Raw genomic sequence first — 57,671 nt, forward strand, 5'->3', positions numbered from 1 at the left:
TGGCGACAATGCATGAAGCCTTCCTCAAACTCGCTGCCTGCATGATCTGCTGGAATACTCTTCAACGATCTGCTCAGGCATTTTGAAACCACCTCTTAGAAAAAGGTGGAAGAGGAACTGCCAAACTTGCGAAAGGTGAGACTGTCGTCTTGCACCCATACATGCCCGTGGATTTGAACATATTGATGATGCAACGGCCATTCGGTGCGGTCAACTGCATGCACGCCATCGGCCCTAGTCATTCTTCGCCAAGACCGCCTGGGAAATCCGGAACATTGACAGTTTTCGCTGGTGACCGCGCGGCGCAGCGGGATGGCTGCTCCCCGCGTTTGCCAACTGACACTGTCGACCCTGAGCAGCCAATGGCTCCCCGCGAGTTGTGCGTCCGCTTTCGAAGTGGAAGCGGCCCGTCCCATACCAACGCCGAATGATAGAAGGCAGTCGACCGAACCCTCACCGATTCTTCCCGGTGCGGAGACCATCGGTGTTTTTCGGTCTACCCGATTCGATGCCCATCGCTTTATGCCTCCCAGGAATGACTGTTATCGATGGCGCCGGCCTTCTTCGAAAAAGCGCTGACCTTCATCATTTGCTCATCGTCAACCAACAGGAGCAGCACGATGAGCAACTTCCAAACCTACACCATCGACACCGCACCGACCGCCTCGAAGGCCGTTCTCGAAGACACGAAGCGCGCATTTGGCTTCGTCCCCAATCTTCAGGCGCATATGGCGGAGTCGCCCGCGCTGCTGGCCGGTTACTCGGCGCTGTGGGACCTGTTCTCGAAGAGCACGCTGACGCCGCACGAACAGCAGGTCGTCTACCTCACATCGAACTTCGAGAATAACTGCCACTACTGCATGGCCGGTCACAGCACGCTCGCAAAGATGATCAAGATGGACGCAGGCGTAATCGCCGCACTGCGCGCCGGCACACCGCTACCCGATGCAAAGCTCGAAGCGCTGCATCGCTTCACGACCCTCGTGGTGCGTGAGCGCGGTTTCGTCCCGGACGCCGATGTCGACGCGTTTCTTGCCGCCGGCTACACCCGTCAGAACGTCCTTGAAGTAATCCTCGGCGTGGCGACCAAGGTGATGAGCAACTACACGAACCACATCGTCCACACGGCACTCGACGGCTTCATGGCCGGTAACGAGTGGACCAAACCGGTCGCTGTCGCTGCTGCAGCCTAAGGCCGTCCACGGGAGCCCTTACGGCTCCCGTCCAAGCCACACAGAAGTTCGCCTAGAGCCCGCCATGTCCACGTTCGACCGCTATAAAAACGCCTATCCCAATGCACGACTGACCCGTACACCGGACGGCGTGCTCGAAGTCCGTTTCCATACCGAATGCGAGAAGCTCGTCTTCAATGGCCACACGCATGAACAGTTCACCGATATGTTTCATCAGATCGGTGAAGATCCGGATAACCGCGTAGTCATCCTGACAGGAAGCGGCGACGCATTCATGGACGCGATCTCGCCGGAAGGTTTCGATTTCTTCACGCCGCGTGGCTACGACAAGATCTTCCGCGAAGGCCGCAAGATCCTGATGAACATCCTGGACATCGAAGTGCCGATGATTGCTGCGCTCAACGGCCCGGTCCTGCTGCATTCGGAATATGTCCTGCTGTGCGACATCGTGGTGGCGACGCCCGAGACCGTGTTCCAGGACCTGCCGCACGCCGCGTTCGGCATCGCTCCCAACGACGGCGTGCATCTGCTGTGGCCGGAAATGATCGGCAGCATTCGCGGCCGGTACTTCGTGCTCACGCAGCAAAAGCTCGACGCTGCAGAGGCGAGGTCGCTGGGTGTGATTAATGAGATCGTGCCTGCAGATCAGTTACTCGAACGTGCGCACAACATCGCCGCGACGATCGCAAAGCAGCCCCCGCTCACCACCAAATACACCCGCATTGGCCTGACTCAACGTCTGCGTCGTGTGATCGACGAAGGCATCGGCTACGGCCTTGCGCTCGAAGGCATCACGGCGGCCGAAGTGGCTCGCATCGCAGCAGCACAGAACGCAGCCTGAATCCATTATTCCTTTATTCCTCTCGACGGAGAACACTCATGTCACTGCAAGACAAACTGGACGCATTCCGGGCCGACTTCAAGGCTGGCAAGCCGCCCTTCAACGCTCCTGCGGAGATTCATCCGGTGATGGAACGCGCCACAGCAGAACTGATTGCCAGCGGACAAGCGGGCCGCGCGATTAAGGCCGGCGACCGCGCCCCGCATTTCAACCTTAAGGATCAGGATGGCAACGACGTGTCGTCCGCTGCGTTGCTGGTGAAGGGTCCGATGGTGGTGACCTTCTATCGCGGTGTCTGGTGCCCGTATTGCAATATCGAATTGCAGGCGATCAACGAGGTGCTGCCGCAGATTCAGGCCTATGGCGCGAACGTCGTGGCGATTTCTCCGCAAACGCCGGTCAACAGCCGCAAGTCCGTGCGCACCAACGAACTGGGCTTTCCGGTGCTGAGCGACGTGAACGGTCAGACGGGCATGGACTTCGGATTGCGCTTCGCGTTGCCCGACTATCTGGTCGACTTGTACAAGAACCTGAAGAACGATCTGCCCGCGTTCAATAACGACCCGAGCTGGACCTTGCCGATGCCCGCGCGTTACGTCATCGGGCAGGATGGCATTGTGCTGTATTCGGAGGTCAACCCGGATTACACGCGTCGTCCCGATCCATCGGACATGTTCTCGGTTCTAGAAAAGGCGACGGCCAACGCCTGAGCCTTACCGCGCAACGCCGGGCAACAGCCATGCCGCGCCGGAAAACCCGGCGCGGCTTTTCGATTCCTTCAGGTTCTTAAAGGACATTTGATGACACAACGTACATTTCTCATCACCGGCGCGACCAAAGGCATTGGCCTCGCGTTGACAGAACGGCTGATTGCCGATGGCCACCACGTGGTGGGTCTCGCGCGCGAAGCAAGCGATTTTCCGGGCGAACTGGTCCGCGTCGATCTGGCCGACCGTGCCGCAACCGGTGCGGTGCTCGATGACCTCGTGCGACGTCACGCATTCGATGGCGTGGTGAACAACGTCGCATTAGTCAGGCCGCAGCGTCTCGGCGAAGTCGCGCTAAACGATCTCGACGACGTTCTCGCACTGAATCTTCACCCTGCCGTGCAAACAGTTCAGGCGCTGCTTCCCGGCATGCAAGAACGCGGCTGGGGACGCGTCGTGAACATTTCCAGCCTGACAATTCTCGGCATGACGCAACGCACGGCCTACGCAGCGGCGAAAGCCGCGCTGGTAAGTTTTGCGCGTTCGTGGGCGCTGGAACTGGCGGGCACGGGCATTACGGTGAATGCCGTCGCGCCGGGCCCGACCGAGACCGTGCTGTTTCGCGCGAACAATCCGCCCGGCAGCGAGGGCGAGAAGCGTTATCTGTCCGCAGTACCGATGGGGCGCTTCGGCCAGCCCCATGAAATTGCCGCTACGACCGCGTTTCTGCTATCCGACGCGGCCGGCTTCATGACCGGTCAGACGCTTTACGTCGACGGCGGTGCGTCAATCGGCAAGCTTGCTTTCTGAAGTTTCGTTGCCGCCGCCTGTGACGCCCAGTATTTCCTCCACGAAGGCGACGAACGCTCGCGCCTTCGCACTTACCAGGCGCCCGGCCGGGAAGACTGCCCAAAGGTCGATCGAAGGCAATTCCCAGTCGGTCAGCACGGCCTGAGCCGTGCCGTCGACAAGTTCAGGCGAAAACATCCATTCCGATGCGATTGCAAGACCAATGCCGCCGAGCACTGTTGTACGCATTCCTTCAGCGCACTGACGCTGACGCGCCCGGATACGACAACCGCCGTTTCTTTACCGCGCTGGCTGAACGCCCAAGACTCGCCACCGCCTCGCAACGAATACACGATCACCTGATGCTGGCTAAGCTCCGCAGGCGTCGTCGGCACACCCGCTTCGGCTAGATACGCAGGCGTGCCGACCACCAGCCGACGGCTTTGCGCGATGCGCCGTGCGGTCATCGTTGAATCGTCGAGGGAGCCCATGCGCAGCGCCACATCCACGCCTTTTTCGAGCAGGTCGATGGTGCGATCGTCTAGCACGATATCGATCTGCAGGTTAGGGTGCCGGTCCAAAAACGTCTTCAGCGCCGGAAGGATATGCAGCCGCGCGAAGGTCACGGCTGCGCTGATGCGCAACACTCCAGATAGCCCGATCGACGCGTCACGCGCGACATGCTCGGCGAGGTCTACCTCTTCGATTGCGCGTCTGGCATGTTCGTAGAAGCGCTGACCTGCATCGGTGGGCGTCAGGCCGCGCGTCGAGCGCAACAGCAGCCGCACGCCGAGTCGCTCTTCGAGTTGCGCAATCGACTTCGAAACCGCCGGTTGACCTAGCTTGAGCCGCTTGGCGGCCGCCGAGAATGAGCCAGCCTCCACCACGCTGACGTACGTTTCCATTGCTGCCATCCGGTCCATGCCGTTGCTTCTCCTTGCGGACCGTGAAAGTCCTTGTTGTGGCTGTGATGTGTTCAGGCGGGAGTCTAGCGCGTCAGAACATGGGATCGATGAAATTGCCGATGATCGGACTTTGTCATCTGACTTCCGTTCACGAATGCAATCCGCAATGCAAGCGGCCCCGCCGCAGGATCGCCTGCGGCGGGGCCGGTTTGCGATGCGTGCAATCCGGTTCAGAGAACCGGCGCGGCGCTATGGAAGGAGTAATCGGTGTAACCGCGTGCGTTGCCGCCGTAGAACGTCGAGCGATCGTAATGGTTCAGCGGTGCTCCGACGCGCAGTCGCTCGGGCAGATCTGGATTGGAGACAAACAGGCGCCCGAACGCGACGAGATCAGCGTCGCCTGCTTCGATTATGCGATGCGCGCTATCCGCTGTGAAGCCGCCCGCTGCGATGAGTGTTCCCTTGAACACGCACCGCAAATTTTTCGCCGAGACGGCGGATGCCGCTGCGGCGACGTCATCGTTACCGCGCACACGCGGCTCGACGACATGTAGACACGCGAGCCCATAGCCGTCCAGGCGCCGCGCGACATAGCCGAACGTGGCATGCGGATCGCTTTCGGACATCGTGCCATACGAGCTTCCCGGCGATAGGCGGACTGCGATCTGGTCGGCGTCCCACACCGAAGCGATTGCGTCGATCACCTCGAACAGAAAGCGCCCCCGGTTCTCAAGCGAGCCGCCGTATGCATCCGTACGGTGGTTCGCGCCGTCCTGCAGAAACTGGTCGGGCAGATAACCATTAGCGGCATGCAGTTCGACACCATCGAAACCGGCCTGTTTCGCAAGCGTCGCAGCGTGACGAAATTCTTCGATCACGCCAGCAATCTCTTCCAGCGCGAGTGCGCGCGGGACGACCTGCTCGACCTCGATAACGCGCCCGCTTTCGTTGTGAATTGCCGAGTGTTCATAAGCGCGCACGGCAGAAGGCGCGACCGGTGATTCTCCGCCGATGTTGGCGGGATGCGCCTGTCGTCCCGCATGCCATAACTGCAGGAAGATACGTCCGCCTTTCGCGTGGACGGCGTCAGTGACGCGTCTCCAGCCGCGTGCATGCTCTTCGGTGTAGATGCCCGGTGCGCCCACATAGGCGAAACCGAGAGGAGACACGGACGTCGCATCGGAAATCAGCAAGCCGCCCGACGAAGCGCGCTGCGCATAGTACTCGACCATCAGATCGCCCGGGACGTTCTGCGCTTCGGTGCGCATCCGCGTGAGCGGCGCCATGACGACGCGGTGACTGACAGGATAAGGACCGACCTGAGTTTGAGTAAAGAGAGGGTTCATTGCGCGTACCTGAAAAAGGGAGAAGACCTGTGGATCTTCGGGGCAAGTGCGATTCTGCAGAAGACAGCAACGGGCGATAGCTGTCATTCCTGCGCGGAATAACGAGAAGCATCCGACTCCGGTCGTCCTGAGCCATTCCTTGGAGGAATAGCGCTTATCACTCCGACCGGACTTCACCGGCGATCGAATGCCGCGCACAGTTCGTCTCACGCCAAACCGCTATCTCTCTTAGAGGATCACACGCCATGTACCACGTTCATGCATTCGCCACGCCCAATTCCGTCAAGGTGCCGATCGCACTCGAAGAACTCGGAATCGAGTACACGCTGCATGCAGTCAACGTTCGAAAGGGCGAACAGAAGAGCGATGCGTTTCTTGCCTTGAACGCCAACGGAAAAGTGCCTGTGCTGACCACAGATGATCGCGATTTCGTGCTGACCGAGTCTGCGGCTATCCTCGTTTATCTCGCCGAGAAGCACGGCAAGCTGCTCTCGCAAAACCCGGTGCGCCGGGCTCGCACGTTTGAACAACTGTTCGTTCATGCTTCAGGACTGAGCCCGGCCTTCGGACAGGCGGGTTACTTCCTCAAATTCGCACCGCAGCCGCTGCCGCATGCCATCGAGCGCTTCTCCGGCGAAGCGAACCGTCAACTGAAACTGCTCGACGGTATTCTTGCCGGGCAGTCGTTCGTCGCGGGCGACGAGTATTCCATCGCGGATATCGCCCACTTTGGATGGATATGGCGACGCGCGTTCCCGGCTCTGACACTCGACGAGGTGCCGCATGTGCAACGCTGGTACGACGCGATGATTGCCCGGCCGGCCGTGACGAAAGCAATCGGGAAACTCGAACGGCTTGCGAATGCGAATGGGTGAATCGGTTATACCATTCACGTATGTTGACCGGCAGGAAATCGTACGTCGGTCGACTGCTCGCTCATGCTCCATAACCGACGGGCCAGTTCTGGGTCGACCGCCCAAGGGAGCACACAGGCTGTCCCTCTCTCGGACGAGGCGATATCGCTGCTCGACAAAGGTCCGCTCTCGGAGGTGGACCCGTCGTTAGTGCGTTCGCGCAGGCACCCAGACGTACGTCCGAAACTGGCCGAAAGCACGAATTGGCGAACCCGGGACACTCAGGACAATGATTTACCGAGCGCGAACTTGCAGTCACACATAGCTGATGAGCGCGCGTCCGTTCGGAAGCGACGTAAGTACAAAGCTGGCCGGGTTGAACGACCCATTCAGCGCAAGCGCAACGGTAGACCCGTTGTACGAAAAAATTCGCGCGGAGAAAGGCCGGCTGGACGTGCTGTTCGCCAATGCAGGAGGCGGCGCAATGGTGCCGCTGGGCGATATCACCGAAGCGCACTATCACGACACCTTCGACCGCAATGTGAAGGGCACGCTCTTTACCGTGCAGAAGGCGCTGCCGCTCTTGTGGAAGGGCGCATCGGTGACTCTCGCGGAATCGACCAGGACGATCGAAGGCACAGCCGCGTTCAGCGTGTATTCGGCATCGAAAGCGGCGATCCGCAACTTTGCGCGTAGCTGGATTCTCGACCTGAAGGACCGCGGCTTTCGCGTCTACACCATCAGCCCCGGCGCGACGAAAACGCCTGGTCTGGTCGAACTGGCGGGACCGGACGAGACTCAGCAACAAGGTCTACTGGATTATCTGGCGTCGCGCATTCCGATGGGCCGCGTGGGCGATCCTGGCGAGATCGCGGCGGTGGCGTTGTTCCTGGCATCGGATAGTTCGAGCTTCGTGAACGGCGCCGAATTATTCGTCGATGGCGGTCAGGCGCAAGTGTGAGCCTGCCGATGAGCGGCCCGGTTTCATTCGAAGCGAACCGCGTGTCCGTGACGTCAGGAAATCCGGCGATTCATCACATCGGCCCGAAAGGTTTTTCCGGGCCGCGTCGACCACCAGATCAGAAACAGCAGGACCAGTTGCAGCGGCAACCTTAGAACGAGCGCCCAATAGGGAACCGCCGGGAATTGATGCGCCTGCTGAAGCATGTAGATATTGGCGGGCGTCACCGCGATCGTCAGCAGAATCAGGCCCCATCCGGCCAGGGTTCTCGTGACGCGCAGCAGCAGTCCGAACGCCCCCAGCAGTTCAAACACGCCGCTGACGAGAACGATCATCCGATGCTCCGGCAGCCACGGCGGAACGATGCGCATCTCCAGATCGGTCGCGGCAAAATGCGCGATGCCGCCGATGAAGAACCACAGAATCACGAAAACCAGCGCAGGGGTTCGGCCAATCTGCTTACTGCGGGACAAAGTCATTTTTCGCGCTCCGCACGTGAACGATCCGGCACGTTCCGGTGTATCCGGTGACGGCCGAGGCAACACGGCGACGCATCGTTCGTGCCGCTCGCACTGGATGCGCGCGTCTGCGTTCGACGCGACCGCGATCCACAAGCGCGCAAAACGCTACGCTCGCAGATCGCAGAAAAAACGACGTTAACCGCGCGTGCCAGAAGCCTGATCCGCGGGCGCGGCGTGATGCAACTCTGGCTCGGCCATCGGGAAACCGCGTGCTTCGACCGGCACCGCGCCTTTACGCAGCTTCGCCACCTGATCCGCACTCGCCTTGCCGCCCGCGTTTCCCCAACTCGTCTGGATGAAGCTGACCACATCGGCCACTTGCTGATCGGTGAGGATGTCCGCGTACGGAGCCATCGTCAGCGTCGACGGAGCGGTGTTCGTCGCCGGTTGCGCGCCGCCGGACAGCACGATATGAATCGCCGATGTCGGGTTCGACGTCTGCAAGACCGGATTGCCCGCCAGCGCCGGGAACGCGCGCCCATTGCCCTTGCCGTTCGACTTGTGGCAGGCCGCGCATCGGTCGAGATACAACTGCGCGCCTGGCACCGCAGGCACGTGACCGGCATACAACTGCCCGGCCACGTGCGAGTCGTACACATACGGCGTGGCGTTGGCGTGCTGCGGCGTCAGCGCCTTCAGATACAGCGCGATACTCTGCAAATCGCGCTGCGTCATGAACTGCGTCGAATCGGCGATGACATCGTTCATCGCGCCGAACGACGCCGTGTGCGTGTTGCGCCCCGTATGCAGGAACTCGACGATCTCCGCTTCGCTCCATCCGGCGAGGCCGCCGCCGTGCTCGTTGCGCAGACTCGGCGCGACCCAGCCATCGACCGCGCCGCCGCCCGCGAGGTAGATCGAGTTGCCATCGCCCGTCAGCGCTTTTTCTTGTAGCGTGACGCCACGCGCCGTGTGACAACTGCCGCAATGGCCGAGCCCTTCGACGAGATATGCGCCATGTCTCGCCGATGCATCCGTGGCCGTCACATCCGCGAACGGCTCCGGCGTGGGCGCGAAGGCCCAGCGCCATATCTTCAGCGGCCAGCGCATCGACAGCGGCCACGGAATGTCGTTCTTGCGATTCGCCTGCGCGACCGGCTCGACGCCATGCTCGAAGTACGCGTAGAGCGCCTGCATGTCGTCATCGTTGACGCGCGAATACGACGGATACGGCATCGCCGGATACACCGCGTAGCCAGCCTTCGACTCGCCATGCCGCATGAGCGCCGCGAAGTCCTGATACGTCCATTTGCCGATGCCGTTCTCCCGATCCGGCGTGATGTTCGTGGAATAGATGCGGCCGATCGGCGTCTGGATCGCGAGACCGCCCGCGAATGGCTTGCCGTTGCGCGCCGTGTGACAGGCGATGCAGTCGCCGGCCCGCGCGAGATATGCGCCGCGCTGGATCAATCCGGCGTCGGCGGACGTGGCCGCATGTGCGGAACCAAGCGCCAAACCGCACAGCGCAGCCGCCGCCAGAATCAAATGTTTGAATGTCATGTTCTGAATGTCCTCACGCATCGATCAGAGGACGCGGATCTTTGAGGTATTGCTCGCGGATGGCCTTGGCGGACCAGTAAGCGAGCGCGGTGGCGAGTCCCGTCGGGTTGTAGCCGATGCCAACCGGAAACACGCCCGAGCCGACGGCGAAGACGTTGTGCACGTCCCAGCTCTGCAAATAGCGATTGAGCACGCTGGTCTCCCGGTCCGGCCCCATCGCGACGCCGCCCGCCCAGTGCGTCGTCTGATACGGACGCAGATCGAACTGATCGCCCTGCTTCATCATCGTCACGCCGATGGACTTCGGGTTCATCGCGTGCGCCACCTTTATCATCTGGCCTGTGACGTAATGGCTCATGCGGATGTCGTTGTCCTTCCAGTCGAACGTGAAGCGCAACAGCGGCTGGCCGTACGAATCCTTGTAATTCGGATCGAGATCCACGAAGCAGTCGCGATACACCATGTTCGCGCCGTGCACATCGAAGGAAACGAAGTTGGTGTAGCTGTCCTTCGCGGCCTTCTTCCACGCCGCGCCCCACTTGGGCGTGCCATCGGGAACCGGGATGCCGGAAATCGGCTTCACGCCCGCCGGGTTACACCACACTGGCGCGCCGCCGACGAAGCCGAGCGGTCCGTGATTGAAGTTGTCCGCGTTGAAGTCGTCGAGCGCGACGCCGTTGCCGCCCGCGCCGATGAAGTTGTTCGTGTTCTTGCCCGGCTCGAAGAACGCTTTGACCGTGGACATCGTCTGATAAGCGATGTTCTTGCCGACCGCGCCCTTGCCCGTCGCCGGATCGTAGGGCTTGCCGACGCCCGACACGAGGAACAGATGCGCGTTGTTGTACGCGAACGTGCTCGCAATCACGATCGATGCCGGTTGATGCACCTCGTTGCCTTGAGCGTCGATGTACGTCACGCCGGTGGCTTTTTTCTTCGTATCGTCGAGATCGATGCGCAGCACGTTGCAGTTCGGCCGCAGCTCGAAATTCTTCACCTGCCGCAGCGCGGGCATGATGTTCACATTCGGCGATGCCTTCGAATAGTTGTAGCAGGCGTAGCCCGAACAAAAGCCGCAGAAGTTGCACGGACCCATCTGACAGCCGTACTGATTCGTGTACGGCTGCGACACGTTCGCCGACGGTTCCTGAAACGGATGCAGACCGACTTCACGCGCGGCGACTTCGAACAGATGCGCGGTGTACGGCGTCTTTTGCGGCGGCAGCGGAAAGTTGTCGGAGCGGTTCGCCTCGAACGGATTGCCGACGCCGTTCGCCGCGATCTGCCCTTTCACGCGATACGCCTGCCCCGACGTGCCCATCATCTTTTCCACGAAGTCGAAGTGCGGTTCCAGTTCTTCGTAACTCACGCCGAAGTCCTGCAGCGTCATGCCTTCGGGAATGAATTTGCGGCCGTACTTCTCTTCGTAATGACTCTTGATGCGAAGCTCTTCCGGATAGACGCGCCAGTGCTGTCCCGACCAGTGCAGCCCCGCGCCGCCGACGCCTTCGCCCGGCTTGAACGCCCCGATCTGCCGATACGGCAACGCAGGATCGTTCGCGTTCCAGCGAAACGTGAAGCTGGTCTTCGACATGTCCTGAAACAGCTTCCAGCGTTGCAGATAAGTCAGTTCGTCGATGGTCTTCGGATACGCGCCATCGGGATACGTATCGCGATACGCGCCGCGTTCGAGCGCGAGCACGTTCAGTCCCGCCTCGGTCAATTCCTTCGCCATGATGGCGCCGGTCCAGCCAAAGCCGACGATCACGACATCGACTGGCTTCATGGTTTTATTGCTCATTGTTTTCCCTTGAACGCGAGTGCTCCGCGCTCCTTCGTGGAACCGGTTCCAGAAAGAAACGTAAGAAGTCCGGCAATTGCAGCCAATTCAGCCGATGGACACAGGCGGAAGCGGATAGCGCACGCCGTACTGTTCGACCTGATCCATGTAATCCGCACGCGCGCCGGGAAAGTCGATCATTTTCCAGGCGGCCATGTTCTTGTTGCCGCCGTGCTTCGGATCGCAGAAATAGCCCTCGTGCGTGTTCTGAAGCAGCAGCGCGAAAAAGTCGGCGGGCGGCACGTCGCCGATGGCGAGCTTGCCGTGTTCGAGCTGACCGACGAGCGCGTCTTTCGTGGATTCGTCGAGTTCGGCGAAGACTTTGCCGTGCGCATCGCGCGTAGCTTTATCGAGGCCATTGAGCGCGTGGCGATAGAGGTCGCGCGGCGCGAAAGGAAGTTGATAGCCCTTCAACGGTGACGCATTCTTCGCGAACGGTCCTTGCATGTACCAGAGCGCGCCGTGACCGTAAGGCGTATCCATCTGCTTGTCGATGAATTCGGCGACACCGGCTTCGATCGCGCCGGGGCCGGTTTCATCGGCGGGAATGAGACGGTCGACGAGCGCGTTGAGCGCGTTCCATTCCGAGGCGTTGAAGTAGCTTGGCTGATACTGCGCGTGACTCGTTGCCGCGCGCACGATGGTCGAACTGGCGACGCTCGAGCCTAGCGCAATAGCCGCTGGCGCGATGGCGACGACATCGCGCATGAAGCCTCGCCGCGCAGGCGAGATCTGGATAGTCTTTTTCATGTAATCGTGGGTCGTGGAGAAATGACCACCGCAGCTTCGCGACAGTCCGTTCGGATACCGGCCAGTATTCGACTGGCGCGGCATGTCACCCCATGTTCCACGTGCCGGCAGCATCATGACGGCCACCTGACAGGCAAGAGTCTAACGGGTTGCGACAAAACGCGCTTTGACGGTGACAGCGGGTCGAGATAGATGGCCGCATCGTCAATGGGATGCTTGCCCGCCGTGCCGGCTCGTCTCATCGGCGAACGAACCCGGCGAAGAAAATCGGCGACGGAAAATTCGCCACGAAACGGAACCGGTTGCATTCCCTACGTTGCCACGGTCGCAAATCCGGCAGCACAATCGCTTTAGCGCTCAGCTTTGGAAACTCACCGACTGGAACAAACGTTGCGCTGGCTTGCCTGAACTACAGGCACGCCACACCAACTTCCACGAGGGTTTATCAGATGAGCATCGCATCCGCACTTGGCCTCAACAGCGCCCGAAAAATCCGCTACGCAGTCGTCGCGCTCGGCGATATCGCGCAGGAAGCGATGATGCCCGGCGTCGAACACACCGGTAACTCCCAGATCACCGCGCTCGTGTCAGGCGATCTCGACAAGGCGCGCAAGGTCGCCGAAAAGTACGACATCGCCGACCTCTACACCTACGACCAATTCGACGAACTGCTCGCTTCCGAGAAAATCGATGCAATCTATCTCGCCACGCCCAACTGGCGACATGCGGAGTTCATCGTTCCAGCACTGAAGGCGGGTGTTCACGTACTAACCGAAAAACCGCTCGAAATTTCGACGGAAAAATGCAAAGAGATTGCCGAAGTCGCAAAGGCATCGACGGCGAAACTGATGGTCGCGTACCGGTTGCACTTCGAACCGGCCACGCTGTCGGCTATCGAACGCATTCGTTCGGGTGATCTCGGCGACGTGCGCCTGTTCTCGTCAACGTTCGTGCAGAAGGTCGATCCGGCTAATCATCGCGCGAAAAGCGGTGTCGAAGCAGGGCCGGTCTTCGACATGGGACCGTATCCCGTTAATGCCGCGCGTTACGTGTTCGAAGCGGAGCCGCTCGAAGTCGTATCCGCCGTGGGCGTGCGCCACCCCGACGCCGGACTCGGCGACTTCGACGACACCGTATCCGTCACGCTGCGCTTTCCAGGCGACCGCCTTGCGCAATTCGTGCTCTCCTACACGCTCAACACGCTCGATTCCTTTTTCGCACTCGGCACGAAGGGCAACCTCGCAATGCAACCGTGCTACATGTACGGCAAGCCGTTGCAGCACACCGTCACCATCGGCCAGGATGAAAAATCCGAGTCCTTCAGGAACACCGACCACTTCGGTGGCGAGCTGAAATACTTCTCCGACTGCATCCTGAACGACACGCATCCGGAGCCCGACTTCGAAGAAGGTTACGCCGATGTGCGCGTGCTCGAAGGCATCGTCAAGGCGATGGAAACGGGCCGTCCGGTCACGTTCGAACCGTTCGAACGCACGCGCCGTATCGATACGAAAGCGCAGCTCGAAACGCTGCGTGCGGTGAAGTCGCCGGAACTCGTCGACACGAGCAATCCCGGCGCGGGCGTCGACAAGGTGCCGAAAAACTGATGGTGCGCATTCAACGCAACGCAGACGGTTTCCTGCCGCTCGATGCCTACGCCGCATTGGGCAATGGCCGGTACGTCGCGCTCAGCGGCGCGGACGGTTCCATCGACTCGTGGTGCGTGCCGAGCATCGATTCGCCGCCACTGTTCGACCGCCTGCTCGATGCGCGCAACGGCGGCTGCTTTTCGATCACGCCCGTGGAACCGTTCGAAGTGGCACGACGCTACCGCGACGACAGCAACGTGCTGGAAACGGAGTTCGTTACGGCGTCGGGCCGTGCGAAGCTGGTCGAGTCGCACAATAGCGGCTCCGCGGGACGGCTTCCGTGGGCGGAACTGGCGCGGCGCTTCGAGGGCATCGAAGGAAGCATCCGTTTCGATATCCGAATTGTATTCGGACGCCGCGACGATTCCATCAGCCCGTATTGCTCGACCATCGGCGGGCGCGACCTGTTCCATGCGGGGCGGATGCTGGGGCTGCTGCTGCACGGTACTAGCGTCGTGATCGATGAACGTGCGGATGAAGGCATTCGTGCGCATCTCACTGTGCGCGCGGGCGAATGCGAGACGCTCGCCGTCGTCGCTGGCGAGGATGAACCGCTCGTCGTGCCGCCCATCGAGGATATCGATGCGCGGATCGATACATCGGATGCTGCATGGCGCGAATGGACTGCGAATAGTCGTTATGACGGGCCGTACCGTTCGCTGCTGATCCGAAACGCGCGGGCGCCGAAATTCCTGCTGTATTCGCCCAGCGGCGCGATTGCCGCTGCCGCGACGACTTCGCTGCCGGAGCAGATCGGGGGGAACAAAGGTACCGATCTATCAAAAGACTCAAAAGCCAAACTCAGGCGCGACGGCTGAACGAGCGCCCAAGAAAGACCCTGGGTTACGAAACGCCAGCCGAGCGATTCCAGCAAACTATTGCATCGATCGGTTGAATCCGCCACCGACTTCGGCCACAACCTCCCGTTGGCTGCCTCGGTGACGTTGCCATTCGAACGGCGGTTGGGCTCGCGGAAGCGGCCGTTGGCATGGCTCCATCCGTTCCGCGACCCTTCTTGCGCAGGCGCTCGAGGAAATCATCAAACGTGAACTGCCTAGCGTCCAAGCCCCGCCTCGAACTGCTTGAACCACGCTTTGGCCTGCGCCCGTTCTTCCGGCGTCATTCTGTCCCGCCACTCCTGCCATCCGCGCTCGCGGTCCCGCATCAAGTGAGCATCTTGGTCTCGTTGTCGAGCTTCCAACACTGCTTATTGCCGCGCGCGCTGCTACTCGTGGGTCTTGACCATGCGGTCCCAGGCCTCGGCCATTTTTTGCGGTGACCGAGATGGGTCAGCTTGCGCGACGAGACAGCGATCCGTGTAGCCGGCGACACTCAGTGAGTTTCCGGCAGGCCCGATGATGACCTAGCGTCTTGACCGGCGCGCGGGCCTCGCTAACGGTGAATATCAGGCCGATTCGAATAAAGCTCGTTCCTGCCTGACAGATGCATCTTCGCACTCAAAACGCGGGCGAGTTCTTTCGCGAAGGCCACAGTTTGCTTCGCATCGCCGAGCCTAAACCGTCGCATATGCGGCCCTCGTTCATGGGCAAAGTGAGGCAAGATGCCCGAGAGGCAGCCGTCGCTACTGACGATGCTCGTCCTGACGATCACATCGGGACGCGTTGCACCGAGTTTTATCCGCGCGACGCGCCGCTCATTCCTGGAGGCGACGCGCTCATCGAATAAAACGATGCGAGTCTCGCTGACTTCGAACCGCAGATGTTGCGCGAAAGGTCGAGCAACAGAGAGGTTGGTGGCCAGATCCGAAAGCAGTGTGGCTTCGAGAGGCGAAACCGATTGCAATGTTCGAACGGCCTCGGCTAGCCCCATGACATCGACCGTCGATAGGCGTTTTTTCGGCTTGACAACGTCCTCTTCCGATACGGATGCGGCCGGCTTTATTGTGGCTCTGGCTCCCCGAGGCGGAACCGGATTCGGGGTTTGCGCGGCCGCGCTTGGCCCGGTGGCATCGACCGTCGATTTCGACTTTTTCGACTTCGCAATGCTCGCTTCTAACACGGATGAGTGCGGCGTCACTGCGGCTTGCTTGTTCGAAGCGCGCGCCGCCGGGCACTTTGCGGTGTATGCGTCGCCATCGTTCCAAACGGATGTGTCCACTTCACCGCTACTGATGAACGACACCACCTCGTTCAGCGCTTCTTCGAAAAACGTGCCGTCCACGCTCGACAACGTCACGATCTTGCTGTTGTCGTCCACGCAGAGAACCCAGTGAAAGCCGTTCGTTACAGCGCCTCGCACACCCGGTTTCAGGTACTTCCGTATGAGCTCCGCCGAAACGGGCTTTCGGAATTGCTTCGCTTCGACCATGACGCGCGGGGAACGAGTGACGCTGTCGAGGAGTGCAATGTCCACCTTCTGAAAAGTCTCATGCGCGCTAGGTTGCTGAAACTCATAGTAAGAGATCAGACCGGACGTCAAATTGGCGAAATCGACCACTGGGCTAATCAGATGATACATAGCCCAGCGCTCCGATGACTGAGGCGCCGCAAAATGTTTGACTAGGTTTTGGATCAAGGCCTGCTTGTCCATAAAGACGTTCCCCGGAACTATTTAATGTGCGACGGTTGGCGCGTGGAACAGCGGCTCATTGGAATAACGGCAGTCTTGGGCGGAACTTGACGAACCGCCCTCATGTATCCGAAGGCTCGTTGATAGCCAACCGTCAGACCTCGATTGTACGGGCGAGGTTCAGAGTTAGCCTACGAATGAGCGACGCTGACGAGATTCATGCAGCGCGGGTCACAATTGATGTGTCGCACGTCCCGAACGAGACCGAGCCAGATTTTGCATGTTCGCGTCGTCGGCACGTCCCTCCCCGATAACGGTCATAGCGCCGCACATGGATTTGACGTCTGTTGGGGGGATCGACCGCAACCCGACGCGGCGGACCAATCGCCGACCGTGATGGCCGATCTATGTCAGACCGAATCCAGCTAGCTGGCGATACCAGACCGCCGTATTCCATGGATGCGACTTATATTCGCGGCCGTCCGGGAAACCGGAAACTCGACGGAGCAATCGCTGGTCGAGCGCTGACGCTGATCCGGGATCGCTACGCCGATTTCGGCCCGACACTGGCCTGCGAGAAGCTGCGTGAATGTCACGGTTTAACGTTATCCAAGGAAACCGTTGCGCCACCTGATGACCGAGGCAGGCCTGTGGATTCCCCGCACGCAGCGCCCGCCCAAGATTCACCAACCAAGGAATCGGCGCTCGTGTCTGGGCGAACTGGTTCAGATCGATGGCAGCGATCACCGATGGTTCGAAGACCGAGCCCCGGCGTGCACGTTGCTGGTGTTTATCGATGATGCCACCAGCCGGCTGATGACCCTGCACTTCACCGCGACCGAGTCGACGTTCAGCTATTTCGAGGCGACGCGCAAATACAGCGTATGGCAAGCCGGTGGCTCTCTACAGCGACCGCGCCAGCGTGTTCTCGTGCAACAGTCATTCGAGTACCCCCGGCAAAGGTGTGACCCAATACGGACGGGCCTTGTACGAGCTCAACGTGGATACGCTATGCGCCAACAGCAGTCAAGCCAAGGGACGCGTGAAACGGGCCAATTTAACCTTGCAGGATCGGCTCGTTAAGGAATTGCGGTTGCGCAAGATCGACACGCGGGAGGCGGCGAATGCCTATGCGCCTCACTTCATCGCTGACTTCAATGGTCGTTTTGGGAAGATGCCCAGGAGTGGCTTCGATGCGCATCGCGCGCTGCGCGAGGATGAGGATCTCGACCTGATTCTGACGCATCGGGTGTCGCGTTGCGTGTCGAATAGTTTGACGTTGCAGTACGTCCGAGTGATCTACATGCTGGACGACACGCCGCAGACACGCGCCCTCGTCCATCGCTATATCGACGTGTACGAATACCCGGATGGTCGCATCGAAATTCGGGCGGATGGAGACGCGCTGGCCTATCGCCAGTACGACCGGTCATCCGTGGCGGATCAGGGTGCCGAAGTGGATAACAAACGCCTGGAGCATGTGCTGGCATTATCGCGTCAGGTGCGGATGGAGCGCGACATGGTCATCGGGATCATCCCCAAACACCCTGCCTGAAAAACTAGCAGGATAGGTTGATTGCCCGGTTCAATTTTCGGTCGGCGCGATCCCTACAAGTGGCTCAATTTCCGGTCGGCGTAAACAGGTATGCGGATATGATCGTCTTTGTCGCATGAGCTTCGCCTACGTTTGAACGCCAGCTGCGCGTTCAACACTTCACGTGATTGAGATATTCACGCGTCCTGTTCTGCGGTCGCCCTATCGAGGGGTTAGACGATACATTGAACTAGGTGCATCGGTTGGCCACATGTTGCAGCACAGCCCGCCCATGTTCCGTCAAGTGAGGGCGCTCCACTCCCGACGCCAATCTCTCCAATAGAACAAGCTGTCGGTCACACAGCGCATGCAGATCTCTATAGTCCAGTTCACTTTGAACCGGATTTGCATCAAGCAGCATCAATGCCGCGATCTCATGCACAAGCCTGACATCGGCGCCAGGCCGGATCCTCGCAGCCAGCCACAATGCTCGTGAAAGCCCTACCAAGGTTACGCTAAAGATTCCGGGAGGCTGGTGGAATTCAATTTGGTAGACATTTTGAAAAATTGGGCGCACGAGCACTTCGCGGATGTCAGTGCCAGCGGCGGTGAGCGTTTTCATGAGCGCATTCGCGGAATTGACCGATAGATTTCAAACTTCCAAAGCCCGATCCACGCATGAGCGGCCAAGATGGCAGCCACGCTGCAGTACGCCCGCTGCTAGCCTGCCATCGACACGTTAGGGAGAGCGACCCTTATCACAAGGCGCGATGAGTCATTGCCGAGCGAAGGCCAGCGGTGGAGGTGCGGTCCTAGCGGAGGCGCGGGTCTTGTACGACGGCTGGAGCCTCCGTTCGCTAGTTAGTAAGGAGCCGATTCGCACGAGTACGCGCGCGAGCCATTTGCGTCTGCCAAGCATCAAGCGATGCTGACGTGGTGCGCTTGAAAAGCTAGCCCAACCGAGCCCAAGGCGGGGCGCCTGTTCGCCCCCATGCATGCGACCGCGTGCGGCGCGTTCCTGGCGCTCGTCTACGCGCCCACGAACTCCCGGATCATGGTGTCCACAGTATCGTGCTCGATCCGTGTGAGCATGTACAGAAGTAATCAATCAAACCGCTTCGCAGACGGCATCGCCTTCTCGCGGGGCTCGTGCGCATCATGCCGTTTCCTTCGTGGTGCGCGCGGCGATGGCCCGGGCATCGTCCCTGCCCTGCTGCGTAAGGGTGAATCGTGCGTAGTTACGCGTGTGACTGTCCTCACGGACCGTCTTCGACTCGCGAGTCGCCTGCCCGCGATCAACAATCTCTGTCAAGTCGACAACCAAGTGGCGAGCGCGCTCGCGCCCGCCGGGCATAACATAAGTCTGCGCGCCTGTTGCGACAATGAAGTCTGCTTCGAAGTCGCGCATGCTCGTATCGACGGACGGGCCGTAGCGACCAGACGCCATTGCGACGAGTAGCCATTCAAGCCGCTCGCGTAGGGCCATGCGCCCGCCGCTCATGCCATACCTCGCATCAGGGTCGCGCGAGCGCTCACCTGCATCTCTGCCAAGGTTTCGCTCGGCGAGAACGCGAAGCGGCTTGCCTGCGCCTTTTGGACGGTCGCGCTGCCCGTGACCGCCCACGCTTTCATCGGATAGCCGCCCCAGCTTTCGTCGGCGCAGTCTTTGAGTTCGCCCGTTGCGCGCGCCGCTTCGAGCATGCGACGGATACGTTCATAGGGCACGCCCGCGCGCTTGGTGAGCGTCTTCGCGCGGGTGGAGCCGTACTCCTTCAACTGGGCGATTTGGGTTGCGCGAATTTCGGCATCGCTCAATTGCACAGGTGCGGTGTCGTTTTTCATCGTTGTATCCGTGAGGACGGAGATGCTTATGCGCGGGCGGTCAGCACGCCGACGGGCACCGGGCCGGGCGCGTATTTGTCAAACTCGGGCGCGCGACGGCAACCGCCGACCTCGTTCCACGTCAGGTCGAGCATCGACGCACCTTCGCGCCGCGCGCGCGCACCGGATACGGCGAAGACGACAACGAACCTTTTCCCTAGACCTTCGCCGTGGTCAACCTGATACGCTTTAGGCTTCTGTGGGGTTGTCATTTCGGCTCGATCTTCAGGATGCGCCATTCATGTTTGATTCGGCGTGGCACTCACGAAGCCATTCCTGCCCGGATTGATGCCCAAGCCATGCAACGAAGTTATGCTGTCTTGAAGTCGTCAGCGCACAGATCGGGCCGCTGCCGCAGGCCCGTATCGAGAAACGTCGCGCGGTCTTTATGAGAGTCCGCCTTCCTGCGCGTGCGTGTACTCAAGCGACCAGATGCGATGTTCAACCAATTCTTGCCATTACTTATGTTCGTCCACGCACTTATGTAAGCATGTTCTACAATGATCTCAAGAATCATCAAGGCGAGGTCGGGCAGATATTTTCTAATCTGTCGTCCTCAGAAGAGAGAAATTGGACTCGAACGAGATTGACGACACTGCGTATTTCAGGACGCTGCGCGCCGAACAGGCAGGCGGACCGCCACCGATGGAGTTGAACGGCGGGGCTACCGCGACATGGACAATTGAGACAAACGCGCGTTATATCAGCCCGCACTTCTGGCGCGCGGTCGGCGTTATCCGCCTTACGTCCGGCGAAGTGTTTTACGACTACGACTTGCCCGAGCAATTCACGACCGAAAGACATGCCTTGGAGGGCGGACGGCAATATGCGCTCGACTGGATAGCGCAACAGCCCGTGTAGTGAGTCGAGTTCGCCGCGCTGCGCGAGCCAACAAGGAAAAATACTTGCTCCGTGGGAAGTTCGAGAGTTGAGATTGGACGTCCGCGCGACTTCGCAACAGCATCGCCGCTATGGTCTTTTCAATCTCTTCGCTTCGAGGCTTCCAGAACGGGGCGAACTGCTCGTGAAGCAGAACGATGCGAGTTTCCTGAAAGTGGCCACTTTCCTTGGGAGCTTGATGGGTTTATCGAGAGACGTTCTGCCGGCGCTTTCCTCTGAGAGCTGGATCGTCTACCAGGTGCGGTCCGATGTTCTATACCTTCATCTCATCTGCGGCACGCGGCGTGACTTACAAGCGCTTCCCTATCGCATCGTTCCTCGTCTGATGTAGCCAATCAAATCGCGCGATGACGGCAAGCGCCGACCTCTGCGCTCCAATGCGTCCGTCAAGGTCCGCCAGTTGGCGCGGCTGCACTAGTCCCACGTCGCCCGGTAACGTGCCGATCTTTGCTTTTTTCGCTTCTACGCCCCAAGCGCGCACCGTCGCCCGAACGCAGCGTTGACACCCGCCATGCGCTATCCGCAATCCAAAAGCCGAGCGGACACGGCGCCTCCGAATAGGTCACATTGACGGCCGGAGGTCGAATTTTCATAGAAAATCCAAATCCGGCTATCCCCGGACATCCTTCTGTTTAATCCTCGCATGATGGGATCAGCGCAGAGTCGTGCACCTGTCACATTTCTTTTTCTTCATACCGGATGGATGCGCCCTTCTCGAATGACCGGCGGCGGGCTATTGTCTGATCCGTGCGGTACATAGGCTCGCGTACTTCAAATCTCGGCGATCAACACCGCAACGGCTTCAGCCCGTTCACAACCTTCACCGGCATCAGGCGCCAAACAGTCTCCGCCCAGACTCTTATGTTCGGATGCAAACATACTGCAACCCATTGGGTTCTCCACAATTCGATTGGGGCTCGACAGATTAAGCGCCTACAACAACGGGGACTCGAGCAACGCTTGATCGGCGAACGATACCGAATCAGATCGCATCCGTTCAGCGAGGTCGTGCAATCACAATCGCAGCCATCGCCAAAATCATAAAAAGCAAGGGAGCTGCAATATGGGAAGTGCGCAACAATCACTCGTCATCGGTGGTCAGGGCTTTTTGGGCGCCGCGATCGTACGCCATCTGATTGCGCGGGGAGATGCAGTCACGATCGCCGACCGATACGCGGATACCGCGAAGTGCGACGCATTGTTTGGTGAGGGTGCGGCCAAGGTCGTCCGGGCTGACATCATGGATGCGCAGGCTATGCGCGACCTGACGCAAGGCCGTGACACCGTCTACCACTTGGCGGGCAAGCTAGGGACAACCGAGCTGGATGACGACGTGCTGGCCGGAATCCAGATCAATATCACGGGCGCCGTGAATGTCTTTGCGGCCTGTGTGCAGAACGCCGTGCCCAATCTTTTCTATCCGTCCAAGCCGAACGTCTGGCTCAATACCTACACGATCACCAAGCACGCTTCGGAGCAGTTCGCGAAGCTCTACGCGTCAATGGGCAGCACGAACATCTCGACGCTGCGCTACTTCAACGCCTATGGCCCCGGCCAGGCGACTGGTCCGGTGCGCAAGATCATTCCGTCCTTTGCCGAACGGGCGAGCAAGGGCATGCCGATCGAGATCTTCGGCAGCGGCGAGCAGATCGTCGACATGATCCATTCCGACGACATCGGACGCCTGACCGTGGATTTCGTCGAGGCGGGCGGCAGCGCGGACCCCGTCGACCTGGGACGGGGCATCGGTCTTTCCGTCAATGAGATCGCGGCTGCGGTGAACGACTATTTCGGCAATGGCGCCGGCGTCGTTCACCTGCCCATGCGCCGTGGCGAAACACCGGAGACCCGGTTGATCGCCGACATCCAGCCGCTCCGAACCGTGCTGGGCGACCTGCGATTCCTGGACTGGACCGAGTCGCTTCATGACACGCTGGAATGGTATGCCCGGGCCTTTGCACAACCACAGGCAGCCTGATGAGGGTTCTGGCTGTTGTCGCTCATCCCGATGACGAGGTGATCGGCTGCGGCGGAACCTTAGCCCGGCTGTCCGAGAGCGGCCATGAAGTTCGGGTGCTGCTGCCCGTGCGGCGCAACGATCCGCGCGGCGTGGCGCACTGGGCGGAACTGGAGCGTGCCTTCAGGCGCAGTTGCACCCACCTCGGGGCGGAAGCTCTAGTGGGCGACCCGCTCATCGACGAAAAGTCACTCGAGGCGGGCGTTCATCATCTGCACGACCTCATCTTGCCGGAAGTCGAATGGGCGGACACGATCTTCACGCATTGGCCAGGCGACTGCAATCAGGTCCACGGCAGCGTCGGCCGTGCCGTCGAGATTGCAACTCGCCCTTTTCGGCGGCGCAAGAATGTCTATCTGTTCGAGGTGTCCACGTCGACCGAACAGGGCTTCTTCCCCACCTTCGTGCCGAACATGTGGTCGCCACTGGAGGCGCGACACGTGGCCCAAAAGTGCGAAGCCATGAGCTTCTATGCCACTGAATGGGCCGGTGGCCGAACACCGGACGCGCTGGCGCGGCGCATGCAAACCCGAGGCGACGATATCGGCGTGCACGCCGCGGAAGCGTTCAATATCGCCCGGTTCTTCCTCTAGCTCCTCAGGGCCCGACGATCCGGACGATCGTCAGCACGGCGATCCGGACATCCAGCAACAGGTTGAATGTGCGGATGTACTCCAGATCGTCATCGATCATGTCGAACACACTGACGTTCTTCCGCCGCGCGCGCACTTGCCACAGGCCGGTCAATCCGGGCCGGACAACCGAGCGCGCCTGCCGGATATCGGGCAGGTCGGCCAGCATCGAGATCACTAGCGCGCGCGGGCCGATCAGACTCATATCGCCGCGCAGCACGTTGATGAGCTGAGGAAGTTCGTCAATGCTCAGCCGGCGCAGCAGCCCGCCCAGGCGGTCAATGCGCGGATCCGGATCGTAGGTGAGCGTCTCGCCATTCGGCCCCCGTGTCGCCAGCCCATGAGCTTTCAGAACCGCGTCGCCGTCGCGGTGCATCGTCCGCAGCTTGTAGCAGACGAACTGCCGCTCTTCCCTTCCCCAGCGATTCGCCAGATGCAGGACCGGGCGGCCTGAACTGAGCAGGATCGCGCCCATGGCGAGCAGGAGAACGGGACCGAGCGCGAGCAGAAGCAGCACCGCGCCGGCGATATCGAGCAAGCGCTTGACGCGATACGACCCGCGGCGCTCGGGCGCGGCCGGCTTAATTGACCTGCTCCGGCGCGCAATACGTAGTCTCGGGCGCACCGGACATGATGCGGTGTACGACTTCCAGTCCCTGCATGTAGGCATGGTCCATATTCGACACTTCGTAGCGCCAGCCGCCGAAGCGTCCCCGGCTGAAGATGCCGAGTGGTTCCAGTTGCTCGTGAATGTCCGCCAGCGCAGCATCGCGACCTTGAAAAGGCAAAGGGTAGCCGTGAGCGAGCGCTTTTTCGAAGGTGGATACGACGGCCTGATCGTCCATCAGCCCGATGGCACGGAGCCCTTGCAGAACATCACGGCGCAGGTTGTCGTCGATCATCGCAGGCTGGTCGGGTGCACGGCTGATTTCGCAAAGGATCGAATAATACGGGCCGCCGGACGGCACGTTGCCGGGCGAGAAATTCGAGGGAATCGTCACGCGCCAGAAAGGATGTGCGGCATCCGGACACTGAAAACTATGCACGCCACGATAGCGTTCCGGAATGGTCCCGCGCATGCCGAAGCCGAGCAGAATCGCGGAGGATCGGCGCAATCGCTTGCCCAGACGCTGGATATCTGGCCGGTCGATGCAGCACTCGGCCAGAGTGTCGAGCGGAATGGAGGAGATGAGCGCAGTGTACGGATGATGCGTTTCGTCCGAGAGGTGAATCTGGCGCTTGCCGGTCTCGATGGCCACGATACTGCGGCCAAGATGAATGCGTTGCGCGCCGATCCGCTCGGATGCCCGTTGCCAGATCGTCCCCATGCCGCCCTCGCGGGGATATGGCACTCGGTCGTTCCGGCTCCAGGCCGGGTCGTCCGTGCGAAGGATTGCATGTTTAAGCATGCGGCGAAGGCGCACCTGCGGCACATTGTGCAAGGGTGAGCCGCTGCGCTGTCGGACCCACTCGCTGCTCATCTCACGTGGATCGAGCGTCCACATCTTTCGGTTAAGCGGCTCCATGATCCGGCGCGTCAGTTCGCGCCCGAAGGAACGATGAAGATGATGATGGAAGTTATCGGCAGTCTCGGGCACTGCTCGGCGGCCGATGCCCATCGCTTTGCCCAGACGGTGCAGCAGCAGATCGGAGAAGATCGGCCATGCGTGTGTCGGCGGAAAGCGGTGCACGTGACGCTGAATGGGCGTCGGAATGAGCTTGCCGAATATATGGACGCCGCGAATCGGTTCGGACTCGTGCCACTCGATGTCCAGAGAACGGAGCGTCGCACTGAACGCAGCGTACTTCTCGTGAACGAACAGCACGTGTCCGCCATAGTCGAACAGGAAACCCTCCGGCGTGACGGCGGAGGCTGCGTTGCCGCCAGCGTGGTCCCGCTCGTCGATCAGGATGAATGGCATCGAAGGATACACCTGACGGAGCGTCAATGCAGCGCCGATTCCACAGGGTCCCGCGCCAGCTATGATGATTGACGGACTTGCCATGCCGCTCCAGTAAGCATTGGGTGCTTTGGGTGGCCCTCTCGATAATCTGCCCAAACTCCAGCTGCCAAGATTGCAGTTTTTTATTATCTTTCGCAACCGCATGGTTGCTGCTTTCTGGTGCGGCTTGTTGGATTGGCCACGCTCGACTTTAAATGCGATATGACGTCCAGAGGATGGCTCCTCGTTTCCCGCGGCCTATTCAGCCTCCGTAGTGTGCGCAATTCGCGCTGCCGCACGTCCAGTCAGGACGCTCACGCAGATGCTGCGGCGCGCCTATTACGTGCTGGCTCTGCATGATTACGCTCGGCTCGTACAAACTATACGACCTGTTCTCCAATAAAATTGGGGGCGCTTTGACTGGAATGGTCGCTCTTGTCGTCATGACCGGCGTGTTGTTGGCGGGTTTTGGAATGATCGAGGAGGGAATCATGTCATTGTGGTCCGGAGGGGGAGGCAGACGTTCCACAGCCTAGCTTTCCATGTGCGATAGGCGCCGTTCGAATGACCGCCTGACTACGATGACGAACGGCGGGAATTGGCCGAACCCGATGGTCGTCGCTGACTGCTCGAAACAAGAGGCCGACGAAGCTGCCCTCGCTGCTCGACATGCGGCGAAACAGCATGATTCGCACGATCGCCCACTTTCGAGGTTTGATGAGACGAAAACAGTGAATGCGCTTACTCGCACCGCTGTCCAACCGCAACAGCTGGCCTCAATAAATATCGCGCCGATAGCGTCCGGCAACACGCAACGCGTCGAGTTCGGCCCGCCCGAGAATCTCGGCGAGCGCCGTCTCCACGGAACGGCACATGCGGGCCGCGCTGCCGCACACGTAAATCGCCGCATCGGCCAGCACCCATTCGCGCAGCAGCGCGGCATGGATGCGCATAGCTTCGTGCACGTGACGCTGCTGGGCGCCATCGCGCGACCACACCAGATCCAGCCGTTGCAGCATGCCCAGATCCTGCCAGCGAGCGAGTTCGTCTGCATGGAACGCATCGTGTGACTGGTTGCGTTCGCCAAAGATCAGCCAGTTCGCGCCGCAGCCGCGCTCAATACGCGACTTGAGATGCGCCCGCAAGCCAGCCAACCCGGTGCCCGCGCCGATCAGAACGAGCGGGCGCTCATCGTCCGGCGCATGGAACGCGCGATTACTGCGCACGCGCACCTCGACGGATGCGCCCGGTGTCGCGTGCCGGGTCAGCCAGCCTGACGCGATGCCGAGCGAAACACCGTCGTAGGCGTCCGCGTCCGCATGCCACGCTTGCCGCACCAGCAGTTCGATCCGCCCGTCCGCCGGTAGTGAGGAAATCGAGTAATCGCGCGTCGCAAGGGGTTTCAGCGTGTCGACCAGTTCCTGTGGCGCGAAACCGCGCAATGCATCGACATCGGCGGGCAAAACGCGCGATGCCAGCGCGGCTTGCAGCGTCGTGAGCGCGCCATCGCAGCGGATCGGCGCGTGCGCGTCGAGTTGCAAGCGGCGCAGCCACGCCGACACCGCGCCGGCCGCGTGCTGCGGACGAATCTGCGCGATGTCTCCGGCCTGCCAGTCGAGCGCGCCGGCATTCATTGGCGTAAGACAGACGTGATAAGCAGGACCACCTACGCTGCCCGGGTTGAGCAACGTTCGCGCGTCAAGGGTCCAAGGCGAGAAGCTCGAGCGGTGCGAGGCCAAGTCGGGCTGCGCAAGGTTTCCCGCCAATGACGAGACCTGCGTGCTCCATCTGTGCAACGCGCCGGCATCGTTGTCGTCCACTTCGTTCGACTCGAACAACGGCTTCGCGCCCTGCCCGCGCAGCCAGTCCTCAACGCGATGTCCGAACGCGCAAAACCCGGCATAGCGGCGGTCGCCGAGCGCGAGCATGGCGTAGTGAGGCATTGGCGGCGGCGGCGTTGCAGCGTCGGACGCGATTGCGTGGCCAGGAAAGCGCGCGGCGTGATCGGGCGCGTCGCCCTCCCCGGTCGTGCTGACAATAAACAGCGCGCGTTCATAGCCGCTCAGCCGGGCTGCGTCGATCGCCTCCAGTGATTCGAGGTCCACGGCGAGGCCCGCATGACGCAGCGTCGCAGCGGACTGAGCGGCCAGTTCTTCCGCGCGGCCCGTTTGGCTCGCGTAGGCGACCAGCACGGACGCTGGCGTCTGTGATCCGTCGTCGGTCGCACGCGTCCGCCGATGCGTTGCGCGAACCGCCATGCACATTGCCGCGTAGGAGAGGATCACGCCGCCTGCCATCGCCGTGCGCGTCGGGCCGCAACACGCACCGACCGCGCCGCCGAGCGACACAGCGCCCCACGCCAGCGACGCCCGCATCATTCGAGCATCGCAGCGTAAGCGGGACTGACGCTTTCCGTGAAACCCTCGGGCGTCCGCGCCACGCATCGCGCCGCCAACCCCTCGCGCGCGGCGAACGCCATGCCCGCTTCGCGCCCGAGCACCATGAGCGCAGTCGAGTAAGCATCGGCGAGCATGCATTGCGCATGCAGCACGGTGACCGACGCCAGTGCGTGACTCGCCGGATAACCGGTGCGCGGATCGACGATATGCATCTGCCGGCGCGCATCGGCGTCGAGGAAATAGCGGCGGTAGTCGCCCGAGGTCGCTACCGCAAGCCCATGCAGCGCGATCAGGTCGTGTGCTGTCGTGCCTTCGCGTGCGCCGTCGCCAGGCGGCGTTTCGATTTCCACCCACCAGGGCATGCCGTCCGGCTTCAAGCCTTCGCCGCGCAACTCGCCGCCGATCTCCACCAACCGGTGCGCAATACCGATCTCTTCAAGCGCATCGCTTACGGCATCGACGGCATGGCCTTTCGCGATCGATGCGAGATCCAGCGATGCGCCGCCTGGTTGCCGCACTGCATGCGCCGCGTGGTCCAGTTCAATGCGGCTCCATCCGCAGCGGCGCCGGACAGCTTCGACGTCGTCGGGGCCGGGCGCGCGTAGGCGTCGTCCCGACGGCCCAAAGCCCCAAAGGTCAACCAGCGGCCCGGCGCTCGGATCGAATGCGCCGCCGCTCAGGCGCGCGGCATTCAGCGCGGCCTCGACCACCTTGAAGCAGGCTGGCGGCAGGCTCACCCAACTGTCGAACAACGCGCGGTTGAAGCCGGAAGTGGCCGAATCCGCGCGCCAGTTGCTCATCTGCGCAATCACCGAGTCCAGCACGGCGCGAATCGTCGCATCGATGACGTCGATCCGCTCCTGCGCCTCGCCGGCATCGACTACGCACGACACGCTCCAGGTCGTGCCCATCGTGTCGCCGCCGAAGCGTGCGATGCGCCCGTCCTCCGCCGGCGCGTCAGCACCGTTCATCGTCATCCAGGGCACGATGACCCGCCGTGCGTTCTCTGCTGCGTGTCGCCTCATCGCAGCCTCACTGCGGCATCACTTCAAGCGTCGCCGCATAGGTCGCGCGGCGCGACGTGGCGAGTTTCACGCTTGTCTGCGCGTCCTGCGTGCTCGCCTCCAGCCAGTACATGCCCGGTACGGGCCACGTGACGGTGAAGCGTCCGTCCGCGTCCGTCGCGGTTTCGATGCCGCCCAACTGATCGCGATAGCGAATCCCGCCCGGAACGACCGACACCTTCACGTTCGCCGCCGGCCGGCCGTCGAGCAGAAGGCGGAAACGAGCAGGCGTCTGCGCCAGCAGGTCATCGGGGTGCGTGTCCGGCGCCAGTTCAAGGCCATGCCCCGTGTTCTGCAGCGCGACGGTGGTCGGTTTGCCGCGCGTGACGAACGATTCGACGCGCGTCTCGCTTTCCGTCACCTTGAGTTCGTCCGCATTCGCGGGCACGTCCTTCGCGAACGATTCCGTCGTGCCGCGCCAGCGCTTCGTTTCGCCGTTCACCTTGTAGCTGGCGAACAGCGCATGCCCCGCGACCGCGATCCGGTACGTGCCTTCCTGCGTCAAGTGCACGTCGAATACGCTGCGATAGCGCAACGTGCTTGCGTTCTCCACCTTTACGGCGTTGCCATCGGGACCGGTGACGACGAGACCATCCAGGCGCAACGGAAAATGTTCGAAGTAAAAAAGGTCGTTCGAAACGGCAGCATCGACCGTGATCCACGGATCGTTGCCGGACAAGACTGTCGCGGACGGCAGCAGCCACATGCGATGCGCCTGTACGGCGAGCGGCGCGAGCAGCGTTGACGCCAGCGCCGCCGTGAGCGTGAGTTTCTTCAAAGCAAAGTTCATGAGTTGACCTTGTCTACAGAGATACAATTAAGGTTTGACCACCAGCGTGACAGGGCCGAGTTCATGCTCGCCCCGTGCCTGCGCGCTCGCCGATGCCGCTGCCGGCGGCCACGTGAACGGCACGCGCACGACTTCATGTCCGCCGGTCTCGCGTGCCGCTTCCACGACCAGTTGATAGTCCCCCGGCGCCAGCTTGCCGAGCGGCGCGCGGCCGTCGCTGAAACTGATGACCTGTTCGCCGGGCGCGCGTGTTGCGCCGGAGATGCCGTCAGCGGGCATGTTCAGGTCGCGGCCCGCCTTGCGCCACCACTGACGCATGTCCTTGAGCCACTTCGCGCCTTCGCCGCCCTTCTTCTTGCCGTCGTACCAGACCGCGAGCGTCGTGACAGGTGTCTGGTCGGCTTTCTCGATCCACATCGATACATACGGCCGGTGATACTCGGCCACGCCGAGTGAAGGAATAGTGACCGTGACATTCATTTCAACCGCATGAGCGGCGCCGGCGAGCGGCGTGGTGGCCGCGCCCACGAGGGAGACGGCGAGCAATCGACGCATGTCGAACCTTTTTCAGACTGAAGGGTTAGTGGATGAAAACGATGACAAGCAGCAGCGGCACGACCACGCCCAGCCCGACCAGCGGCCAGGTTGCGCCGCGATTGCGCGCATGCAACTTGAGGAGGAACAGTCCGGTGACGCTGAAAACGAGGCAGGCGAACGCGAAGACGTCGATGAACAGATTCCACGCGCCGCCCGTGTTACGGCCTTTGTGAAGGTCGTTCAGGTACGACAGCCAGCCGCGCGTGGTCAGTTCGTATTGCACGTCGCCGGTCGCACGGTCCACGCTCAGCCAGGCATCGCCGCCGGGCCGAGGCAATGCGATGTAGATTTCGCCACCGGACCATTCGGCTTCATGGCTGGCGATATCGACGTTGAACCGACGCTCGATGAAGTCCGCGAACTCGGCCGGCACGGTACGCGGCTTTTGCCCGGTGTCGTGGCTCACGGCATGCAGCAGAGCCGTCGGCAATCGCGCCGAACTGCGCGTCACGCGCGGATGCCCTTCGATACTGCTCGCGTGATTCAGCGTGAAGCCCGTGATCGCGAATCCCATCATGCCAATCAAGCAGACCGCGGAACTGATCCAGTGCCAGCGATGAAGGTGACGCAGCCAGAACGCCCGGCGTTGCGAAGCATCGGCGCGTGCAGCGGTTTGCAGAGGTTGGGCGTTCATGATGGGCTGTCGAAGCGGCGTTCTGCCGGGTGTCATTTTGCTTTCGCGAGAGATGATAATCGTTCTCATTTGTAAGAACCAGAACAAATGATTACGAAATTTTTCGGAAGCAGCGGCGCTCAGCACCAACTGCGAACCTGTCAGGAATTCTTGGAACTTTTCTTTTAAGGAGCTATTGACTGTAAATGGGAACGACTTACATTTGTCACGCTTTCTTACAGCATGTTTCTGCAAGTTTCGTGGGCGCGGTGAAAGCCTTTCATCGTCATCCGACTGGTGTCCGTTGACCGGCCACCGGAACCCGAATCACACCCGGACCCGTCTCGCGTCATCCGCACGCGTCCGGTCGCGCAGTCAGTTCTTCTGACGCCGATTCGCCGTTCAAATCCGATCGCCAGCCATCGCGCGAGGGAACGCATCGACTGATCGCGCCCGGCCGCTTCAGCCAGCCACGCCATGCCGGGGCTTATCCGGTCCATTGTCCTGCTCCCGCGGGATGACTAATCTTTCGAGCTGAAGATGGCCTACATTCGTAGTCGCAAACTCGCGCCCTGCCGCGCGGTTCCCACTGGTACGACCCTGAGCGGCGCCGCGGCACGCGCGACGATCGCAAGCGGAATCGCGCTCGGTTGCGCCCTGCCCGTCGCGGCTCAGACCGCGGACACGCAACCGCAGACGACCCTCGCCCAGTCCCAGGCAACAGCGACCCAAAACGCGACCCTGCCCGCCGTGCGCGTGACGGCGCAATCGAACAGCGACTACAAGAGCGAGACGTTGGCGTCGCCCAAGTTCACGCAGCCGATCGAAGACACGACGCAGACCATCACGATCATCAACAAGGACGTGATGCGCGATCAACAGGCGACCACGCTCACGGAAGCGCTGCGCAACGTGCCGGGCGTGGGCACCTTCTACGCGGGCGAGAACGGCAGCACCAGCACGGGCGACTCGATCTACATGCGCGGCGTGGACACGTCCAACAGCATCTACATCGACGGCATCCGCGATACCAGCACGGTCTATCGCGACATGTTCAACTACGATCAGGTCGAGGTCATCAAGGGGCCGTCCGGTTCCGACTACGGCCGCAGCGCACCGAGCGGCTCGATCAACCTGGTCACGAAACAGCCGAACCTCGACAACACCTTCGACGCCAGCCTGTCAGGCGGCACGTCGAATTACGCGCGCGGCACGCTCGACTGGAACCAGAAGCTCAACGACACCTCCGCGTTCCGCCTGAACCTGATGGGACACAAGGCGGACGTAGCGGGCCGCGACGAAGTGGAGAACCAGCGCTGGGGCATCGCACCGTCGCTGGCTTTCGGCCTGAACACGCCGACTACCGTCTATATCGATTACCTGCACGTCAAGCAGGACAACATTCCCGACGGCGGGGTGTCGACCATTGGCTTGCCGGGTTATACCGCCCCGAGCGCGGCGCTCGGCGTGCTCAACACCGCGCCGAAGGTGAACACGCACAACTTCTACGGCACGGCATCCGATCACGACGATTCGACCACCGATATGGCGACGGTGCGCATCGAGCACAAGCTGAACAACGCGACGACCATCCGCAACATCACGCGCTGGGCCGAGACGAAGCAGGATTACATGCTGACCTCGTTCATGGCGGCGGCGACGAACCTGAGCCTGCCGAATCCGGCCAATCCCGCCACCTGGACCATGACGCGCACGCCGAATCTGCGCGACAGCAACAACCGCATCCTGACGAACCAGACGAACGTCACCAGCACGTTCAATACGGGTCCGGTCAAGCACGATGTCAGCGCGGGCTTCGAACTCACGCGTGAAGAACAGACTATCTACGGGCACACCACGCCGACCGAGCCGGCAGTCAGCATCTACTATCCGAACAGCAATGTGTTCGCGACCAACTACGGCCGCAACGGCGCGAATGCTACCGGCACGACCAACACCGTCGCGGCCTACGCGTTCGATACGATCTCGATCGGCAGCCGCATCGAGCTGAACGGCGGGCTGCGCTGGGATCACTACAACACCGACTACAGCAGCGCGACTGCCTGCGGCGGCACGGGACGCACGGTGGTGGCCTGTCCGGGGGGCGCAGCTGCGGGCACGCCGGTCACGACCATCGATACCTCGACGAACGGCAACCTGATCGACTGGAAAGCGGGCGCCTTGTACCGGATCACGAACAACGGCAACGTCTACTTCAACTATGGCGTGTCGCAACAGCCGCCGGGCGGTTCGAACTTCGCGCTCGCCGCGGGAGGAACGGGCAACAGCGCGAACCGGATCGATTTCGCGCCGCAGAAAGCCAAGACCTACGAACTGGGTACGAAGTGGGAACTGTTCGGGCGCCGCTTGCTGGCGACCGCCGCGCTGTTCCGCACGGACATCACCAACGAAGTGCAACTGCTCGATGACGGCACGTATGGACAGATTGGCAAGAAGCGCGTGCAGGGTGTTGAATTGAGCGCGCAAGGCCAGATCACGCCGGCATGGTCGGTGATTGCCGGCTATACGTATCAGGATGCGAAGGTCGCGGCCGGTAGCGCCATCTCGCAGGACGGCTCCACGCTGCTGACCTACACGCCGCGCAATGCGCTTTCGCTGTGGACGACCTACAAACTGCCGTACGGCTTCACGCTCGGCGGCGGCGCGCGCTACGTGAGCGGTTTGCAGCGCGGCACGGACGGAGCCGTGGGCACGCCCGATCACACCGATGCGTACTGGGTCTTCGACGCGCTGGCCACCTACAACGTCACCAAGCATCTGAACCTGCAACTGAACGTGTACAACATCTTCAACCGCAGCTATGTGGCGTCCATCAACAAGAGCGGCTATCGTTACTTCCCGGGCGCGCCGCGCACGGCGGTGGTCACGGCCAGTCTGAGCTTCTGAGGCAGCACCCTCTCGCCGCGCATGTAGGCGCGCGGCGGGAGATGAAACATCGAACGGAGCAACGCATCATGATGCTGCATATCCCCGAGGTCCTGAACGCAGGCGAAGTGCAGCATCTGCGCGCACGGCTCGATGTCGCGCAATGGGTCGACGGCCGCGCGACCGTCGGCTCGCAAGGGGCACAGGTCAAGCAGAACCGGCAATTGCCCGAAGACGCGGCCGACATGCCGCAACTGCGGCGCATCGTCGAAGACGCGTTGAAGCGCAATGGCTTGTTCTTTTCGGCGGCGCTGCCGTTGCGCGTGTCGCCGCCATTGTTCAACCGCTATGAAGGCGCCGGGCGTGAACACTATGGCTTTCACGTCGATGGCGCCGTGCGCGCGACGCCAGCCGACCCCGGATGGATGCGCACGGATCTCTCGGCGACACTCTTTCTATCGGAACCCGACGAGTACGAAGGCGGCGACCTGACCGTACGCGATACTTATGGCGAGCATGAAGTCCGTCTGCCGGCGGGAGATCTCGTGCTGTATCCCTCATCGAGCCTGCATGGCGTATCGCCGGTTACGCGAGGTGCGCGCGTGTGCTCGTTTCTGTGGATTCAAAGCATGGTCCGCAACGACCAGAAGCGCACGATGCTGTTCGAACTGGATCAGACCATCCAGACGCTACGTAGCCGGCATGGCGAGAGTGAGGAAACGTTGTCGCTGTCCAATCATTACCACAATCTCTTGCGCGAGTGGTCGGAGATTTGATCTTGCTCGCCCGTCGCGGCATCAAACACGCACAACGCGCGTGTTGAGCAGACAAGCGCGTGCCCGCGTTTATCGCGACAGCAACACCGAGCGCCTCCCGCTGGCTTTCAGTAAATCAACGGAAGATCAAAATGGACCCGTCGCAAGGTGCTCGGTTACGGTGACCTAAATCGAGTTGAACTGCCGTGTTGTTGTGTTGTCTTCGCGTAGATAAACGCCGTCTGCAGACTTTCGCCAGAAGCAAGGGCTATCTCTGCATACGAAAGCTCCGCTGACTCCACGCCGCCTTAGCATGCCGTTCGAGAATCGCACTCGACCCTCCACCGCTTGAGCTGTTGGCCGTCTCAGCATCGAATGTCAGGGTCCGATAGAAACCGCAGCGGCTGCCCAAAGGGTTAACGAGCCGGCCGATTTCTCGAAAAATACAGGAGGACCACCGTGTGCAGGTACCTTAGCGCGTGGCCACCGCCGGCCGCTTATGAGATATCCTCGATTCCAGATCCTCCAAGCTTGATTGCGACTTTGACTCGTTGTCGGCGCGCGCATGTGCTGCGGACAAAGCCACTGAGATCGTCGCGCAAACCGCGAGTGCGAATGTCATCCACATGAAGCTCAGGTTGCGAAGTTCGTCTCGGTAGCAGAAAGCGATGAATAGCGGCACGGTCAGGACGATACCAATCAAACCCTGCTGCCGAGCATGTCTCGGCAGACCCTGCCAGCCCGTCTTGAAAACCAGAGCGAACAACAGCAGATTCAGGAGATTGAATCCTTTGGTCGTCAACATCCCGTAGTTGATTTCCGTTCTCAGATAATTGCGCGGGTTGAGCAAATACTGAAGGTGTGACGACAACTGAAACTCAATGACGCCGCCGTTATTGAGCGCGTACTTGTGCTTGATTGCCATGTTCATCGAGGCCGCCAGGACAAGCAATCCCCCCGTAGTGACCGCCGTGCGTTTGATCGAGAAGCGCGTCATCATGAGCGGCATCAACGTCAGGAGAAAAAGGAGGTAGGATTCCTTGTTGAGCGTGGCGACGATCGTGACGATCGCGAGCATGACCGTCTTCCCCCTCGCGGCGAGCAAGGTACCCAGTGCCATGAACATCAGCTCCGGCATGTCATAGAAGTATCCGCCCTCCGTCTGGATGAGCGGAAAGATCAAGGCAATCACGAGCGGAGTCAGCGTCGCGGCCGTCTTGTCGAATTTCATTTCCAGACACACCGCGCGGACCAAGAACATGGCCATGAACATCGAAACGAAAGACAGCGCATAGACGACGAAGTAGCGCAGTGCGTAACGCGGATTCGCTGCATCGCTGGCATTCGGAAAGTATCGATGGATCGGGTTCGACACGGGCGGATCTTCTGCAAGCTTGTTCAAGAAGCTCGCTTGTACTCGCTCCGGAATCAGCGCGCCAACCTCATTGGCGACCATGGGCAATAGCTGGCGATAGACGAAGGGACGGTCCGCTGTTCCGTCGAGCATCATCGGGAGGGTGTAGCGTGTGCCCTCCGAGAATTGCCACTTCAGCATGAACCCGCCGAACGACGACGCGGCGGCGATGTAGTAGATGAAAACTAATAAAATCCAACCGCTGAGACGCGAAAATCTGGATTGCTGCAACATTGGAACGCCCTCGTTTTCTGTTTGTTATTCAAGGAAAGACGTGAAACGGCTTGCCGGTATAGGCTAACGACGCGTCATGCCGTCGCGGAACTCGGAGCGTAAAGCAACAACACACTCACGATGAGAAGCGCAGCGCCGGCGAGTGTGCGTGGCGAAGCGCTCTCCCCCAACGCCGTGCCCAGCAGCATGATCTCAAGTATCGTGACAGCGACCATCATTGGATAGGCGACGCTCAGTTCCAAGCGTTTCAACGCGATAGCGTACAGAATGAATCCGGCTCCGTAAGCACCAAGTGCGCCCAGTCGGTACAGCATCGGCCGAGTGATGAGGTCGAAAAACATCGTGCCACTATTCGCCGGCAGTTTCCCGGCCACTCGAAGAAGAATACTGGCGAGCGCACTGCAAGAGCCGCTGAGTAAGAGCGTGATATATGGCATGGTGATTTGGATCGGCAATTAGGCAGCCACAACGACCGTGGCGACGCACAGGAAAAAAACGAGCAGACTCAGACGGTTCTTGACTGCGTAGACAATCGGGTCGTCATGCATCTCGCCGCGGAATGCGAGCATCCACGCACGACTGATCCAGTACAGCAACAGGCCGAAGAGGATCCACAGCGCATGTGGGTGGTGATACAGAATCCGCACATCGGATGAGTTCACATAGAGCGCGAGAACGAGCACCGCGACATAGCCCGATGCAGTTCCAAATGAACGCAAGATGCCGAGGTCCTGCGTAACGTAGGCCCGGCCAGAAGCAAAGGCCTTTCCGTTACGGAGCAACCCATCGAGTTCGGTGTAGCGTTTGATCATTGCGAGGCTGAGGAACATCAGCACGGAGAACATGATGAGCCAGTCCGACAACGGAATGTTGCCTGCAGAACCGCCAGCGACAATGCGGATCGTGTAAAGGCCGGCCAGGGCGAAGACATCGACGAGCAAGAGTCGCTTGAGTTTGAGCGAGTACAGAAGCGTGGCCGCGAAATAGCCTGCGATGACAAGCTGGAATTCCTGATCAAGCAGCAACGCAAGCGCCGCAGCAACGGCCAGCAACAGTACGGTGAGAACCATGCCGTATTTGAGCGGCAATTGCCCCGATGCGAATGGCCGGTTTCGCTTTTTCGCGTGTCGGCGATCTGCGTCCAGGTCGAGCATGTCGTTCAATAGATAGACCGCCGAAGCGCAGAAACTGAAGGAAAGAAAGGCGATCACCTCAGCGAGGACTGCCTTTGAGTCCGTGAAGCGATGCGACGCGAGCAGTGGAACGAAGATCAGCAGGTTCTTCACCCATTGATAAACGCGCATCTCCTTCAGAACAAGCCAAAGGAGCGAGCGTCTCTGTTCAAAAAAGACAATCGTGGTGTTTACCTTATTAGCCGCTGCGGCGATATGACGATTACCGACTACGATCGCCTGACGTGCCTCTTTCCAGACCGGCAAGTCGGCTTTCTCGTTGCCGCAGTAGTCGAAGCCGCGCGGGCCGAATTTTTCAGTCAGCGCATGAGCCTTTTCTGAACCCTTGAGGTTGAGCTTTTCGCCGCTTGCGAGCACGCCCTTGAACAAGCCAAAGTGGGTGGCGATCTGATCGACGAACTGTCGGTTCGACGCGGAGCAAAGGTAGAGATCCCGTCCGCTTTGACGTTGCTGTTGAAGATACTCGATGAAGGTCGCGTTGTAGGGCAGCACGGACACATCGATGGAGATGCGCCTCGCAATCTCGGATTTAAGGTAAGCCTTGCCGCGTAACAGCCAGACGACGCACAGAAACACGTACATCGGATTCTTCTTCATCAGCACGAGGAAGGACTCAACCAGCAAGTCCGTTGGTGTCAGTGTCCCGTCCAGGTCCACGCATAATGGAACGCCTGCTCCCGCCATTTCAGCTCCGTCTCACGAGTTGTGACTCTCACGACATGGTCCGCGAGTCGTCTGATTGCTATTCTTTAAATTTGATTGCCAGAGGTCTCGCCGGCATCGGGAGACCTTTCGGATCAAGGCGTCCGCGAGGAAGCCGCTAGGCAGGAGGTGCGGCCTTGTAGCGGAGCAGGGTCCTGAGAATTACAAGCGCGGCCAGCAGCCAGATCCAGCTCCCGACAAAGCGCCATGCGGGAATTCTTAGTCCCTCGAGAATCGTCAAGAACGTGGCGACCACAAGAAAAGCGTCCACGGCGCTCAAGAGGCCAGGGCTGAGTGCTCGGGCTAAACAATGGCAGGCATAAGCTGCGACAAACAATATCGCAAGGCTAGCGACTATTCGGCGAAATGCCGGGGCAATAACCGGCAGCGCGCCGAAGCTTCGGCTTTCCGTCGGCGCATCAAAACCGTCTATGGCCCGCAGCGAAGGCTGCGGGCACTCCCCGTGATCTCGCCTCATGTTCTTTTATCTCTTTATTTTTATGAATTGTGTGCTTACCTGTTTTTCACATCAGCGCGCTGGCGCACGTTCCAGATATCAATATTCGCAGGGGTTTGCGATCGCGGCTGGCTCACGCAGAGTCCGCGCGTTCGTTCTTGAAAGCCGCAGCGAGTGACGCGGCGTTGCGCCACCAAGCAGGTTGATTGCAGATCGGATATACAAGCGTGTCGTCAGACCGGGCTCCACCAGCCTTAAAGTTGCCCCGCAAATCCCTTGCGCTCGATGGGCGCGTCTAGTACTATTTTTCACAAATTCATGATGTTATAGGAGCTTCTTCATTCTTTTTATGAGAAAGAAATGGACTAGGAAACATCTTTCGACGAGTACCTCGAACACCTATGCGAGACAATCGGACACAGTGATCCGCGATTGCCAACGCCTGATTGTTGATCTGCCAAGACCCGTCGGGGAGAATCTGCCGGTTTTCGAGACACTCGTGCGGATCTTCCGGCTCGATCTTGATGAAGAAACCGACCTTGCGCGGGAGGCGGAGCTGAATTTGATCGTGCGTGAATTAACTTTGCTGCCTGAGCTGTCAGACTATCTGTACGAGAACGAGGTTATCCGCTCACGCGAAGCGCTCATCGAATGGCTGCCTATTGAATCCAGGCGAGGACGGATGTTGATCGAAGAACCGGTGGTACACGCGGGCATGCTGATGGATATCGTGTTTGGAGCGCTACTTCCACGTCGAAGGTTGACGCAACCGGCGGACCGTGCGCTCAGAATCGAACGCATCAAGAAGCGCCTTCTGATCTACCTGCGCGGCATTGGCTCGGTGGGTTAGCGGTAACTCGCATTGGACGCCGGAGATCATGCTTATCATTTGGCCCTCCCAAGTGAGCTTGGAGCAGGTTTGCCCCCGACCGCTTTCCACTACCTGGTCGAGTTGTACAATCGGGTGCCGGTCCAGAAACGCCTTCAATGCCGGCAGAATGTGACGCCGAGTGAAGGTCACGGCTGTGCTGATGCGCAGCACGCCGGATAGCCTCGACGACGCGTGACGCGCGACATGGTCGGCAAGGTCCACTTCTTCGGTTGCGCGCCTCGCGTGCTCGTAGAATCGCTGACCTGCATCGGTGGGCGTCAGGCCGCGCGTCGAGTGCAACAGCAATCGCACGCCAAGCCGCTCTTCGAGCTGCGCGATCGACTTCGAAAACGGCCGGTTGCCCGAGCTTGAGCCGCTTGGCGGCTGCCGAGAACGAGCCCGCCTGCATAACGCTGACGTACGTTTCCATTGCTGCCATCCGGTCCATGCTGTTGCTTCTCCATGACGACCGTGAAAGTCCCTGCTGTGGCTGAGATGTGTTCAGGAGGAAGTCTAGCGCGTCAGAACATCGGGGCGATGGTATTGCCGATGATCGGTCTTTGTCATCTGACTCCCGTTCACGAAAGCAATCCGCCAAAAGCCGGCCCTGCCGGAGGATCGTCTGCGGCAGGGCCGGTTTGCGACGCGCGCAGTCCGGTTCAGATAACCGGCGCAGCGCTATGGAAGGAATAATCGGTGTAACCGCGCGCGTTGCCGCCGTGGGTCAGGAATCAGTGCAGCCGACATCCTCAATCTCCTGTCGCGTAGCACGGCCCTTTATCCGTCAGCGAACGTCAGATTCTCGCGAAGAACTACGCGCCCGCGCGGTCGCTCATGCAACGCGGCGGCGTCCGGTAGGACACGAGGTCAAGCGCTTCCGCCAACGTTCCCACTGCGCGGTGGGGGATACCGAATGCCTTGGTGGCGCCTCGGCCACGCCCCCTCGCATCCTCGCGTTTTTCGTCATCTGACTCGACAGTGATCAACATGCTGCAGACGCGCGCCAGTGCCTCCTTGTTCTGCTTGAGCCACTGACCTCGCCGCCTGAAATCTTCATGCGGCTCATTGTCGGGCATCTCGACATGAAGCATGACGAAAGGCTCGCCATGCGCGACCAGTCTGTCCATCTCACGTAGCCACTGCTCCGCGTAACCGGGCCGGATTGCGTCGTTACGCAACGTGATGACCGGAAAACTTCGAATATCGAATACCGTGAAAGTTGCACTATCAAGCATGATTATGTTGTCCCGAAAGGTTCGATCCGACTTCGCGCCCACCTGCGTCGCTGCCTGGAGATCGCGACGGAAACGTGCTCTGCCAGCCGCCCCCCAACGCATTGTAAAGACTGACCAGTGAGACCGCCACCTCGGCGGAACTCGATGCGAGCGCCTGCTGCGTACTGAGCAGATCCTTCTGCACGGTCAACACATTCAGAAAATCCGTTGCACCGGCGATGTACTGCCGCTGCGCATTGTCGAGCGCAATCTGGTTCTGTTCGACCGCTTTGGCCAGTTTGTCGCGATTGCTCTGTCGAGCTTCGTATCTGGTCATCGCATTGTCCACTTCATGCCATGCGTTCAGGACCGTGCGCTGAAGAACGATTGCGGCTTCCTGCTGCTGCGCGTTGCGCAGCGCGAGTTGTCCCTTCAACCGGCCGCCGTCGAACAAAGGCACGCTTAGTGCGGGACCGATGCCGAACATCCGCGAATCCCAGCTATCGAGGTCGCTGAAATGCATCGCCTGCAAACTGAGGTTTGCCGACAGCGTAATGCGCGGATAAAAGTCGCCGACCGCGACCCCGATGTCCGCCGTTGCCGCATGCAGGCGCGCTTCGGCCACGCGAATGTCGGGACGCCGTTGCGCCAGTTCAGACGGCAGACCTGCGGGAACTTGCGACGGCATCGACGGAATGGGCGCGTACTCTCGCAATTCGCTTTCCAGCGCGCGCGGGGGCGCGCCCATCAGCAGGCTCAATGCGTTGACGAGCTGCGCGCGCCGGCTGTCGAGTAAAGGCAATTGCGCTTCGATCGTGCTGACCTGCGCCGACGCTTCGGCAATGTCCAGTTGCGTCGCAATGCCATCCGCAAAGCGAATCTGGGTCAGTTCAAGGCTATGACGCGCCATCTGCAGATTCTGTTCGACGATCTTCTGCTGAGCCTGTACACCGCGCACCTCCATATAGTCGCTGGCCGTGTCCGCCAGGCTCGCGAGGAGGACATCGCGCCGCAGATCGGCGGCGGCTTCGACGCCAGCGTCGGAGGACTCGACTTCGCGGCGCACACGCCCCCACAAATCGAGTTCCCACGACGCATCGACGCCGGGCTGCCACAGGTTGTAATCGTGCTTGGCGTCCAGTCCGGAAATATCGAGCAAGCCGTTCTGGCTCGATCGCGCATGCTGCCACGAGGCAGTGCCGGCAACAGACGGCTCCGCATCCGCGCCGGTGAAGCGGCGCGCCGCGCGTGCCTGCGCCAGACGGGCAGCCGCCGCCTTGACGTCGAGACTCGATGCGGTGACACGATTGATCAACGAGGTCAGCTCCGCGTCCTGAAACACCGCCCACCACTGCGCATCGAGCGTGCCCTCGACTATCGCCGAGGACGCGCCGGCAGCAGTGTCTTCGCGGGCATCGGTGTGCCAGTGCGCGGGCAACGCAGCGACCGGTCGCTGGAAATCGGGACCGACGGTGCAGGCGGCCAGTCCGGTCATCGCGAGCAGGCCGACGGCCGCCGTCCATCGCAAAGTATGCAGGCTCATCGCGCCGCTCCCGCCGGCGCGATATCCGTACGGACCGTCACATCCGCCGACATCCCCACGCGCAATCGGTCGAGTCTGTCCTGCCCGGCCCGCAACGCGATCTTGACGGGAATGCGCTGAACCACCTTCGTGAAATTGCCGGTTGCGTTGTCGGGCGCGATGGCCGAGAACGTGACGCCGGTTGCAGGCGCGAAACTGTCCACGGTGCCCGTCAGCACGACATCGGGATAGGTGTCCACGCGAATCTCTGCTGCCTGGCCGGGCCGCACATGGGCCAGTTGCGTCTCCTGAAAATTGGCGACCACGTAAGCCTGCTGCAGCGGCACGATGGCGAGCATCGGTGTACCCGGCGTCACGAACGCGCCCACTCGCAGCGCGCGCTGGCCGACGACGCCGTCGATCGGCGCGACGATCCGGGTCCATGACAGCTTCAGACGCGCCGTGTCGAGCGCGGCCTGCGCCTGCTGAAGCGCGGCCCCGGCGCGCGCCCGCTGCGTGGTGAGGACGGCCACCTGCTGTTTCGCCGCGCTCAGGCCCGCCTCGTCGCGGGAGACATCGGCGAATGCGGTGTCCGCGCGCGAGCGTGCCTGCTGCTCGTTTTGCCGGCTTCCGGCACCATGTTTCGCAAGATCGGCATAGCGATCGTAGTCAGCGCGTGCGAAATCGCGATTGGCCTGCGCCGCGCTCAGCGCCGCAGCGGCCTGATCGATCAGCGAGCGTTGCCGGACGATGCTCGCCGACACGTTGTCGATCGTCGCCTGAGCGACGGCGACGTTCGCTTGTGCGGCGGACACGGCTGCCACGTAATCGCGGTCGTCGATCTGCGCGAGCACATCGCCTTTGTGAACCACCTGGTTATCGTCGACGCTCAATGCCGCGATCTGTCCGGCCACGCGCGGAGCGACCACGGTGAAGTCGGCGCTGACGAACGCGTCGTCGGTGTGTTGTCCCGCGGATCTCATCACGCCGTACGCCAGCGCAGCCGACAGGCCGAGCGCGACGATCACCAGGACGCTCGTGAGATAAATTTTCCGGTTCGATTTCAACTCAGACATGGGTCGGTTCTTTCACTTTCTTCAGGGTTCGATAAAAGGATTCACTGCTTCGCAGCGGGCACGGCGCTGCTTGCACGCGGCGGATAGACACGCGTGGGTATCAACGGAATCAGCAGGATCAGCGCAATCGCGATCAGAGTCATCAGACGGAACAAGTCGGCCGATGCCAGCACCATCGCCTGGTCGCGAATACGCTGATCGAGCAACGCAAGCGCGGCGTGCGGATCCACATGCAAACCCGGGGCGAAATTGGAGCGGAACGTTGCTAGCGCTACGGGCCGGTTGCCCAACTGGTCAATCAGTACATTCGAATGGAAGTGTTCGCGCATCGTCATCAATCCTTCGACGACCCCCGTGCCGACGACCGCGGCAAAACCCTTGACCGTGTTGAACCATGCCGATGCGAAAGGCCCTTCCATCGGCGTCATGCCGTTCGTTGCGAGCATCAGCAATGGAACCACTGCCATCGGCTGCGCAACGATCTGCATGATCTGAAGGACGTAGAAGTTGTCGCGAATCCAGTCGATAGTCATCAAACTGCCAGCGGCACACGAGAGCGCGATCAGGCCAAGCCCTGCGGCCAGCACCCAGCGGCAATCGACCCGGCGAACATTGCAGAGCGCGGCCACCGCCGGCAAGGCGATCAATTGAGGCAGCGCGACGCACAATGCGAGAGGCGCCAATTGGAGCGGCCGATAGCCGCGCACCTCGACGAGATAACCGGCCGGCACACCCGCTAGCGCGACCAGGATGACGAGCACGCCGCCGAGCGTGATCAGCGCATGCGTGAGGTTGCGGCGGCCGAGCAATTGAAGTTTGAAAAACGGCAACGGGTGAAACCATTCGTTGACGAGAAACAGCACCAGTAACATCCCGCCGACTGCGAGCAATACGCAGATCAACGGCGAATCTGTCCAGCCGAGCCGCGTGCCCTGCTCCAGCGCAATCACCAGCATGCCGATAGCCGGGACACCGAGCAGTACGCCTCGCCAGTCGAACTGACGAAAGCGCTCGAGCCGCAATGGGTCCTGCGGAATACCCCAAGCGACCATCGCAATCGACACGAGCGAGAGCGGCACGATCTGCCAGAAGAGAAACCGCCAGCCGACATAGTCGCTCCACAGGGCGGCGAGCGGTATGCCGAGGTTGGGCGCGAAGGTCGCCGTCAGCGCATAGGCGCCAAGTCCATAGAGCTTGATGCCGGGGGGCAGGAAGCGCAGCGCGACGGTCATCAGCATCGGCGGAAGGCAACCGCCTGCGAGCCCCTGAAACCCCCGCAGCACCAGCAGCGCGCTGAATGTCGTGACGAATGGGAGAGCGATGCCAAGCAGCGCGAACACCGCAACGGCCGCGATCGTGAAACGCCGCAGCGAGAAGGTGACCGAGAACCAGGGTGCGGCCATCATCGCAGACACCTGCATGACCTGGTACGCCGTGCCAAGCCACGAACCGCCGTCATGACTGACACCTAGCGCGCCGCGAATGTCGGCCATCGCGATATCGGTGACATGGTCGTTGACCTGCGCGATCACGACGGCGACCAGTACACCCATAAGACCGGTGATCACGCGTGCGTTGAACGCAGGTGGCACGGCTGCCGGCGTCGGTACAGGGCGGGTTGCTGGCGGTTGAAGGACAGTAGCGTTCACACTGTCCGCCGGGCCCAATGGGGCGTGGGATAAAACCGCAAGGGCGCTGTGGCCGCTTTCGAAACGTGCATGAGGCTGGCTCCGTATAAGACACAGCAGCCAGTCTAAAAACATACCATCCATTCGAAAATTGCAATTTCCGCACATGATGCGTGCGTCAGACGCACGCATCGCGCGGCCCAGCTAGTTCCGTCAGCCCGCGCACACCTCCCTCACTACCCGCCTTAGCCACTGATGCGCGGGGTCGTTTTGCCAACGGGGATGCCACGCCTGAACCACGACGATGGTCTCGAGCGGTACGGGAATTTCGAAACAACGCACGCGCATTCCCATTTTCTTCGCCGCGCCGGCCACGTGCTCTGGCAGCCCGGCAATGAGGTCAGAAAGGCCCAATGCGAAGACGCCCGAATGGAATGACGGCACAACCAGAGACACGGTACGGCGCAAGCTCAATGCGTCGAGCGCGGTATCGATTGGGCCGGCGGCACGACCCCGACGCGACACGCTGATGTGATCGTAGGACGCGAAGCGCTGCGGCGTGATTTCATCGTCGAAGATTGGATGGCCTTCGCGCGCGAGTCCGACGAATTTCGTGGTGAACAGCTGCTGCACGCGGATGTCGGGTCCCAAAGGCCGCATCGCGCTGATGTAAAGATCGCTTTCGCCGTCCAGCACGACGTGGGACTCGGTGTCGCTCTCAGGCTGGAAACGCAACAGAGAACGCGGCGCGTCGCGCCGGACGCGATCAAGCAGCGCACTGCCGAACGACCCTGAGAACGTATCGTTCGCGTGCAGGACGAAGTGACGCTCAAGAGTTGCCAGATCGATATCCCGCTCGGGCCGCAAAAGACGCATGGCGTTTTGCACGGAGTCCCGTACATGCTCCCGCAGCGCGAGCGCACGCGGCGTCGGAACCAGACGCCGGCCAATCTTGACGAAGACCGGGTCGCCCAGCGCGTCGCGGATTCGCGCCAGCGTGCGGCTCATGGCAGGCGCACTCAAATGCATGCGCCTGGCGGCGCCGACGACGGAGCCCTCTTCAAGGAGTGCGTCGAGCGCGATAAGGAGGTTGAGATCGGGTAGTTGCATGACACGCAATTATAAATGGCGAATCGTGTAGTTTCCGGTATTGCCGGGAGTCTTGTTCATACAGGAACACCGTCGTTGACCGAAGCAGTGACGTAGACGACGGAAGTCTGGCTGCTCTGTCCGGAGCTCCTTCATAGCCTTGGAGCCTTCGGAAAGACCGATCTAGATTTGCTTGCAAAGAGGGGTGTTGTCCGTAAGCGGCTTGCCAACTCACCTTGATTGTCGTTGAAGCGCTTGGGAGTATCGTGTCCACTAAAGCGAATAAGCGGACACGTGAACACTATCGAAGAAGAGGCGTTGCCGACCCGTCGCCGTCGTCGACGCTACACCGAAGACTTTAAGGCACGCGTTGTTGCCGCTTGCCAAGGTACCGGCGTGTCGGTGTCGGCGGTCGCGCTGGAACCTCGGCTCCACGCGAACCTACTGCGACGCTGGCTTGATCAGGCAGAAGGCAGACTTCCGAAGCGGCTGTCTGAACGCCCGGTAGATGCTCAATCGACACCACTACCAGCGTTCGTTCCTGTTGCTATGGGGGCGAAGCAGGTAGCTTCGACGGAGATCAGGGTCGAAGTTCGCCGGGGCAATCAGTCGATAACGGTGAGCTGGCCGGTCTCCGAAGCCGCGCAATGCGCGACATGGCTGCGCGAGTGGCTGCGGTGATTCGTGTCGACGAGATCTGGCTAGCAGTTGATCCGCTGGACATGCGGGCCGGCTTCGACACGGCGTTGGGGCGCGTGGTGAAGGTCTTCGGCGCCGCTCATCCGCACCACGCGTACCTGTTCACCAACCGCCGCGCCAACCGACTCAAGGTCCTGGTCCACGACGGCATCGGTATCTGGTTGGCAGCGCGGCGGCTGAATCAGGGGCAGTTCGTCTGGCCCCACGCTGGCAGCGAACCCAAGCAGCAGGTGCTCACGCACGAACAATTGGCGGGCTTGGTGCTGGGGCTGCCATGGCAACGCATCGGCCAGGATGGCGTGATTCGCATCATCTGACACGTCGGCGGTGACGTATACAGTTCTCCTTCTCGCGCGTGCGGGGTTCTGGCAGACTGGTCTGCATGAACCCGCCGGCCGACCTCGACGACCTCAGTCCAGAGCAGTTGCGTGCCCTTGCCACGCAACTGCTCGCTGAGGTCCGCGCGAAGGACCAAGAGGTGACGGAGAAACGCAGAGAAGTCGATGCGTTGGAACGGGAGCTGCATTACCGGCAAACCCGCATCGACCAACTGACTCACGAGATCTCCGTGCTCAGGCGCCAGCAGTTTGGCCGTCGCAGCGAGCAGCTCAACAACGAGCAAATGAGCCTGCTTGACGAGGCGATTGATGGCGACCTGGCCGCCATCGAGATAGAGCTCGAAGAGCTCGAGCCTGCACGCAAGCGCCGACCCGAGCAGCCAAAACGCGCACCCTTGCCGCCGCAGTTGCCGCGTGTCGACGTCCGTCATGAACCGGACAACACGGTGTGCCAATGCCGATGCGAACGTGTTCGTATCGGCGAAGACATTAGCGAGAAGTTGGATTACGCACCGGGCGTGTTTACGGTGGAGCGGCACGTTCGCGGTAAATGGGTATGTCGTAACTGTGAGACGCTGATCCAGGCACCCGTACCCTCGCACGTCATCGATAAGGGCATCCCAACCACCGGACTTCTGGCATCAGTCCTAGTCAACAAATTCGCAGATCACCTGCCCCTATATCGCCAAGAGCAGATCTTTGAGCGGGCGGGCCTGGCGATACCGAGATCTACGCTAGGCGCGTGGGTGGGCACCTGCGGCGCGCAGTTGCAGCCATTGGTCGATGCCCTCCATCGAGAGATCTTGAAGCAAAGCGTGTTGCACGCGGACGAGACCCCGGTGCAAATGCTCAGCCCCGGTAAGGGGAAGACGCATCGGGCTTATCTGTGGGCGTACACGCCTACGCAGTTCAGCAACCTTCGCGCGGTGGTGTACGACTTCGCCGGCAGCCGAGCCGGCGAGCATGCCCGCACCTTCTTGACCCGCTGGCACGGCAAGCTGGTATGTGACGACTACGGCGGTTACAAGGCCTCCTTCCTTCAGGGCGTCACCGAGATCGGCTGCGCAGCTCACGCGAGGCGCAAATTCTTCGAGCTGCACGCCAATCACAGCAGCCAGCTCGCTGGGCAAGCGCTACCATTCTTCACTGAGCTCTATGTCATCGAGCGGGATGCCGCGAATCTTCCATGCGGGGCGGATGCTGGGGCTGCTGCTGCACGGTACTAGCGTCGTGATCGATGAACGTGCGGATGAAGGCATTCGTGCGCATCTCACTGTGCGCGCGGGCGAATGCGAGACGCTCGCCGTCGTCGCTGGCGAGGATGAACCGCTCGTCGTGCCGCCCATCGAGGATATCGATGCGCGGATCGATACATCGGATGCTGCATGGCGCGAATGGACGGCGAATATTCGTTATGACGGGCCGTACCGTTCGCTGCTGATCCGAAACGCGCGGGCGCTGAAATTCCTGCTGTATTCGCCCAGCGGCGCGATTGCCGCTGCCGCGACGACTTCGCTGCCGGAGCGGATCGGGGGGAACAAAGGTACCGATCTATCAATAGACTCACAAGCCAAACTCAACGCCGTGGCGCGACGGCTGAACGAGCGCCCAAGAAAGACCCTGGCTTACGAAACGCCAGCCGAGCGATTCCAGCAAACTATTGCATCGATCGGTTGAAGCCACCGCCGTGAAGTGCCGGTCGCCTCGCGCTACAGCCCCCCGTTCTGCTAGCTGGCGCTGCTGATTCTTGATAGTCCAAGAAATTCCGCGCTTTCAAGTCAAACTGACCGTGCGCTCGTCCAACGAATTCCGATCGCCGACACTCTTTCGCCGATGGGCTCGACGCAACAATAAACTTTTACGCCGCGAGACGGTGCTCATAATAAGGCCGATCGCGATCATCGAGAATGGCATACATGGGTTCGAGATCGGATCCGCCTGGGCTCAACCATGCCTCGATGTTTTCCGCCTTGATTGGGACGATACAACGGTCATGACCGGCCGCTTCGACCTCAGGCGGCGGTTCATCGGTGATGGCGGCGAAGGAAAGTAAATCAGGCTCGCCAGGCGCAGTCCATCGCGACCAAAGGCAGGCGACGTGCATCAACTGGCCGTTGTTCGGACGGAATTCCAGTACAACATTCTCGTCCTGCTCGTGCGATTCCAGGAGCGTGCCTTCCATCTTGGCCTTGCTGACGTTTTCATAGAACACGTCGACCAGCATGATGCCGTGCGTGTGGCCAAAACACGGTTTCCAGAACCCTTCGAGATTATCCCGACGAGCGTTGTACGTGCCGGGGAAGCGCCGATCATAGTTCTCGGGCTTCCCCGCGATACGACATTGATAGCGCATAGGTTTGACGACGTACTGTCCGTCTTCGATGATCAGCACTGGCGCATAGTGTCCGGGAAAGATTCGCGAGTCGCGTTCCTTAGGCGTGGTGCGCCGCAGGTCGTCGATCCGACGAAGAGCGGAATCTATTTTGTCGGTGGCGATACGGCGGCTTTCTGCCGCCGCTTTCGTGACCTTTATCTGTAACGCACGCTCGGCATCGGCGAGGCGGGTGCGCTGCTTGAAAAGATCCTGTTCGAGCGTGTTCGCCTGCCCTGTGTTGAAACGATCGATGGATTCCTTGATCTGGCGTTCGTCGTCGTTTTCTGGATGAAGAAAGGCGTCCTCCATCGCTTTCGGGATCTTGGCTTTGCTGCCTTCGGCGCGTTCCCAGAACAGGCGCGCGAACTCGCGGATATCCATCTGTGCGCCAAACATCTTCACGTAGCGTCGATAGTCCGCCTGGATCTGCGCCGAGTAGCACACTGCCGCCTCCTGTAAGGTTCAGCTGTTCGCCTGATCGTCTATGTTGCCGTGCCGGTCGCCTCGCGGCACAGCTTCATCATCTTCTGGACCACCGTGCTCGCATGGTTTAACCCCATATCGCCAGTGAAGAGCACTGGCACATCGGATTGACGGAGGGCGATCCCTGCGCTCTTCAGATCACGGCGGGCAATGTTGAGGGCCAATTGTCCGATGCGCACGCGCTCCGGCCAGCTCATCGTAACGAGGTTTCGCTTAAGCCAGATGCGGCAGCTATCCACGACGTGATCCACCCGCCACTCCTGTGTCAGCGCATGCGAGGCAGCAAGCGTTGCCACCAGAAAACACAAGAGGTCGGCCCGCGCGCCATTCAGCTCGTCAATATCGGATAGATCCATTGCGCTCCTCGTGTGTTCTTAACATACTAGCCGCCTTCGTCGGCCCGTTCGCCACCTCGCGAAATCAGCCGTTTCGACTGCCCGCCTGTACGCAAGTGCGGTCGGCTTACCCACTTTCAACAACCGAGATCGACGGCGCGCTGCAGGCTACCCCGCCCACCGCGCGATCGATCACATCAGGCACAGTAGTGGCGGTCCCACGATGTCGTCAGCCCGACAACGGTTTGAACTCGTCGGGCGACCCTGCCTCCACGGTTCAACCATTCTCTTGCAAATTAGGCTCGCCGACTTTTCCTTAGGCCACAGCCTTGCCAATCGTCACGTCGCCAGACGTCTCGCGGAGCTTGGCGACGAGGTCGACGAACTCGGGCGTCGGTGTCTCGGAGCAAGCATAGGGGTCAAGTCTCTGCGGCCACATAAAAAGGTGCAGATCACTGCTCCGATTTCTGCGCTACACTCGATACTGTACATTTATACAGTGGTTCCACGCCCCGCTATTACCGATCATGGCCGCTTTGCCTAAACACATCGAGTCGATTCACCCGGCGCTTTGGCGTGGGTCTCAACTCGCGCGTGCCTACGGAAAAACCATCGATACCGGCTACGCCGCGCTGTCGGCGGAGCTGCCCGGCGGTGGTTGGCCGGTCGGCGCGCTGGTGGAATTACTGGTGCAACAGCCAGGCATCGGGGAGATGCGCTTGCTCAACCCTGCACTCGTCGCCTCAAGCAAGCGGCCAGTCGCCCTTTTACAGGCGCCGCACATACCGAACAGCTTGGCGTTCGCCTATCTGGGCGTGCCGCTGGACAAGCTCATGATGTTGCGCGCACCCAAGACAGCGGACGCCCTTTGGTGCGCCGAGCGTGTGCTGAACGCACGAAGTTGCGGTGCACTGCTCTTGTGGCAGCAGCATATCCGGTCTGAAGCATTGCGGCGTTTGCATCTGGCGGCACAAGCAACGGAAACCCTGCTGATCCTGGTCCGACCGCTAGCCGCCGCCCAGGATTCATCGCCTGCGACGTTACGGCTCGGTGTACGGCCAGCCGATGGCGGAATCGTCGTCGACGTGATCAAGAGACGAGGACCCACGCGCACCGACCAACTGTCCATCCACCTTCAACCTTCACCGATTCTGCTCAGCCCTCATGGCCGTGTTCGTCGCCATCTTCCTGCCCCGGCTTTCGCTGGAGGTGTTTCGGCCGAGGTACTCACCTCGGGCTGAACACGGCTGTGCAGTGCTCGAACGCGACAAGGTCATCGTGCTTGATCAGGTGGCAAGAGAGGCAGGGGTTATGGTGGGCATGAAGCGCGGTGGCGTCACGACGCTCGCAGTGGATGCGTTGATGTACGACCGCAGTCCCGCGCGCGAGCTTGATGTGCAACGCGAAGTCGCGTTCGCGCTGCTGCGCTTTTCGCCTCAGGTAGCGGTGCGGGAAGAAGAAACGATTGTCGTGGACGTGACCGCAAGTCTGCGTCTGTTTGGCGGCATCCGACACGTTTGCCGACAGATCCGAGAGACGGTCAACGCGATCGGCGTGACCGCCCGCATGAGCGTCGCGCCTACGGGCCAAGGCGCGTGGCTTCTCGCCAAACGCGGCCGCCGGCGGGTACTCAAAATGGCCTCGCTTGAACGCAGTCTCAGGGAGCTTCCTTTCATGGTGGTCCCCGAAGTTCGGTCTTTTGGGGAATGGTTCAACGGCCTCGGTTGCCAAGTGCTCAATGATGTTCGTCGTCTGCCACGGGCAGGACTTAAAAAGAGGTGCGGTGTGGATTTACTGGATTCGCTTGACCGCGCCTATGGCCTGTCACCGGAACTCTACGAGTGGCTGGAGCTGCCGCCTTCGTTCAGCGCGCGCACCGAGTTGCCGGATCGCGTCGAGCATGCGGAAGCGGTTCTTTTTTCCGCGCGACGGCTGATCGTGCAGTTGTGCGGTTGGCTGATCGCGCAGCAGCTGGCACTTACGCAAGCCACGATTACGCTTGAGCACGAGCGCGGCCGCCAGGCAATCGAGCCAACGACGATTGAAATTGCGCTTGCCGAACCGACGTGGCAGGAAGAGCATCTCGTTCGTCTGTTGAAGGAACGGCTCGGCCGTATCGAACTTGAGGCAGCCGTTATTGCTCTGCACCTGACAGCATCGAAAGTGGAGCCGGCGGAGCCGCCGAGCGACTCGCTGTTTCCTGACCCCGGAGGATCGGCTCAAGATCACAATCGCTTGCTCGAACTGCTGGTCGCGCGGCTTGGCGCCGAGAACGTCCTGCGACCCGCACCGACTTCGGATCATCGCCCCGAACACGCGAATCAATGGGTGCCGGTGCAGGCGGCAACGAAAGCATGCCCTCCTCCGGCCGAACTTCCACGGCCGACCTGGCTGCTTGACGCGCCCGTGCGGCTAATGATCAAGCATCACCGACCGTTCTACGGATCCCCCCTAAAGCTCGTCTCGACGGGCGAGCGCATCGAGGCCGGGTGGCACGACGGTGAACTGGTGTCGCGCGACTACTATGTCGCCGAGGCCGCGGATAAAAGCTGCTACTGGATCTACCGTGAACGACCGAGCGTGAAGACGGAAGAAGTCCGCTGGTTCCTTCACGGGCTGTTTGGATAATCGGTGGTGTTGCCGTGGATCTCTTCTCGTCAACGCTTCCTGACTACGCGGAGCTTTTCGCGTTCACGAACTTCTCGTTTCTGCATGGCGCATCGCACGGCGAAGAGCTCGTGCTGCGTGCGTCACAACTCGGCTATTCGGGCCTTGCGATCACCGACGAGTGTTCACTCGCCGGCGTCGTGCGCGCGCACGTGCAGGCCAAGCAAGAAAAGCTGCCGCTCATCATTGGCTCCTACTTTCGACTCGTCCACGCCGACAAGCGTCCGGCATTCGGCCTTATCCTTCTTGCGCAGAATCGTAACGGCTATGGCAACCTATCCGAGCTGATCACGCTCGGGCGCATGCGCGCAACGAAAGGCACGTACCTGCTCACGCCGCACGATCTGTCGAAACCCGACAAGGAATACGCCCATATGCGTGGCATGCCCGATTGTCTGGCGATCCTCGTGCCGGATTTTCCGGCAAAAGAAGAGGCACTCTCCGCGCAGGTTGAATGGCTCAAAGAGACGTTTCCGTCGCGCGGCTGGGTCGGCTTGATCCTGCATCAACGCGCGATGGATGACATTCACCGCGGCAGCGTCGAGTATGTCGCGGAGCAACATCGGGTGCCGGTGGTCGCGCTGGGAAATGTGGTCATGCATGTGCGCTCCCGCAAACCGCTGCAAGACACGATGACGGCGATCCGCGTCGGCAAGCCCGTTGCCGATTGCGGTTACGATCTCGCGCCCAACGCGGAGCAACATCTTCGCTCGCGCCTACGGATCAGCAACTTATATCCAGCTCATGCAGTAGCTCAAACGCTCAACATCTTCGAGCGTTGCACGTTCTCGTTGGATGAACTGCGCTACGAATATCCCGACGAACTCGTACCGGAGGGTTTTACGCACGAAGCGTATTTGCGGCAGGAAACCTACATCGGCGCGCATAAACGCTTTCCTGCGGGCATTCCGCATGACGTGCAAACGCAGATCGAATACGAGTTACAGTTGATCGGCGAGATGCGCTATGAAGCATACTTTCTGACGGTCTATGACATCGTGCGTTTCGCACGTAGCCAGCACATCCTGTGTCAGGGACGCGGGTCGGCCGCGAACAGCGCGGTCTGTTACTGCCTGGGCGTGACTGAAGTCGACCCCTCGCGCGGCAACATGTTGTTCGAGCGATTTATCAGCAAGGAACGCGGCGAGCCGCCTGATATCGATGTCGACTTCGAGCATCAGCGGCGTGAAGAGGTCATCCAGTACATCTATCGCAAATACGGACGGGATCGCGCAGCCATCGCGGCAGCGGTGTCCACGTACCGGCCGCGCGGCGCGTTGCGCGAAACAGGCAAGGCGCTCGGCATTGATCCGCAAATCGTCGACAAGGTCGCGAAAAGCCATCAATGGTTCGATCACTCACAGGACCTGTTGCGCCGCTTCGAGGAGTCTGGGCTTGACCCGCAGAACCCCCTCATCACGATGTGGGCGAAGCTGGCTGCGCAGATTCTCAACTTCCCGCGACACCTCTCGCAGCACTCGGGGGGCTTTGTCATCAGCCGCGGCAAGCTCACGCGACTCGTGCCGGTCGAGAATGCAGCGATGGCCGATCGCAGCGCCATTCAATGGGACAAAGACGACCTTGAAGCGCTGGGCCTTCTGAAAATCGACGTGCTCGCACTCGGCATGCTCTCGGCTATTCGGCGCACGCTCGATATCGTCTCCGACCAACGTGGCGAGCGCTTCGAGATGCAGGACATTCCGCCTGAAGACCCCAGAACCTACGAGATGATTTCGCAGGCGGATACGGTCGGAGTTTTCCAGATCGAATCGCGGGCGCAGATGAGTATGCTGCCACGCATGCAGCCCAGGACCTTCTACGATCTCGTGATCGAAGTGGCCATCGTGCGTCCAGGACCGATTCAGGGGGGCGCAGTCCACCCGTATCTACGGCGGCGGCAGAAGATTGAACCGGTTTCGTATCCGAGCCCGGAGTTGGAGACCGCGCTGGGCCGCACGCTCGGCGTGCCGATTTTCCAGGAGCAGGTGATGCAGGTTGCCATTCTGGCTGCCGGCTTCACTCCCGGCGAGGCGGATCAGCTTCGCCGCGCAATGGCGGCATGGAAGCGCAAGGGCGGACTGGAAAAATACTATGACCGCATCGTCAATGGCATGAAGGAGCGCGGTTACGACCAGTCCTTCGCAGAAGCGATCTTCGAGCAGATCAAAGGCTTCGGCGAATACGGCTTTCCGGAGAGTCATGCGGCGAGCTTCGCGCTGTGGTGTATGCGAGCAGCTGGCTCAAATGCCATGAACCGGCGGCCTTTCTCACGGCTATGCTTAACTCGCAACCAATGGGCTTCTACTCGCCCTCGCAACTCGTGCAGGACGCGCAGCGCCATGACGTCAAAGTCGTGCCAATCGATGTGACAATCAGCGGCTGGGACTCGGTGCTCGAACGTCAGCCAGGCTGCCACGCACCAGTTGTCCGTCTGGGACTTTCATTGTTGAAGGGGATGCGCGATGGCGCCGCGCAACGCATCGAGAACGCGCGAGCGGTGAGACCGTTCGGGAGCGTGAGCGACGTAGCGCGCCGAGCGCAGCTCGACCGCCATGATCTCCAAGTGCTAGCGGCCGCTAACGCCCTTCAATCGCTCGCGGGCAACCGGCGCGACGCGCTCTGGCAGTCGGCCGCTGCCGTGCCTGACCGAGATCTCTTGGCTGATAGTCGGATCGACGACGAGACACCGGCCCTCGGCGCACCTTCTGAAGCGCAAGATATCGTTAGCGACTACAACTCGACGGGGCTGACGCTCGGGCGGCATCCTTTGTCGCTCTTGCGCCCCACGCTTCTCGAGCAACGATTGATGCCGGCGTCGACGCTACGCACCTTCCGAAATGGACGTTTGGCTCGCGGTTGTGGACTGGTGACCGTACGGCAACGACCGGGAACGGCGAAGGGCGTAATGTTCGTCACGCTCGAGGACGAAACGGGCAATGTGAACGTCATCATCTGGCCATCTCTGCTTGAGAAGCAACGCAGAGAAGCTTTAGGCGCCGCACTGCTGGCTGTGTACGGTACATGGCAATGTGAGGGAGAAGTCCGACACCTGGTCGCTCAACGGCTGGTGGATATGTCGCACCTCTTGGGCGGCCTTACGGCCGTCAGTCGAAACTTCTGCTGATTTCCTTGACAGTCGATTAACCCATGCCGACTATCCGAGCCGCTTGGCGCCCCCTCGTTGCGATACTAAGCATTTCAATTTCGGCCCTTAGAAAGTCTTACGCAGAGCGCGCAAGGCCAGCGCATCACTACTGCAACCGCGTGGCACTGTTGCCAACATGCTCACAATCTCCACAGCGCTCACAAAATTTGCGCTTTGCGCACTGCACGGTCGTTGGCCGGTCGGATAGCACAATCGTGCTCCATGTGAAAGTCGCAACACGGGCTCTATCACAAGGAATGCCCGTTGCTCTCCCTCTATAGGCCTGCCAACGTTTAGATAGAGGAGCGAACCATGAATCCAGAACCGTCCGACCCGGTCGAGCGCGCTGACAAGCGTAGAGAAGAACTCGGCGCCGGCGACGTGCGCGAAAATTTCGATGGCACAATTGAGCAGAAGGAACATGGGAATATGGATGCGTCGCTCGTACCGAAAGGTAAGGATCATCCGGAACAGGGCCCCTATCAGCCGGAGCACGACCTGATCGATCCCGACAGCAGCCCAGATGCTAATGCCGACCATCCTCTCGGTAAGCGTGACTTAGAAGCGTAGCGTCGTCTAAAGCTCGCAATTTTTTCGGATCCTCTCCAAAGAGACGAGTAATTTAGATCGCGTCAGCATGAAAAGCACGCGGGAAGATCACGCTTGTCATTTGATGAGTATCAGATGCACGTAGGACCGCCGGCTTAAATTTCGCACTGCGCTTTCGTTACTGCCGCTTCCGGCCTGCGGCCTCCGTCCGACGTTGCCGACAGGGCTGCAACGTCCGGCACTCTTCTCTCGTTGGCATGCCCATTGCTGCCCATCGATCAAGCCTTGCGATGCGTTGCGACGTACACGAGGCTTGCCATTTTGCCATTAACTGGGCGGCACCTCCGTCGCCTTCGGCCAGCGCAACCCTGCGCTGAGACTCGCGAAGCTCACTGCAAGTGACGTCACCGACGCTCCTCTCAGTGTTCGCGAGACCAAACATCTACATACGGTCCACTGCGCTTGTCCAAGGCAGGGATAAGACACGTCCCGTTTTTAGGAGTTGATATGTTCGTTCATAACAAGCGCCTTCAATACACTGTCCGTGTCGCAGCACCCAATCCGGGTCTCGCCAACTTGCTTCTGGAGCAGTTTGGTGGCCCGCAGGGTGAGCTCGCCGCAGCGTGCCGCTACTTCACACAGGCTGTCTCCGAAGACGATCCGGGCCGCAAGGATCTGCTTTTCGATATCGCAACGGAAGAGCTGAGCCACCTCGAGGTCATTGGTTCGATTGTGGCCATGCTGAACAAGGGTGCGAAGGGACAACTTGCTGAAGGCGTCGAACAAGAAGCCGAGCTCTATCGTTCGCTGACGGGTGCGGGCAATGACTCTCATATCACCTCGATCCTGTACGGGGGTGGCCCCTCGCTGACCAACTCGGCAGGGGTGCCGTGGACGGCGGCGTACATCGATACGATCGGCGAACCCACGGCCGATTTGCGCTCGAATATCGCAGCGGAAGCGCGCGCAAAGATCGTCTACGAACGGCTCATCAATGTCACCGACGATCCCGGCATCAAGGAAGCGCTCGGCTTTCTGATGACGCGTGAGATTGCGCACCAGAAATCGTTCGAAAAAGCGCTTCATTCAATCCAGCCCAACTTCCCCCAAGGAAAGCTGCCTGGTGATCCGGAGTTCACCAGCGTCTACTTCAACATGTCCAAGGGCGAAGATGTCCGGGGCCCGTGGAATGAAGGCGGTGACTGGCGCTTCATAGAGGATCCGCAACCGGCAGTCGATGGCGGTGATGGCACGGCATCAGTGAACGTCTCAGAGCAAGACATCACGA

At 60.6% G+C, this 57,671-nt stretch carries 47 protein-coding genes and 6 pseudogenes (1 of these 53 cut by a window edge); 24 read left to right on the forward strand and 29 right to left on the reverse strand.

The window, feature by feature from the left end; translation table 11 throughout:
* Nucleotides 1-620: 620 nt before the first annotated feature.
* The 4 genes from QCE63_RS34445 to QCE63_RS34460 all read left to right on the forward strand — a co-directional run bounded on the left by QCE63_RS34445 (nucleotide 621) and on the right by QCE63_RS34460 (nucleotide 3,551).
* Complete coding sequence (locus QCE63_RS34445; RefSeq protein WP_309839616.1) at nucleotides 621-1,193, forward strand: carboxymuconolactone decarboxylase family protein; 573 nt, start codon at nucleotides 621-623, stop codon at nucleotides 1,191-1,193.
* Nucleotides 1,194-1,257: 64 nt separating this feature from the next.
* A complete protein-coding gene (locus tag QCE63_RS34450; RefSeq protein WP_309839617.1) occupies nucleotides 1,258-2,034 on the forward strand; it encodes an enoyl-CoA hydratase/isomerase family protein in 777 nt (258 codons plus the stop codon).
* Nucleotides 2,035-2,072: 38 nt separating this feature from the next.
* Nucleotides 2,073-2,744 carry a peroxiredoxin-like family protein gene (locus QCE63_RS34455; RefSeq protein WP_309839619.1) on the forward strand — a complete coding sequence of 224 codons (672 nt, stop codon included), beginning with the start codon at nucleotides 2,073-2,075 and terminating at the stop codon, nucleotides 2,742-2,744.
* 90 nt (nucleotides 2,745-2,834) lie between these two features.
* A complete protein-coding gene (locus tag QCE63_RS34460) occupies nucleotides 2,835-3,551 on the forward strand; it encodes an SDR family oxidoreductase (RefSeq protein WP_309839621.1) in 717 nt (238 codons plus the stop codon).
* Here the strand turns inward: QCE63_RS34460 and QCE63_RS34465 are convergent.
* Nucleotides 3,528-4,453: pseudogene (locus QCE63_RS34465) on the reverse strand (LysR substrate-binding domain-containing protein). The gene QCE63_RS34460 and the pseudogene QCE63_RS34465 overlap by 24 nt on opposite strands.
* 212 nt (nucleotides 4,454-4,665) lie before the next feature.
* Nucleotides 4,666-5,781 carry an alkene reductase gene (locus tag QCE63_RS34470; protein WP_309839757.1) on the reverse strand — a complete coding sequence of 372 codons (1,116 nt, stop codon included), beginning with the start codon at nucleotides 5,779-5,781 and terminating at the stop codon, nucleotides 4,666-4,668.
* A 245-nt stretch (nucleotides 5,782-6,026) separates the two neighbouring features.
* Here QCE63_RS34470 and QCE63_RS34475 point away from each other — a divergent pair, with 245 nt between their 5' ends.
* Together QCE63_RS34475 and QCE63_RS34480 are read left to right on the forward strand one after the other, a co-directional pair.
* Complete coding sequence (locus QCE63_RS34475; RefSeq protein WP_309839623.1) at nucleotides 6,027-6,656, forward strand: glutathione S-transferase family protein; 630 nt, start codon at nucleotides 6,027-6,029, stop codon at nucleotides 6,654-6,656.
* A gap of 307 nt (nucleotides 6,657-6,963) precedes the next feature.
* Nucleotides 6,964-7,596 carry an SDR family NAD(P)-dependent oxidoreductase gene (locus QCE63_RS34480; protein ID WP_404990240.1) on the forward strand — a complete coding sequence of 211 codons (633 nt, stop codon included), beginning with the start codon at nucleotides 6,964-6,966 and terminating at the stop codon, nucleotides 7,594-7,596.
* Nucleotides 7,597-7,649: 53 nt separating this feature from the next.
* Here the strand turns inward: QCE63_RS34480 and QCE63_RS34485 are convergent, their stop codons facing one another.
* The 4 genes from QCE63_RS34485 to QCE63_RS34500 all read right to left on the reverse strand — a co-directional run bounded on the left by QCE63_RS34485 (nucleotide 7,650) and on the right by QCE63_RS34500 (nucleotide 12,204).
* Nucleotides 7,650-8,075 carry a hypothetical protein gene (locus QCE63_RS34485; RefSeq protein ID WP_309839625.1) on the reverse strand — a complete coding sequence of 142 codons (426 nt, stop codon included), beginning with the start codon at nucleotides 8,073-8,075 and terminating at the stop codon, nucleotides 7,650-7,652.
* A 177-nt stretch (nucleotides 8,076-8,252) separates the two neighbouring features.
* On the reverse strand, nucleotides 8,253-9,617 hold the full coding sequence (locus QCE63_RS34490) for a cytochrome c (RefSeq protein WP_309839627.1): 1,365 nt from the start codon (nucleotides 9,615-9,617) through the stop codon (nucleotides 8,253-8,255).
* 13 nt (nucleotides 9,618-9,630) lie between these two features.
* Nucleotides 9,631-11,415, reverse strand: coding sequence for a GMC family oxidoreductase (locus tag QCE63_RS34495; protein WP_309839628.1), 1,785 nt, complete (start codon nucleotides 11,413-11,415; stop codon nucleotides 9,631-9,633).
* Nucleotides 11,416-11,502: 87 nt separating this feature from the next.
* Nucleotides 11,503-12,204 carry a gluconate 2-dehydrogenase subunit 3 family protein gene (locus QCE63_RS34500; protein ID WP_309839630.1) on the reverse strand — a complete coding sequence of 234 codons (702 nt, stop codon included), beginning with the start codon at nucleotides 12,202-12,204 and terminating at the stop codon, nucleotides 11,503-11,505.
* A gap of 449 nt (nucleotides 12,205-12,653) precedes the next feature.
* Between QCE63_RS34500 and QCE63_RS34505 the strand changes: the two genes are divergently transcribed.
* Together QCE63_RS34505 and QCE63_RS34510 are read left to right on the forward strand one after the other, a co-directional pair.
* Nucleotides 12,654-13,811 carry a Gfo/Idh/MocA family oxidoreductase gene (locus QCE63_RS34505; RefSeq protein WP_309839631.1) on the forward strand — a complete coding sequence of 386 codons (1,158 nt, stop codon included), beginning with the start codon at nucleotides 12,654-12,656 and terminating at the stop codon, nucleotides 13,809-13,811.
* Complete coding sequence (locus QCE63_RS34510; protein ID WP_309839632.1) at nucleotides 13,811-14,671, forward strand: trehalase-like domain-containing protein; 861 nt, start codon at nucleotides 13,811-13,813, stop codon at nucleotides 14,669-14,671. Before QCE63_RS34505 ends, QCE63_RS34510 begins: the two co-directional genes overlap by 1 nt.
* A gap of 574 nt (nucleotides 14,672-15,245) precedes the next feature.
* On the opposite strand, the gene QCE63_RS34515 is transcribed toward QCE63_RS34510, so the two are convergent.
* Nucleotides 15,246-16,403 carry a hypothetical protein gene (locus tag QCE63_RS34515; RefSeq protein WP_309839634.1) on the reverse strand — a complete coding sequence of 386 codons (1,158 nt, stop codon included), beginning with the start codon at nucleotides 16,401-16,403 and terminating at the stop codon, nucleotides 15,246-15,248.
* 452 nt (nucleotides 16,404-16,855) lie between these two features.
* On the opposite strand from QCE63_RS34515, the pseudogene QCE63_RS34520 reads away from it, so the two are divergent.
* Nucleotides 16,856-17,901, forward strand: a pseudogene (locus QCE63_RS34520) (ISNCY family transposase); the annotation flags it as partial.
* Nucleotides 17,902-18,166: 265 nt separating this feature from the next.
* On the opposite strand, the gene QCE63_RS34525 reads toward QCE63_RS34520, so the two are convergent.
* The 4 genes from QCE63_RS34525 to QCE63_RS34540 form a co-directional block, all read right to left on the reverse strand.
* On the reverse strand, nucleotides 18,167-18,538 hold the full coding sequence (locus tag QCE63_RS34525) for a hypothetical protein (protein WP_309839636.1): 372 nt from the start codon (nucleotides 18,536-18,538) through the stop codon (nucleotides 18,167-18,169).
* Nucleotides 18,539-19,072: 534 nt separating this feature from the next.
* On the reverse strand, nucleotides 19,073-19,324 hold the full coding sequence (locus QCE63_RS34530) for a hypothetical protein (RefSeq protein ID WP_309839638.1): 252 nt from the start codon (nucleotides 19,322-19,324) through the stop codon (nucleotides 19,073-19,075).
* An 89-nt stretch (nucleotides 19,325-19,413) separates the two neighbouring features.
* Nucleotides 19,414-19,758 carry a hypothetical protein gene (locus QCE63_RS34535; protein WP_309839641.1) on the reverse strand — a complete coding sequence of 115 codons (345 nt, stop codon included), beginning with the start codon at nucleotides 19,756-19,758 and terminating at the stop codon, nucleotides 19,414-19,416.
* A 26-nt stretch (nucleotides 19,759-19,784) separates the two neighbouring features.
* Entirely contained in the window at nucleotides 19,785-20,009 is a 225-nt protein-coding gene (locus QCE63_RS34540; RefSeq protein WP_309839643.1) for a hypothetical protein, read from the reverse strand.
* Nucleotides 20,010-20,367: 358 nt separating this feature from the next.
* Between QCE63_RS34540 and QCE63_RS34545 the strand changes: the two genes are divergently transcribed.
* From QCE63_RS34545 to QCE63_RS34555, 3 genes are all read left to right on the forward strand, one after another.
* On the forward strand, nucleotides 20,368-20,658 hold the full coding sequence (locus tag QCE63_RS34545) for a hypothetical protein (RefSeq protein WP_309839644.1): 291 nt from the start codon (nucleotides 20,368-20,370) through the stop codon (nucleotides 20,656-20,658).
* Nucleotides 20,659-21,760: 1,102 nt separating this feature from the next.
* The gene (locus tag QCE63_RS34550) at nucleotides 21,761-22,675 is read left to right on the forward strand and encodes an NAD(P)-dependent oxidoreductase (RefSeq protein WP_309839646.1); all 915 of its coding nucleotides are present in this window, start codon (nucleotides 21,761-21,763) and stop codon (nucleotides 22,673-22,675) included.
* Nucleotides 22,675-23,307 (forward strand): PIG-L family deacetylase, encoded by a 633-nt coding sequence (locus tag QCE63_RS34555; RefSeq protein ID WP_309839648.1) that lies wholly within the window; start codon nucleotides 22,675-22,677, stop codon nucleotides 23,305-23,307. Before QCE63_RS34550 ends, QCE63_RS34555 begins: the two co-directional genes overlap by 1 nt.
* A gap of 4 nt (nucleotides 23,308-23,311) precedes the next feature.
* On the opposite strand, the gene QCE63_RS34560 is transcribed toward QCE63_RS34555, so the two are convergent.
* The 7 genes from QCE63_RS34560 to QCE63_RS34590 form a co-directional block, all read right to left on the reverse strand.
* Entirely contained in the window at nucleotides 23,312-23,884 is a 573-nt protein-coding gene (locus QCE63_RS34560) for a sugar transferase (protein WP_309839649.1), read from the reverse strand.
* Between the two features lie 43 nt (nucleotides 23,885-23,927).
* Nucleotides 23,928-25,454 carry an FAD-dependent oxidoreductase gene (locus QCE63_RS34565; protein ID WP_309839651.1) on the reverse strand — a complete coding sequence of 509 codons (1,527 nt, stop codon included), beginning with the start codon at nucleotides 25,452-25,454 and terminating at the stop codon, nucleotides 23,928-23,930.
* 611 nt (nucleotides 25,455-26,065) lie between these two features.
* On the reverse strand, nucleotides 26,066-27,667 hold the full coding sequence (locus tag QCE63_RS34570) for a sulfite reductase flavoprotein subunit alpha (RefSeq protein WP_309839652.1): 1,602 nt from the start codon (nucleotides 27,665-27,667) through the stop codon (nucleotides 26,066-26,068).
* Nucleotides 27,664-28,659 (reverse strand): FAD:protein FMN transferase, encoded by a 996-nt coding sequence (locus tag QCE63_RS34575; RefSeq protein WP_309839654.1) that lies wholly within the window; start codon nucleotides 28,657-28,659, stop codon nucleotides 27,664-27,666. Before QCE63_RS34575 ends, QCE63_RS34570 begins: the two co-directional genes overlap by 4 nt.
* Nucleotides 28,660-28,720: 61 nt before the next feature.
* Nucleotides 28,721-29,542 (reverse strand): DUF4198 domain-containing protein, encoded by an 822-nt coding sequence (locus QCE63_RS34580; protein WP_309839656.1) that lies wholly within the window; start codon nucleotides 29,540-29,542, stop codon nucleotides 28,721-28,723.
* Between the two features lie 27 nt (nucleotides 29,543-29,569).
* Nucleotides 29,570-30,097, reverse strand: coding sequence for a DUF2271 domain-containing protein (locus QCE63_RS34585; RefSeq protein WP_309839657.1), 528 nt, complete (start codon nucleotides 30,095-30,097; stop codon nucleotides 29,570-29,572).
* Between the two features lie 25 nt (nucleotides 30,098-30,122).
* Nucleotides 30,123-30,773 carry a PepSY-associated TM helix domain-containing protein gene (locus QCE63_RS34590; RefSeq protein ID WP_309839758.1) on the reverse strand — a complete coding sequence of 217 codons (651 nt, stop codon included), beginning with the start codon at nucleotides 30,771-30,773 and terminating at the stop codon, nucleotides 30,123-30,125.
* 519 nt (nucleotides 30,774-31,292) lie between these two features.
* Between QCE63_RS34590 and QCE63_RS34595 the strand changes: the two genes are divergently transcribed.
* The gene (locus QCE63_RS34595; protein WP_309839659.1) at nucleotides 31,293-33,659 is read left to right on the forward strand and encodes a catecholate siderophore receptor Fiu; all 2,367 of its coding nucleotides are present in this window, start codon (nucleotides 31,293-31,295) and stop codon (nucleotides 33,657-33,659) included.
* Nucleotides 33,660-33,727: 68 nt separating this feature from the next.
* On the forward strand, nucleotides 33,728-34,414 hold the full coding sequence (locus QCE63_RS34600) for a Fe2+-dependent dioxygenase (RefSeq protein ID WP_309816631.1): 687 nt from the start codon (nucleotides 33,728-33,730) through the stop codon (nucleotides 34,412-34,414).
* 451 nt (nucleotides 34,415-34,865) lie between these two features.
* On the opposite strand, the gene QCE63_RS34605 is transcribed toward QCE63_RS34600, so the two are convergent.
* The 3 genes from QCE63_RS34605 to QCE63_RS34615 form a co-directional block, all read right to left on the reverse strand.
* The gene (locus QCE63_RS34605; RefSeq protein ID WP_309839662.1) at nucleotides 34,866-36,041 is read right to left on the reverse strand and encodes a hypothetical protein; all 1,176 of its coding nucleotides are present in this window, start codon (nucleotides 36,039-36,041) and stop codon (nucleotides 34,866-34,868) included.
* 74 nt (nucleotides 36,042-36,115) lie between these two features.
* The gene (locus QCE63_RS34610; protein WP_309839663.1) at nucleotides 36,116-36,496 is read right to left on the reverse strand and encodes a ligand-binding protein SH3; all 381 of its coding nucleotides are present in this window, start codon (nucleotides 36,494-36,496) and stop codon (nucleotides 36,116-36,118) included.
* Entirely contained in the window at nucleotides 36,497-37,918 is a 1,422-nt protein-coding gene (locus QCE63_RS34615) for a UbiA family prenyltransferase (RefSeq protein WP_309839665.1), read from the reverse strand.
* 896 nt (nucleotides 37,919-38,814) lie between these two features.
* On the opposite strand from QCE63_RS34615, the gene QCE63_RS34620 reads away from it, so the two are divergent.
* Entirely contained in the window at nucleotides 38,815-39,243 is a 429-nt protein-coding gene (locus QCE63_RS34620; protein WP_309839762.1) for a hypothetical protein, read from the forward strand.
* 84 nt (nucleotides 39,244-39,327) lie between these two features.
* Here the strand turns inward: QCE63_RS34620 and QCE63_RS34625 are convergent.
* From QCE63_RS34625 to QCE63_RS34650, 6 genes and pseudogenes are all read right to left on the reverse strand, one after another.
* Nucleotides 39,328-39,712: pseudogene (locus QCE63_RS34625) on the reverse strand (LysR family transcriptional regulator); the annotation flags it as partial.
* A gap of 364 nt (nucleotides 39,713-40,076) precedes the next feature.
* Entirely contained in the window at nucleotides 40,077-40,499 is a 423-nt protein-coding gene (locus tag QCE63_RS34630; protein WP_309839666.1) for a hypothetical protein, read from the reverse strand.
* A complete protein-coding gene (locus tag QCE63_RS34635) occupies nucleotides 40,492-42,021 on the reverse strand; it encodes an efflux transporter outer membrane subunit (protein ID WP_309839668.1) in 1,530 nt (509 codons plus the stop codon). The genes QCE63_RS34630 and QCE63_RS34635 overlap by 8 nt, the downstream gene beginning before the upstream one ends.
* Nucleotides 42,018-43,076 carry an HlyD family secretion protein gene (locus QCE63_RS34640; RefSeq protein WP_309839670.1) on the reverse strand — a complete coding sequence of 353 codons (1,059 nt, stop codon included), beginning with the start codon at nucleotides 43,074-43,076 and terminating at the stop codon, nucleotides 42,018-42,020. The genes QCE63_RS34635 and QCE63_RS34640 overlap by 4 nt, the downstream gene beginning before the upstream one ends.
* Nucleotides 43,077-43,117: 41 nt before the next feature.
* Complete coding sequence (locus QCE63_RS34645; RefSeq protein ID WP_309839672.1) at nucleotides 43,118-44,848, reverse strand: MFS transporter; 1,731 nt, start codon at nucleotides 44,846-44,848, stop codon at nucleotides 43,118-43,120.
* 69 nt (nucleotides 44,849-44,917) lie between these two features.
* The gene (locus QCE63_RS34650) at nucleotides 44,918-45,814 is read right to left on the reverse strand and encodes a LysR family transcriptional regulator (protein ID WP_309839674.1); all 897 of its coding nucleotides are present in this window, start codon (nucleotides 45,812-45,814) and stop codon (nucleotides 44,918-44,920) included.
* A 273-nt stretch (nucleotides 45,815-46,087) separates the two neighbouring features.
* Here QCE63_RS34650 and tnpA point away from each other — a divergent pair, with 273 nt between their 5' ends.
* From tnpA to QCE63_RS34665, 4 genes and pseudogenes are all read left to right on the forward strand, one after another.
* On the forward strand, nucleotides 46,088-46,474 hold the full coding sequence (gene tnpA, locus QCE63_RS36930) for an IS66-like element accessory protein TnpA (protein WP_404990241.1): 387 nt from the start codon (nucleotides 46,088-46,090) through the stop codon (nucleotides 46,472-46,474).
* Nucleotides 46,441-46,809, forward strand: a complete 369-nt coding sequence (gene tnpB / locus QCE63_RS34655; protein ID WP_309839676.1) for an IS66 family insertion sequence element accessory protein TnpB — start codon at nucleotides 46,441-46,443, stop codon at nucleotides 46,807-46,809. Before tnpA ends, tnpB begins: the two co-directional genes overlap by 34 nt.
* A gap of 65 nt (nucleotides 46,810-46,874) precedes the next feature.
* Nucleotides 46,875-48,014: pseudogene (gene tnpC / locus QCE63_RS34660) on the forward strand (IS66 family transposase); the annotation flags it as partial.
* A 355-nt stretch (nucleotides 48,015-48,369) separates the two neighbouring features.
* Nucleotides 48,370-48,507: pseudogene (locus QCE63_RS34665) on the forward strand (IS30 family transposase); the annotation flags it as partial.
* A gap of 181 nt (nucleotides 48,508-48,688) precedes the next feature.
* Here QCE63_RS34665 and QCE63_RS34670 read toward each other — a convergent pair.
* Together QCE63_RS34670 and QCE63_RS34675 are read right to left on the reverse strand one after the other, a co-directional pair.
* Nucleotides 48,689-49,648 (reverse strand): SOS response-associated peptidase family protein, encoded by a 960-nt coding sequence (locus QCE63_RS34670; RefSeq protein ID WP_309839678.1) that lies wholly within the window; start codon nucleotides 49,646-49,648, stop codon nucleotides 48,689-48,691.
* Nucleotides 49,649-49,686: 38 nt separating this feature from the next.
* Nucleotides 49,687-50,043, reverse strand: a complete 357-nt coding sequence (locus QCE63_RS34675; protein WP_309839680.1) for a hypothetical protein — start codon at nucleotides 50,041-50,043, stop codon at nucleotides 49,687-49,689.
* A 506-nt stretch (nucleotides 50,044-50,549) separates the two neighbouring features.
* On the opposite strand from QCE63_RS34675, the gene imuA reads away from it, so the two are divergent.
* The 5 genes and pseudogenes from imuA to QCE63_RS34700 all read left to right on the forward strand — a co-directional run.
* Nucleotides 50,550-51,263 (forward strand): translesion DNA synthesis-associated protein ImuA, encoded by a 714-nt coding sequence (gene imuA / locus QCE63_RS34680; protein WP_309839681.1) that lies wholly within the window; start codon nucleotides 50,550-50,552, stop codon nucleotides 51,261-51,263.
* Nucleotides 51,187-52,650, forward strand: coding sequence for a DNA polymerase Y family protein (locus QCE63_RS34685; RefSeq protein ID WP_309839682.1), 1,464 nt, complete (start codon nucleotides 51,187-51,189; stop codon nucleotides 52,648-52,650). Before imuA ends, QCE63_RS34685 begins: the two co-directional genes overlap by 77 nt.
* Nucleotides 52,651-52,664: 14 nt before the next feature.
* Nucleotides 52,665-55,813, forward strand: a pseudogene (locus tag QCE63_RS34690) (error-prone DNA polymerase).
* A gap of 333 nt (nucleotides 55,814-56,146) precedes the next feature.
* Nucleotides 56,147-56,404: a hypothetical protein gene (locus tag QCE63_RS34695; RefSeq protein ID WP_309839685.1), complete on the forward strand. Its 258-nt coding sequence runs from the start codon at nucleotides 56,147-56,149 to the stop codon at nucleotides 56,402-56,404.
* Nucleotides 56,405-56,890: 486 nt separating this feature from the next.
* Nucleotides 56,891-57,671 carry the 5' portion of a manganese catalase family protein gene (locus QCE63_RS34700; RefSeq protein ID WP_309839687.1) on the forward strand. The gene runs 95 nt beyond the window's last position, so the window shows 781 of its 876 coding nt (coding positions 1-781); it begins with the start codon at nucleotides 56,891-56,893; its stop codon lies beyond the right edge, outside the window.

Source organism: Caballeronia sp. LZ065, from assembly GCF_031450975.1.
GTDB lineage: Bacteria > Pseudomonadota > Gammaproteobacteria > Burkholderiales > Burkholderiaceae > Caballeronia.

Excerpts from the sequence above, each read along its gene's own strand:
- QCE63_RS34630 (WP_309839666.1), bottom strand. The coding sequence starts at position 40,499 with ATGCTTGATAGTGCAACTTTCACGGTATTCGATATTCGAAGTTTTCCG.
- QCE63_RS34590 (WP_309839758.1), bottom strand. The coding sequence starts at position 30,773 with ATGAACGCCCAACCTCTGCAAACCGCTGCACGCGCCGATGCTTCGCAA.
- QCE63_RS34600 (WP_309816631.1), top strand. The coding sequence starts at position 33,728 with ATGATGCTGCATATCCCCGAGGTCCTGAACGCAGGCGAAGTGCAGCAT.
- QCE63_RS34510 (WP_309839632.1), top strand. The coding sequence starts at position 13,811 with ATGGTGCGCATTCAACGCAACGCAGACGGTTTCCTGCCGCTCGATGCC.
- QCE63_RS34575 (WP_309839654.1), bottom strand. The coding sequence starts at position 28,659 with ATGAACGGTGCTGACGCGCCGGCGGAGGACGGGCGCATCGCACGCTTC.
- QCE63_RS34480 (WP_404990240.1), top strand. The coding sequence starts at position 6,964 with ATGAGCGCGCGTCCGTTCGGAAGCGACGTAAGTACAAAGCTGGCCGGG.
- QCE63_RS34470 (WP_309839757.1), bottom strand. The coding sequence starts at position 5,781 with ATGAACCCTCTCTTTACTCAAACTCAGGTCGGTCCTTATCCTGTCAGT.
- QCE63_RS34485 (WP_309839625.1), bottom strand. The coding sequence starts at position 8,075 with ATGACTTTGTCCCGCAGTAAGCAGATTGGCCGAACCCCTGCGCTGGTT.
- QCE63_RS34640 (WP_309839670.1), bottom strand. The coding sequence starts at position 43,076 with ATGTCTGAGTTGAAATCGAACCGGAAAATTTATCTCACGAGCGTCCTG.
- QCE63_RS34585 (WP_309839657.1), bottom strand. The coding sequence starts at position 30,097 with ATGCGTCGATTGCTCGCCGTCTCCCTCGTGGGCGCGGCCACCACGCCG.
- QCE63_RS34685 (WP_309839682.1), top strand. The coding sequence starts at position 51,187 with ATGGCCGTGTTCGTCGCCATCTTCCTGCCCCGGCTTTCGCTGGAGGTG.
- QCE63_RS34570 (WP_309839652.1), bottom strand. The coding sequence starts at position 27,667 with ATGATGCGGGCGTCGCTGGCGTGGGGCGCTGTGTCGCTCGGCGGCGCG.
- QCE63_RS34540 (WP_309839643.1), bottom strand. The coding sequence starts at position 20,009 with ATGACAACCCCACAGAAGCCTAAAGCGTATCAGGTTGACCACGGCGAA.
- QCE63_RS34675 (WP_309839680.1), bottom strand. The coding sequence starts at position 50,043 with ATGGATCTATCCGATATTGACGAGCTGAATGGCGCGCGGGCCGACCTC.
- QCE63_RS34615 (WP_309839665.1), bottom strand. The coding sequence starts at position 37,918 with ATGGCGGGAGCAGGCGTTCCATTATGCGTGGACCTGGACGGGACACTG.
- tnpB (WP_309839676.1), top strand. The coding sequence starts at position 46,441 with ATGCGCGACATGGCTGCGCGAGTGGCTGCGGTGATTCGTGTCGACGAG.
- QCE63_RS34525 (WP_309839636.1), bottom strand. The coding sequence starts at position 18,538 with ATGAAAACGCTCACCGCCGCTGGCACTGACATCCGCGAAGTGCTCGTG.
- QCE63_RS34695 (WP_309839685.1), top strand. The coding sequence starts at position 56,147 with ATGAATCCAGAACCGTCCGACCCGGTCGAGCGCGCTGACAAGCGTAGA.
- QCE63_RS34455 (WP_309839619.1), top strand. The coding sequence starts at position 2,073 with ATGTCACTGCAAGACAAACTGGACGCATTCCGGGCCGACTTCAAGGCT.
- QCE63_RS34505 (WP_309839631.1), top strand. The coding sequence starts at position 12,654 with ATGAGCATCGCATCCGCACTTGGCCTCAACAGCGCCCGAAAAATCCGC.
- QCE63_RS34500 (WP_309839630.1), bottom strand. The coding sequence starts at position 12,204 with ATGAAAAAGACTATCCAGATCTCGCCTGCGCGGCGAGGCTTCATGCGC.
- QCE63_RS34515 (WP_309839634.1), bottom strand. The coding sequence starts at position 16,403 with ATGGACAAGCAGGCCTTGATCCAAAACCTAGTCAAACATTTTGCGGCG.
- QCE63_RS34450 (WP_309839617.1), top strand. The coding sequence starts at position 1,258 with ATGTCCACGTTCGACCGCTATAAAAACGCCTATCCCAATGCACGACTG.
- QCE63_RS34475 (WP_309839623.1), top strand. The coding sequence starts at position 6,027 with ATGTACCACGTTCATGCATTCGCCACGCCCAATTCCGTCAAGGTGCCG.
- QCE63_RS34530 (WP_309839638.1), bottom strand. The coding sequence starts at position 19,324 with ATGCGCGACTTCGAAGCAGACTTCATTGTCGCAACAGGCGCGCAGACT.
- imuA (WP_309839681.1), top strand. The coding sequence starts at position 50,550 with ATGGCCGCTTTGCCTAAACACATCGAGTCGATTCACCCGGCGCTTTGG.
- QCE63_RS34495 (WP_309839628.1), bottom strand. The coding sequence starts at position 11,415 with ATGAGCAATAAAACCATGAAGCCAGTCGATGTCGTGATCGTCGGCTTT.
- QCE63_RS34555 (WP_309839648.1), top strand. The coding sequence starts at position 22,675 with ATGAGGGTTCTGGCTGTTGTCGCTCATCCCGATGACGAGGTGATCGGC.
- QCE63_RS34445 (WP_309839616.1), top strand. The coding sequence starts at position 621 with ATGAGCAACTTCCAAACCTACACCATCGACACCGCACCGACCGCCTCG.
- QCE63_RS34550 (WP_309839646.1), top strand. The coding sequence starts at position 21,761 with ATGGGAAGTGCGCAACAATCACTCGTCATCGGTGGTCAGGGCTTTTTG.
- QCE63_RS34635 (WP_309839668.1), bottom strand. The coding sequence starts at position 42,021 with ATGAGCCTGCATACTTTGCGATGGACGGCGGCCGTCGGCCTGCTCGCG.
- QCE63_RS34650 (WP_309839674.1), bottom strand. The coding sequence starts at position 45,814 with ATGCAACTACCCGATCTCAACCTCCTTATCGCGCTCGACGCACTCCTT.
- QCE63_RS34565 (WP_309839651.1), bottom strand. The coding sequence starts at position 25,454 with ATGCGGTTGCGAAAGATAATAAAAAACTGCAATCTTGGCAGCTGGAGT.
- QCE63_RS34605 (WP_309839662.1), bottom strand. The coding sequence starts at position 36,041 with ATGTTGCAGCAATCCAGATTTTCGCGTCTCAGCGGTTGGATTTTATTA.
- QCE63_RS34580 (WP_309839656.1), bottom strand. The coding sequence starts at position 29,542 with ATGAACTTTGCTTTGAAGAAACTCACGCTCACGGCGGCGCTGGCGTCA.
- QCE63_RS34645 (WP_309839672.1), bottom strand. The coding sequence starts at position 44,848 with ATGGATGGTATGTTTTTAGACTGGCTGCTGTGTCTTATACGGAGCCAG.
- QCE63_RS34490 (WP_309839627.1), bottom strand. The coding sequence starts at position 9,617 with ATGACATTCAAACATTTGATTCTGGCGGCGGCTGCGCTGTGCGGTTTG.
- QCE63_RS34460 (WP_309839621.1), top strand. The coding sequence starts at position 2,835 with ATGACACAACGTACATTTCTCATCACCGGCGCGACCAAAGGCATTGGC.
- QCE63_RS34535 (WP_309839641.1), bottom strand. The coding sequence starts at position 19,758 with ATGAAAAACGACACCGCACCTGTGCAATTGAGCGATGCCGAAATTCGC.
- QCE63_RS34595 (WP_309839659.1), top strand. The coding sequence starts at position 31,293 with ATGGCCTACATTCGTAGTCGCAAACTCGCGCCCTGCCGCGCGGTTCCC.